Annotated in this window: 51 protein-coding genes and 2 pseudogenes; 28 read left to right on the top strand and 25 right to left on the bottom strand. The window is 71.1% G+C overall.

The genetic code is table 11. The features are described 5' to 3' along the window. Positions 1-624 precede the first annotated feature (624 nt). Complete coding sequence (locus IE255_RS37925) at positions 625-828, bottom strand: cold-shock protein (protein ID WP_010040284.1); 204 nt, start codon at positions 826-828, stop codon at positions 625-627. A 497-nt stretch (positions 829-1,325) separates the two neighbouring features. Between IE255_RS37925 and IE255_RS39780 the strand changes: the two genes are divergently transcribed. From IE255_RS39780 to IE255_RS39765, 4 genes and pseudogenes are all read left to right on the top strand, one after another. Then, on the top strand, positions 1,326-1,520 hold the full coding sequence (locus IE255_RS39780; protein ID WP_229906787.1) for a hypothetical protein: 195 nt from the start codon (positions 1,326-1,328) through the stop codon (positions 1,518-1,520). A gap of 86 nt (positions 1,521-1,606) precedes the next feature. Next, complete coding sequence (locus tag IE255_RS39775; protein ID WP_229906786.1) at positions 1,607-1,750, top strand: hypothetical protein; 144 nt, start codon at positions 1,607-1,609, stop codon at positions 1,748-1,750. Between the two features lie 9 nt (positions 1,751-1,759). Continuing rightward, positions 1,760-2,122 carry a hypothetical protein gene (locus IE255_RS39770; RefSeq protein ID WP_229906785.1) on the top strand — a complete coding sequence of 121 codons (363 nt, stop codon included), beginning with the start codon at positions 1,760-1,762 and terminating at the stop codon, positions 2,120-2,122. Then, a pseudogene (locus tag IE255_RS39765) lies at positions 2,053-2,331 on the top strand (penicillin-binding transpeptidase domain-containing protein); the annotation flags it as partial. The gene IE255_RS39770 and the pseudogene IE255_RS39765, both read left to right, overlap by 70 nt. Before the next feature lie 260 nt (positions 2,332-2,591). Here the strand turns inward: IE255_RS39765 and IE255_RS37915 are convergent. From IE255_RS37915 to IE255_RS37875, 9 genes are all read right to left on the bottom strand, one after another. Beyond that, the gene (locus IE255_RS37915; RefSeq protein ID WP_229906784.1) at positions 2,592-3,425 is read right to left on the bottom strand and encodes an alpha/beta fold hydrolase; all 834 of its coding nucleotides are present in this window, start codon (positions 3,423-3,425) and stop codon (positions 2,592-2,594) included. Positions 3,426-3,651: 226 nt separating this feature from the next. After that, complete coding sequence (locus IE255_RS40085) at positions 3,652-7,224, bottom strand: glycoside hydrolase family 32 protein (RefSeq protein ID WP_190054981.1); 3,573 nt, start codon at positions 7,222-7,224, stop codon at positions 3,652-3,654. 85 nt (positions 7,225-7,309) lie between these two features. After that, entirely contained in the window at positions 7,310-8,854 is a 1,545-nt protein-coding gene (locus tag IE255_RS37905; protein WP_190054980.1) for a glycoside hydrolase family 32 protein, read from the bottom strand. Beyond that, entirely contained in the window at positions 8,851-9,894 is a 1,044-nt protein-coding gene (locus IE255_RS37900; RefSeq protein WP_190054979.1) for an ATP-binding cassette domain-containing protein, read from the bottom strand. Before IE255_RS37900 ends, IE255_RS37905 begins: the two co-directional genes overlap by 4 nt. After that, positions 9,891-10,844, bottom strand: coding sequence for an ABC transporter ATP-binding protein (locus tag IE255_RS37895; protein WP_190054978.1), 954 nt, complete (start codon positions 10,842-10,844; stop codon positions 9,891-9,893). The genes IE255_RS37900 and IE255_RS37895 overlap by 4 nt, the downstream gene beginning before the upstream one ends. A gap of 3 nt (positions 10,845-10,847) precedes the next feature. Then, on the bottom strand, positions 10,848-11,777 hold the full coding sequence (locus IE255_RS37890) for an ABC transporter permease (RefSeq protein WP_190054977.1): 930 nt from the start codon (positions 11,775-11,777) through the stop codon (positions 10,848-10,850). Between the two features lie 13 nt (positions 11,778-11,790). Next, positions 11,791-12,768, bottom strand: a complete 978-nt coding sequence (locus IE255_RS37885) for an ABC transporter permease (protein WP_190054976.1) — start codon at positions 12,766-12,768, stop codon at positions 11,791-11,793. A 96-nt stretch (positions 12,769-12,864) separates the two neighbouring features. Then, on the bottom strand, positions 12,865-14,547 hold the full coding sequence (locus tag IE255_RS37880) for an ABC transporter substrate-binding protein (protein WP_190054975.1): 1,683 nt from the start codon (positions 14,545-14,547) through the stop codon (positions 12,865-12,867). A gap of 74 nt (positions 14,548-14,621) precedes the next feature. Next, positions 14,622-15,614 (bottom strand): LacI family DNA-binding transcriptional regulator, encoded by a 993-nt coding sequence (locus IE255_RS37875; protein ID WP_190054974.1) that lies wholly within the window; start codon positions 15,612-15,614, stop codon positions 14,622-14,624. Between the two features lie 237 nt (positions 15,615-15,851). Between IE255_RS37875 and IE255_RS37870 the strand changes: the two are divergent. Then, positions 15,852-16,016, top strand: a pseudogene (locus IE255_RS37870) (PfkB family carbohydrate kinase); the annotation flags it as partial. Positions 16,017-16,075: 59 nt separating this feature from the next. Here the strand turns inward: IE255_RS37870 and IE255_RS37865 are convergent. Together IE255_RS37865 and IE255_RS37855 are read right to left on the bottom strand one after the other, a co-directional pair. Continuing rightward, positions 16,076-16,774, bottom strand: coding sequence for a hypothetical protein (locus tag IE255_RS37865; protein WP_229906783.1), 699 nt, complete (start codon positions 16,772-16,774; stop codon positions 16,076-16,078). 1,244 nt (positions 16,775-18,018) lie between these two features. Then, positions 18,019-18,279, bottom strand: a complete 261-nt coding sequence (locus IE255_RS37855; protein WP_190054973.1) for a hypothetical protein — start codon at positions 18,277-18,279, stop codon at positions 18,019-18,021. Positions 18,280-18,385: 106 nt separating this feature from the next. Here IE255_RS37855 and IE255_RS37850 point away from each other — a divergent pair, with 106 nt between their 5' ends. Continuing rightward, entirely contained in the window at positions 18,386-18,982 is a 597-nt protein-coding gene (locus tag IE255_RS37850; RefSeq protein ID WP_190054972.1) for a TetR/AcrR family transcriptional regulator, read from the top strand. Positions 18,983-19,080: 98 nt separating this feature from the next. Continuing rightward, on the top strand, positions 19,081-19,521 hold the full coding sequence (locus tag IE255_RS37845) for an Asp23/Gls24 family envelope stress response protein (RefSeq protein ID WP_229906782.1): 441 nt from the start codon (positions 19,081-19,083) through the stop codon (positions 19,519-19,521). 177 nt (positions 19,522-19,698) lie between these two features. On the opposite strand, the gene IE255_RS37840 is transcribed toward IE255_RS37845, so the two are convergent. Beyond that, positions 19,699-19,992 carry an AzlD domain-containing protein gene (locus IE255_RS37840; RefSeq protein ID WP_190054988.1) on the bottom strand — a complete coding sequence of 98 codons (294 nt, stop codon included), beginning with the start codon at positions 19,990-19,992 and terminating at the stop codon, positions 19,699-19,701. Between the two features lie 176 nt (positions 19,993-20,168). After that, positions 20,169-20,831: an AzlC family ABC transporter permease gene (locus IE255_RS37835; protein WP_443732514.1), complete on the bottom strand. Its 663-nt coding sequence runs from the start codon at positions 20,829-20,831 to the stop codon at positions 20,169-20,171. A gap of 152 nt (positions 20,832-20,983) precedes the next feature. Between IE255_RS37835 and IE255_RS37830 the strand changes: the two genes are divergently transcribed. Both IE255_RS37830 and IE255_RS37825 read left to right on the top strand, forming a co-directional pair. After that, positions 20,984-21,514, top strand: a complete 531-nt coding sequence (locus IE255_RS37830) for a helix-turn-helix domain-containing protein (protein WP_190054987.1) — start codon at positions 20,984-20,986, stop codon at positions 21,512-21,514. 130 nt (positions 21,515-21,644) lie between these two features. Beyond that, entirely contained in the window at positions 21,645-23,456 is a 1,812-nt protein-coding gene (locus tag IE255_RS37825; RefSeq protein ID WP_229906781.1) for a rhamnogalacturonan lyase family protein, read from the top strand. An 18-nt stretch (positions 23,457-23,474) separates the two neighbouring features. Here IE255_RS37825 and ku read toward each other — a convergent pair whose 3' ends face one another. Beyond that, entirely contained in the window at positions 23,475-24,506 is a 1,032-nt protein-coding gene (gene ku, locus IE255_RS37820) for a non-homologous end joining protein Ku (protein ID WP_443732513.1), read from the bottom strand. A gap of 63 nt (positions 24,507-24,569) precedes the next feature. On the opposite strand from ku, the gene ligD reads away from it, so the two are divergent. After that, positions 24,570-25,451, top strand: coding sequence for a non-homologous end-joining DNA ligase (gene ligD, locus IE255_RS37815; protein WP_190054970.1), 882 nt, complete (start codon positions 24,570-24,572; stop codon positions 25,449-25,451). Between the two features lie 524 nt (positions 25,452-25,975). Here ligD and IE255_RS37810 read toward each other — a convergent pair. Then, positions 25,976-26,779, bottom strand: a complete 804-nt coding sequence (locus IE255_RS37810) for a nuclease-related domain-containing protein (protein ID WP_190054969.1) — start codon at positions 26,777-26,779, stop codon at positions 25,976-25,978. 119 nt (positions 26,780-26,898) lie between these two features. Between IE255_RS37810 and IE255_RS37805 the strand changes: the two genes are divergently transcribed. From IE255_RS37805 to IE255_RS37775, 7 genes are all read left to right on the top strand, one after another. Then, complete coding sequence (locus tag IE255_RS37805; protein WP_229906780.1) at positions 26,899-27,402, top strand: protein-tyrosine phosphatase family protein; 504 nt, start codon at positions 26,899-26,901, stop codon at positions 27,400-27,402. 114 nt (positions 27,403-27,516) lie between these two features. Further along, complete coding sequence (locus IE255_RS37800) at positions 27,517-28,245, top strand: hypothetical protein (RefSeq protein ID WP_190054967.1); 729 nt, start codon at positions 27,517-27,519, stop codon at positions 28,243-28,245. Next, positions 28,242-29,495 (top strand): ATP-binding protein, encoded by a 1,254-nt coding sequence (locus IE255_RS37795; RefSeq protein ID WP_190054966.1) that lies wholly within the window; start codon positions 28,242-28,244, stop codon positions 29,493-29,495. The genes IE255_RS37800 and IE255_RS37795 overlap by 4 nt, the downstream gene beginning before the upstream one ends. Before the next feature lie 114 nt (positions 29,496-29,609). Then, positions 29,610-30,146, top strand: coding sequence for an SH3 domain-containing protein (locus IE255_RS37790; RefSeq protein ID WP_190054965.1), 537 nt, complete (start codon positions 29,610-29,612; stop codon positions 30,144-30,146). Positions 30,147-30,198: 52 nt separating this feature from the next. After that, positions 30,199-31,563, top strand: coding sequence for an FtsW/RodA/SpoVE family cell cycle protein (locus IE255_RS37785; protein WP_190054964.1), 1,365 nt, complete (start codon positions 30,199-30,201; stop codon positions 31,561-31,563). After that, the gene (locus IE255_RS37780) at positions 31,560-33,041 is read left to right on the top strand and encodes a penicillin-binding transpeptidase domain-containing protein (RefSeq protein WP_190054963.1); all 1,482 of its coding nucleotides are present in this window, start codon (positions 31,560-31,562) and stop codon (positions 33,039-33,041) included. The genes IE255_RS37785 and IE255_RS37780 overlap by 4 nt, the downstream gene beginning before the upstream one ends. A gap of 108 nt (positions 33,042-33,149) precedes the next feature. Then, on the top strand, positions 33,150-34,088 hold the full coding sequence (locus tag IE255_RS37775; RefSeq protein ID WP_190054962.1) for an AurF N-oxygenase family protein: 939 nt from the start codon (positions 33,150-33,152) through the stop codon (positions 34,086-34,088). Positions 34,089-34,136: 48 nt separating this feature from the next. On the opposite strand, the gene IE255_RS37770 is transcribed toward IE255_RS37775, so the two are convergent. Beyond that, positions 34,137-34,475: a hypothetical protein gene (locus IE255_RS37770; RefSeq protein WP_190054961.1), complete on the bottom strand. Its 339-nt coding sequence runs from the start codon at positions 34,473-34,475 to the stop codon at positions 34,137-34,139. Here IE255_RS37770 and IE255_RS37765 point away from each other — a divergent pair. From IE255_RS37765 to IE255_RS37750, 4 genes are all read left to right on the top strand, one after another. Beyond that, complete coding sequence (locus tag IE255_RS37765; RefSeq protein ID WP_190054960.1) at positions 34,461-34,787, top strand: hypothetical protein; 327 nt, start codon at positions 34,461-34,463, stop codon at positions 34,785-34,787. The genes IE255_RS37770 and IE255_RS37765 overlap by 15 nt on opposite strands. A gap of 365 nt (positions 34,788-35,152) precedes the next feature. After that, the gene (locus IE255_RS37760; protein ID WP_190054959.1) at positions 35,153-35,809 is read left to right on the top strand and encodes a TetR/AcrR family transcriptional regulator; all 657 of its coding nucleotides are present in this window, start codon (positions 35,153-35,155) and stop codon (positions 35,807-35,809) included. A gap of 11 nt (positions 35,810-35,820) precedes the next feature. Next, entirely contained in the window at positions 35,821-36,120 is a 300-nt protein-coding gene (locus tag IE255_RS37755; protein ID WP_190054958.1) for a DUF8847 domain-containing protein, read from the top strand. 106 nt (positions 36,121-36,226) lie between these two features. After that, a complete protein-coding gene (locus IE255_RS37750) occupies positions 36,227-37,408 on the top strand; it encodes a C40 family peptidase (protein ID WP_190054957.1) in 1,182 nt (393 codons plus the stop codon). Here the strand turns inward: IE255_RS37750 and IE255_RS37745 are convergent. From IE255_RS37745 to IE255_RS37725, 5 genes are read right to left on the bottom strand one after another with little or no spacing between them, the layout of a single operon-like run. Continuing rightward, a complete protein-coding gene (locus tag IE255_RS37745; protein WP_190054956.1) occupies positions 37,372-38,634 on the bottom strand; it encodes a styrene monooxygenase/indole monooxygenase family protein in 1,263 nt (420 codons plus the stop codon). The two genes, IE255_RS37750 and IE255_RS37745, sit on opposite strands and share 37 nt — an antisense overlap. Before the next feature lie 13 nt (positions 38,635-38,647). Beyond that, positions 38,648-39,295 carry a GTP-binding protein gene (locus IE255_RS37740; protein ID WP_190054955.1) on the bottom strand — a complete coding sequence of 216 codons (648 nt, stop codon included), beginning with the start codon at positions 39,293-39,295 and terminating at the stop codon, positions 38,648-38,650. Continuing rightward, positions 39,276-39,698: a DUF742 domain-containing protein gene (locus tag IE255_RS37735; RefSeq protein WP_190054954.1), complete on the bottom strand. Its 423-nt coding sequence runs from the start codon at positions 39,696-39,698 to the stop codon at positions 39,276-39,278. The genes IE255_RS37740 and IE255_RS37735 overlap by 20 nt, the downstream gene beginning before the upstream one ends. Beyond that, complete coding sequence (locus IE255_RS37730; RefSeq protein ID WP_190054953.1) at positions 39,695-40,219, bottom strand: roadblock/LC7 domain-containing protein; 525 nt, start codon at positions 40,217-40,219, stop codon at positions 39,695-39,697. The genes IE255_RS37735 and IE255_RS37730 overlap by 4 nt, the downstream gene beginning before the upstream one ends. Next, positions 40,216-43,008 (bottom strand): sensor histidine kinase, encoded by a 2,793-nt coding sequence (locus IE255_RS37725; RefSeq protein WP_190054952.1) that lies wholly within the window; start codon positions 43,006-43,008, stop codon positions 40,216-40,218. The genes IE255_RS37730 and IE255_RS37725 overlap by 4 nt, the downstream gene beginning before the upstream one ends. A gap of 368 nt (positions 43,009-43,376) precedes the next feature. On the opposite strand from IE255_RS37725, the gene IE255_RS37720 reads away from it, so the two are divergent. Next, a complete protein-coding gene (locus IE255_RS37720; protein WP_190054951.1) occupies positions 43,377-44,162 on the top strand; it encodes a protein phosphatase 2C domain-containing protein in 786 nt (261 codons plus the stop codon). A gap of 12 nt (positions 44,163-44,174) precedes the next feature. Here the strand turns inward: IE255_RS37720 and IE255_RS37715 are convergent, their stop codons facing one another. Further along, complete coding sequence (locus tag IE255_RS37715) at positions 44,175-44,666, bottom strand: MarR family winged helix-turn-helix transcriptional regulator (protein WP_190054950.1); 492 nt, start codon at positions 44,664-44,666, stop codon at positions 44,175-44,177. Positions 44,667-44,855: 189 nt separating this feature from the next. Further along, complete coding sequence (lon, locus tag IE255_RS37710) at positions 44,856-47,270, bottom strand: endopeptidase La (RefSeq protein ID WP_190054949.1); 2,415 nt, start codon at positions 47,268-47,270, stop codon at positions 44,856-44,858. 176 nt (positions 47,271-47,446) lie between these two features. Between lon and IE255_RS37705 the strand changes: the two genes are divergently transcribed. Continuing rightward, the gene (locus IE255_RS37705; protein WP_190054948.1) at positions 47,447-48,100 is read left to right on the top strand and encodes a GNAT family N-acetyltransferase; all 654 of its coding nucleotides are present in this window, start codon (positions 47,447-47,449) and stop codon (positions 48,098-48,100) included. Positions 48,101-48,113: 13 nt separating this feature from the next. On the opposite strand, the gene IE255_RS37700 is transcribed toward IE255_RS37705, so the two are convergent. Then, the gene (locus tag IE255_RS37700; RefSeq protein WP_190054984.1) at positions 48,114-48,917 is read right to left on the bottom strand and encodes a rhomboid-like protein; all 804 of its coding nucleotides are present in this window, start codon (positions 48,915-48,917) and stop codon (positions 48,114-48,116) included. A gap of 171 nt (positions 48,918-49,088) precedes the next feature. Between IE255_RS37700 and IE255_RS37695 the strand changes: the two genes are divergently transcribed. The 5 genes from IE255_RS37695 (at position 49,089) to IE255_RS37675 (ending at position 56,164) form a co-directional block, all read left to right on the top strand. Continuing rightward, on the top strand, positions 49,089-49,769 hold the full coding sequence (locus IE255_RS37695; protein WP_190054947.1) for a spermidine synthase family protein: 681 nt from the start codon (positions 49,089-49,091) through the stop codon (positions 49,767-49,769). 124 nt (positions 49,770-49,893) lie between these two features. Next, complete coding sequence (locus IE255_RS37690; protein ID WP_010040369.1) at positions 49,894-50,634, top strand: response regulator transcription factor; 741 nt, start codon at positions 49,894-49,896, stop codon at positions 50,632-50,634. After that, entirely contained in the window at positions 50,631-51,743 is a 1,113-nt protein-coding gene (locus IE255_RS37685) for a HAMP domain-containing sensor histidine kinase (protein WP_190054946.1), read from the top strand. Before IE255_RS37690 ends, IE255_RS37685 begins: the two co-directional genes overlap by 4 nt. Positions 51,744-52,024: 281 nt before the next feature. Next, on the top strand, positions 52,025-55,849 hold the full coding sequence (locus tag IE255_RS37680; RefSeq protein WP_190054945.1) for a multifunctional oxoglutarate decarboxylase/oxoglutarate dehydrogenase thiamine pyrophosphate-binding subunit/dihydrolipoyllysine-residue succinyltransferase subunit: 3,825 nt from the start codon (positions 52,025-52,027) through the stop codon (positions 55,847-55,849). Positions 55,850-55,984: 135 nt separating this feature from the next. Continuing rightward, positions 55,985-56,164 (top strand): DUF6104 family protein, encoded by a 180-nt coding sequence (locus tag IE255_RS37675; protein ID WP_003992906.1) that lies wholly within the window; start codon positions 55,985-55,987, stop codon positions 56,162-56,164. Positions 56,165-56,248 lie beyond the last annotated feature (84 nt).

Here is a 56,248-nt window from a genome sequence, read left to right as displayed (position 1 = left end):
CCGCAGAAGCAATGGCAGCCATGGCGGATACTTTCGCTGCAGATTTGCCGTTAGAGTCTCCCATTCATGAAGCCCTTTCCGTGTCACCTTTAAGCCATTCCTGCCGGAAATAAGAGTATTGAGCGGATTACGCAGGGCAACTCGTGGTCAGCCAACGGAGTGAAAAACGGTTGGTCGGCATGCTGTGGACTATCCGTGGACAGGCCTCGCTCAGCTGATCGAAGACGCAGCCCTGACCAGCCACGTCGCCCAGGACTGAAGGGCTCCGGAGCCGTGTGCGCAGGTTCGAATCCTGCCGGGGGCACTCCGGGAAAAGCTCCTGACCTGCAGAAATAGAGGTCGGGAGTTTTTGTGTGCATGCCAGAACGCACACGGTCTTTTGACTGTTGCCATTCATAGGCGTCATGAGCCCGCTCGGCGCACTCGGCCTGAGAGCGGGGGTGCCGTACCGGCTCGGCCGCTACTCGTTCGCTTCGGACGGCGGGTCGAACGCCCAACGCCCGCTCGAAGGGGCACACCACGCCACTTGCGCGCAATCGCGCATCATTCACAGCCTGTGGGTGAGCCTCGACTGATGCCCGGCGTTCCGCAGCCGGGACGCCGGGCATCATCAGGATGGCGTGATCAGGCGGGGCGGATGTTCTCCGCCTGCGGGCCCTTCTGGCCCTGGGTGACGTCGAACTCGACCTTCTGGCCCTCCTGCAGCTCGCGGTAACCCTGGGCGGCGATGTTGGAGTAGTGGGCGAAGACGTCGGGGCCGCCGCCCTCCTGCTCGATGAAGCCGAAGCCCTTCTCGCTGTTGAACCACTTGACAGTGCCCTTGGCCATGACCGTCTCCTTCGAGGGAAACCGGGCCCGCACCCTGCGTGCCCGGGAGGTGATCGCCCTGGTCCGGAGAGGCGCTGAAACGCAAGAACGCCCGTGATGGCGATCACGGGCGAACGGGACTTCGGAACCACGACTGCTGATCACAACGCTATATCGGCCTGACGGCAGCCGCCAGCGAAAACGCGCCAGGGCCAGCGTTCCGCATGTCGCCTCGTGAAGGATGCGGCGATGTGTGCCGTCGCCGCTGGTGCTCTCGGCGTGACATCAGCTTGGGAGCCTGGGCTGCTCAGGGCGAAGGTGTCCGTCAGACCGGAAGGAGTCACGGGCACGGTGCTCGATGACATCACGGCGTGCCCGATACGGTCTACGCCGCTCGGTCGCCGCTCATCACAGCCTGGATGACATCACTGTGCACCGCCGGGCAGGACCTGTCGGCCCGGCAACGCTTTACCAGAAGCTGACATACCTGTAGTGGGCACGAATACACGATCCGGTCCATGAACAGAGCGGCAAAGGTCGGCATAGCCGGTACGTGTACGGCACTGCTCGTCCTCGGGGGATACGGCGCCGACAACATCGTGCACGGCCTGCGCTCGGAGGCGACGGGCGACGTTCAGACCAAGGCGGCGCACAGCTTCGACCCGGCGACGGTGTCGAGTTCACCGCCGCGGACGCCAAGGCCGTCAAGCTGACCCGGGCATTCCTGGACAGTTGGTCACAGCAGCGCCTCGACGCGGCGGCGAACGACACCGACAGGCCGAGCACGGCCGCGCCGGCGTTGAAGGGATACACCGACGGTCTGCGCCTGACGAAGCTGACGTTCGGCCAAGTGGTGTCGGCCAGGCCGTCGGCGGTCACTGCCGGCGCCACCAGGGTCACCTTCAGCGTCACGGCCAAGGTGGCGGACGGCACCTGGACCTAGGCGAGCGCGGTGGCGGTGCTGCAGAGCGCCAACGGCCAGCCGGCGGTGCACTGGAACAACTCGGTGCTCTACCCCGGCCTGGGCGATGACCAGTCGCTGACGGCGGGCAAGCTCCCCGCGGACGCGAGTTCGGCCGAGGTCGTCGCAAGCGACGGGAAGACGGACCTGACCACGTTCCCCTCGCTGCGGGACATGGCGGCGACGATCCGCAAGAACGTCAAACCCAGTGGTGGCAGCACCGGCACGGGCGTGGCCGTGGTGGACTCCGGTGGCGACGGTGTCAAGAGGTTGAGGTCTTCTCCATGGGCAAGGCCCCGAAGATCAAGACGACCATCGACGCGCACCTCCAAGCCGTGGCCGAGAGCGCGGTGAAGGACTCTCCCCTGCGAGGCAAGCCGGCCGGGACGGTGGCGCTGGACTGGCGGACCGGTCGCATCCTCGCGATCGCCCACACGGGCGCGGACGGCGACATCGCCATCAACGGCATCAAGTCGCCGGGCTCCACCATGAAGATCATCACGTCGGCTGCCCTGTTCGACAAGGCCGGCCTCACGCCGAGCAGTCCGGCCCCGTGCACGGACTCGCTGACGGCCAACAGCCAGACCTTCCACAAACGATGCATCGGCCAGCATGACCAGCACCGTCACCGCCCACCGCCGAACGCGGCGGATACAAGCAAAGACCTGACGGATCGTCACTCTCGACTGCCCGACGACAAGGCGTACGCGGTCTCACGCGAACCCGACCCCTCGCAATCGAACACCGGGGTGACGCTCCGCGACCATTCCCCAAGATCTGTGCGGAACCCACGACTCGCGAATAAAGCCAGAAGTGGACCCGCTCAGCTCTGCCGCAGGACCTCACGCAGTCGGGTGGCGAAGGCGTGGGGATCCTCGACGAAGCCGGTGTGGCCGCCGGGAAATATCGTGGGCTCGACGTTGAGTGCCGCGGCGAGCGCTCGGGAAGTGCGGTCGCAGACCTGCCCGGCGGAGGCGTCGCCTATGCCGACCACGAAGCGGACTGTCGTTGATCCGGGGGCGGAGATGTCTGGCTTCCAGTGTGTGGTGGCGCGCATCTCGTGGGCGAACCAGCGGCGCTCGTCCGCGACCTGCTGCGCATCGCGCTCTCCGCCGAACATTTGCTCAATCACGGGCTCGGGCAGGTTGATGTTGGCCTGCACGAAGAACTTCTTCCAAGCCCCCGTCACATCGCCGGCGAGATAGGTGGCGATGAGCTCCTCGGTCTGGGCATGCAGTTGGTCGCGGTCCTCCAGCAGCTCATCCAGAGGGGGCTCGTGGGCGATAACGGTGTGGACCTGCTTGGGCTGAGTTTCGGCGAGGGCCAGCGCGCTGACGGCACCGCCGCTGGATCCCAGGACGACGGCTGGGCCCGCGTCGAGGTGGGTGATGAGCCGGGACAGGTCATCGGCACGCAAGTGCGGGGTGGAGTCCTGGCCAGGGTCGTCGAGTTGACTGCGGTTGATGCCCCGCGGGTCGGTGGTGAGCACGGTGTGATCTGCGGCAAGTAACTCGGCCAGCGGCGCGAAGGCCGCGGCGTCCATCGGAGCGCCGCAGAGCACGATGAGGGGCCCCTGGCCGCGCACCTCGTAGTGCAAGCGCGCGCCGGGCACTTCGAGGGTCCGGTCTATGCCGGCGTCGATTGAGTTGTTGATCACTAGTCCTCCAGCGCGGTGCAGTGATCTTCGGTCGGTCACTTGGACTCCCGCGGGGAGGCGGACTCATCGCTAGCGGGTGAAAACCTTTTCTGTAGTGGCTCGCCGAGAGCACCGGCCAAGATTGGCTTGGAGTGATCAGATGTCAATTCTCGATTTCGGCAGAGAGACTCCGCCTCCAGCATGGGGGGCGGAGCTCCTGTGGTCGTGGCGTCGACCTGACCGGCGGTCACAGTTCCTTTGCGTACGTGTCCTGGTAGGCCGCCCTCCCTCCGAACACGTTGAGGCCGATGTGTCCGTTGGTGTATGTCGTGTCCGTCACGTCGATGATCTGTGTGCCGTTGAGGAACACCTGGATGCGGTTGCCCTGGGCGAGGATGCGGACCGGGTACGTGGTGCCGCGGCGGACCAGGGCCGGGACGCGGGCGAGGGCGGCGGCGTCGTCGAAGTGGCCGTTGGCCTTGGCGACCAGGCGGATTACCCGGAGGTCGGGGTCGATGTTGAGGCAGTAGGCGTCGGTGCCGTCGGCGGAGGCGCGCCAGAGGAGGGAGAGGGCGCCACCGGTGTTCGGGTCGGGGCCGCCGAGGCGGACCAGGGTGGTGAGGTCCAGGTCCGTTGCCGTGCGGGTCGACATGGCGTTGGAGTCCTGGTCGAAGGTTCCGGCGCGGCCGGCGCTGTCCGTGGACCAGTGGCCGGCCGGGGTGATCGTCAGTTCGCCCAGGTCCGAGCGGAATTCACCGCCGGTCGGGGCGGCTGCCAGCGGCTTCACCCGATCCACCAGGCGGTAGGTGCTGTCCAGTCGGTGCACCTTGAGCGACTCGATGTGCGCGGTGCCGCCCTTGGCGTAGAAGGCCATGCCGTCGGCATCCGGGGTGGGGAAGATCAGGCTGGTCACCGCGGCTTGGCCGGCCGCGCCGAATGCCTCGACCGACGACGAGTCGACGTAGACGCGCAGGGTCACGCGGCCGTCGGTCGCCTTCATCGGCGCGGTCGTGCGGCCCGCGAAGTACTGGGTGAAGTCGCTCAGTCCCGAGGCCGTCCGGTCGACGAACAGCTGGTTCGCCTCGGCGTCGTATCCGACCGTCGTGTGCTGGTCGTCGTCGGCTCGGAGCCGGAAGCCGATCTCCGTGGCGGTGCCGAGGGTGATCTCGGCCTCGATCTCGTAGGCGACGCCCTTCACGCCCGCGAGCGGGTTCGCGGAGCCGGGGCCGACGGAGAGGTTTTTGCGGGTCGTCGTGGACGTGCGCAGAGGCGTCAGCTCCTGCACCGGGCGCTGCACCAGGCGGATCCCGTCGGCGGCTTCCGTGAGCGTCAGTTCGCGGGGAATGCTCAGCTGGCCGTTCCAGGCGCCGGTCGGGGCGCTGAACGGGTAGTCCCAGTTGCTCATCCAGCCGAGCCAGACGCGGCGCTCGTCGGGCAGGCCGTAGAAGGACATGGCGGCGTAGTAGTCGCGGCCGGAGTCGGCGCGCAGGGTCGTCCCGGCGGTCTGGTCGGGGGTGAAGTTGGTGCCGTTCCAGTCGCCGGTGAAGTACTGGGCGGCCGAGCCGTTCGTGGCGCGTACGGCGCCCGTGCTCAGGGTGAGGACCCACTTCACCTTGTCCTGGTCGCCGTCGACCGGGAGGGGGAAGAAGTCGGGGCACTCCCAGACGCCCGGCGTGCCCCAGTCGCCGTAGCCGAAGGAGCTGACCTGGGTCCAGGTGAGGAGGTCGGTGGAGGTGAAGAAGCGGACATGGTCGCCGCCGGAGACCACCATCAGCCACTGGTCGTGCTTCTCGTCGCGGATCACCTTCGGGTCGCGGAAGGTCCAGCCGGCGTCGGGGCCGCCAGGATTCTGCACGGCCGGGGTCGAACCGCCGTGCCACTGCCAGGACCGGCCCTTGTCCTTGCTGTACGCGATGCGCACACTGGCGTTCCCGCCCGGCTTGTCCGGGTGATAGCTGGTGTAGTACGCGATCAGGCCCGAGCCGCCGTCGAAGAGGCCGGAGGTGTCGTCCGCGTCCACGATCGCCGAGCCCGACCAGCAGTTGCCGTACTCGTTCCAGGGCAGGGCGATCGGCAGTGCCTGCCAGTGGACGAGGTCCGTGCTGACCGCGTGCGCCCAGCGGCCCTCGTCCTGGTGGAAGAGGTGGTACTCGCCGTCGTAGTACACCAGGCCGTTCGGGTCGCTGGTGCGGCCGGCGAGCTGGGAGTAGTGGTACGTGGGGCGGTACGGCTCGGTGAAGTAGTCGGCGGTGCTGGTGAACTCGACGTTCTGGAAGTACGACGTTCCCTGCGTGGCTGTGGTGCCGACCGTGCCGCCCGTGGTGCGGGACACGCGGGTCTTGAGCGCGCGTACGCCGTCCACGTACACCTCGATCGTCCTGCTCGTCGCGCGGGCCTCGACGCGGTAGGTGCCGCCGGGCGCGATGCGCCGGACCGGGCCGGCGGCGGAGGCGAGGCGGGCGCCGGAGGAGCGGTCCAGGAGGACTACGGTGTTGCGGCCGGTTTCCAGGCGGGCCTCGTAGCCGCCGGAGCCGTTCGCGGACGCGCGTAGGACGAGGCCGGCCGAGGACGAGGTGTCGGCGGGTGTGATGTCGGCCCTCGCCACCAGGTCCCCTTCGGTGAAGGGTGCCGTGCGCAGGCCGTTCTCGCCGCGGATGCCGCGCAGGTCGGGGGTCCAGGACCCGGAACGTGCCGTCCAGCCTTGGACGCCGGTGACGAGGTCGGCGGCGGCCATGTTCTCGAAGGACACCGCGCCGGACGATGCCGTGACGGCGAGTCGGCCCGTGGTGTGAGTCGTGTCCTGGGCGGTGATGACGGGGCTGTAGCCGTCGGGTGAGAGGAAGTTGGTCTGCCAGTGCACGCGGAGTTCGTCGCCCTCGGCTTCTACGCGCAGGCGGTAGACCGTGTCGGCCTTGATCGTGGTCGCGTACGTGCCGAGGGTGACGTCCCCGTCGATGCGGTAGAGCCGCAGCCTGCCCTGGCCTGGGTCGACTTGGACGCCGTAGCCGCGTGTGGCCTTGGCGTCGGTGCGCACCAGCAGCGTGGCGATCGCGGCGGCGTCGTGCAGGAGCAGGTCGGCCTGGAGCGCGGTGTCGTAGACCGGGGTCGTGGTGATGGCGCGGGCGGTGGCTCCCTGGGAGGGGCTCGCGTGCCAGCCGAGCGGGCTCGCGGTCCAGGTGCCGCCGCTCGTGGTCCAGCCGGTGAGGTTGGTGGTGACGGCGGAGAGGGAGGGCAGGCCGAAGGTGACCGTGCCGCCCTGGGCGAGCAGGCCCAGGGAGCCGGTGTCGTGGCGGTGGTCCTCGGTGTGGAGGAGCCGCTCGCCGTCCACGAACACCGTCAACTCGGGTCCGTCCACGGTCACTTCGAGGTTGTGGGGTCTCCCGGCCTGCGTGCTCTTCAGGGGTGCGGTGGCGAGTGTGTCGCCGCTGGCCAGGTCGTAGAGGCGTATGCGGGCGCGGCCCGGGTCGAAGGCGGCCGCGTATCCGGTTGAGCCGTCCGGGGCTGCCCGGAACACCAACGCGCCCACAGCGGAGGAGGATTGGGGCGTGATGCGGGCCGCGTATGTGCCCTTGGTCGCGAGTTGCTGCTCAGAGAGGGCGAGGGCGCGCCCGCGACGGCCGGCGGTCGCCTTCTGGCCGCCGTCGGATGTGCGGGTCCAGGTGCCGGTGACGGGGAGGGGGTCGGGGATCGGGGTGTGGGCGGGGGTTGCTGCGTCGGCGCTCGGGGTGGCGGCCTGCGCTGCCGGGAGGCCGGCTCCGAGAGGCAGCAGTGCGGCGGCGGTGCCTCCTGCGAGCAGGAGGGTACGGCGGGACACGCTCATGGCGGCTCCTGAGGGAAAGCAGGGAAGGGTGGACCACGGCCTGCGGGGACGTCCACCCCGCGGGCCGTGGTCGTGTGTAAGACGGTCACGGCCACAGCGGGCGGGGGCCGTCGGTGAAGGCCGACGCCATCTGCCAGGCGTCGAACCGCTCCAGGGTCACGTCACCGTCGGCACCGATGCCGACGCCGACGGCCTCGTCGGGGCGGGTGGGGTAGATGCGGGCAGTGAGGGGCCGCCCGTTCGCGAAGATTTCCAGTGCGGAGTGGTCGACGAGGACGCGAAGGTCGACCCGGCCGTCGTCGTCCAACGGCAGTTCGCCGTGACGGGGTTCGGTGTCGACCGTCGGATCGAGGCTGCTGCTCTCGCGGTGCAGGCGAAGAGTGCCGCCCGATCCGTCGTGCGCCCTGCTCACCTCCACGACCGTGCGCTCCGCGCCGTCCGGTGTCTCGCGGACGACGAGCCGGGCGGTCGCTCCCGGGGCGAGGTGCAGGGTCGTCTCGATGTCCAGCTGGTCGCCACGCACGGTGTGCAGCCGGGTGTACGCGGTCTCCAGCGGGCCGGCCGGAATCCGTAGGTGCTCCCGCCGCAACAGCCCCAGTTCGGGCACCGGAGCCTGGTCCAGGCGGCCGTCCGCGCCGAGCGTGACGATCCTCGGCAGGGACATCACACCGCACCAGCCGGCCTGCGCGTTCGCCTCGTCCGTGCGGCCCTCCTGGAGCCAGCCGAACATGATGCGGCGGCCGTGCTCGTCGCGGGTGGACTGGGGGGCGTAGAAGTAGCGTCCGCCGTAGTCGAGGCGGTTCAGGGCGGTCGGGGTGAAGGTGTCGCCCTGGTAGTGGCCGGTCCAGTACAGGGGGTGGTGGGTGGTGCCCTCGTCCCAGGCGGAGAAGACCAGCACGTCGGTGCTGCCGGCCTTCTCGTCCTCGCCGAGCCGGAAGAGGTCGACGCACTCCCACATCGTGCCGGTCCAGTCGAGCTCGCCCTGCTTCTGCGAGGCGTCGCCGGTCAACAGGGGGCCGACGTAGCGCCAGTCGCGCAGGTCGTCCGACTCGTACAGGAAGGCCGTACCGCCGACGCCCCGGATGCCCGAGCCGATCAGCTGCCGCCACACCGCGTCCTCACCGGAGCCCTCCCGCCACACGCAGTGGTCGCGGAAGGCCGTGATGTCGAGGCCCTCGGGCGGGGCGGTGATGACCGGGTTGGCCTGGTCCTTGGTCCAGTACCTCAGGTCTGCCGATCCCCTTGCCACACAAGGGAGTTCAAGGTCTCCGTGCCTGCCCGAGTAGACGAGCGTGGGCACTCCCCCGTCGTCGACCAGGACGCCGGACCAGCAGCCGTCGCGGTCGGGGCCGTCGGTGCCGGGGACGAGGGCGACCGGTTCGTCGGTCCAGTGGACTAGGTCGGTGCTGGTGGCGTGGCCCCAGTGGATGCGGTGGTGGGCGGGGGCGAGCGGGTTGTACTGGTAGAAGAGGTGGTAGACGCCGTTCCAGTGGGTCAGTCCGTTGGGGTCGTTGAGCCAGCCGCCGGGCGAGGTGAAGTGGAAGCGGGGGCGGTGGGGGTCGCGATGGGCGCGCTCGGCCAGCCCCTCGGCGGCAGGGCGGCCGGAGGGGAGGGTGAGGTCGTGGGTCATGCGGCGGTGGTCTCCGCTTTCTCGGTGTCGTCGGTGGCCTCGCCGGCCGGCCGGTCGGTGGCCTTGAGCACGCGGCGGGCGATGTCGGAGGCGGGTGCGCGCAGGTGGCAGCGCACCCAGTGGGGTTGTCCGTCGTCTTCGCCGACGATGTGGCGGACGGGCTCGGTGCGGCTGCATGTGCCGTCGTCGCCGTAGGGGCAGGACGTGGGGTTGAGGATCGCCTCGCGGAGGCGGGCGCGCTCGACGGGGTCGTAGCTTCCGGCCCGTTCGGGGTCGGGTACGGCGGACAGCAGCAGGCGGGTGTAGGGGTGGGCGGGGGCGTCCATGACGGCCAGTGCGTCGCCGCCTTCGACGAGTTCGCCGGCGAACATGACCATGGTGGTGTCCGCGAGGTAGCGGGCGGAGCCCAGGTCGTGGGTGATGTAGAGCATGGCGATGTTCCGCTCGTCGCGCAGGCGCCGCATCAGGTTGAGCACGCCGACGCGCACGGAGACGTCGAGCATCGAGGTGGGTTCGTCGGCGAGGATCAGGCGGGGCTCGACGGCGAGGGCGCGGGCGATGGCGACGCGCTGGCGCTGGCCGCCGGAGAGTTCGTGCGGGTAGGACTGGAGCATGTCCTCGGTCAGGCCGACCGTCGCCATCAGCTCCCGCAGTGCTTCGGGTGTGGCGGGGTGGCCGTGCAGGACGAGGGCCCGGGTGAGGAAGTGCTCGATGCGGTGGACGGGGTTGAGCGAGCCGAAGGGGTCCTGGAAGACCATCTGGACCTTGCTGCGGTACGCCCGTGACGCCCGGCGCCGCTCGGTGCGCAGGACGTCCTCTCCGTCGAGCAGCACCTGTCCGGCAGTGGGCTGTTCGAGGCGGGCGAGGCAGCGGGCGATGGTGGACTTGCCGCTGCCGGACTCGCCGACCAGGGCGGTGATCCGGCCGGCGGGCAGGTCGAAGAACACGTCGTTGACGGCGCGGACACGGCGCCGTGAGAAGACGGTACCGACCTGGAAGTCCTTGGTCAGGCCGCGTACGGAGAGGAGAGGGTCGGTCATCGGGGGGCTCCTTCGGTGCTGCGGGCCACCCAGCGGCCGGGCGCGACCTCGCGCAGGTCGGGGATGTTCATGGAGCAGTCCGAGCGGTCCTCGGGGCAGCGGACGTGGAAGCCGCAGCTGTCGGTGGTGCGCGGGGCGTCGAAGAGGCCGGTGAGTTCGACGCGCGGGCCGGTCAGGGGCGGGAAGGCGTTCATCAGCGCCTCGGTGTACGGGTGGAGGGGCTTCGCGAACAGGTCCTTGGCGTCGGCGAGTTCGACGATCCGTCCGCCGTACATCACGCCCATGCGGTCCGACAGCTCGACCATCAGGGACATGTCGTGGGTGATGAAGAGGATGGAGAAGCCCAGCTCCCGCTGGAGGTCGCGGATCTGCGCCATGATCTCCTGCTGCACGACCACGTCGAGTGCGGTGGTCGGCTCGTCCATGATCAGCAGCCGCGGCTTCAGGGCGACGGCCATGGCGATGACCACGCGCTGGCGCATCCCGCCGGACAGCTGGTGCGGGTATGCCTTCAGCCGTCCCGGGTCGATGCCCACCAGTCCCAGCAGTTCACCCGCCCGCTCCCGCGCGGCCCGCTTCTTCAGCTTCTCGTGGGTGGTGAAGATGTCGACGATCTGCTCGCCGACGGTGAGGACGGGGTTGAGGGAGTTCATCGCCGACTGGAAGACCATGGCGATCTGCCGCCACCGGAAGGCACGCAGCTCCCGCTCGTCCAGGGCGAGGACGTCCCCGCCCTGGAAGCGGATGCTGCCCGCGGTGATCTCCGCCGGGGGCTTCAGCAGCCGCATCACCGCGTTCGCGATGGTCGACTTGCCGCAGCCGGACTCCCCGGCGAGGCCGAAGACCTCTCCGGCGCCGATGGAGAAGGAGACGTCGTCGGCGCCCACGACGGTGCGTCCGTCGCCGCGGTATTCGACGCGCAGGCCGTTCACCTCGAGTACGGGTTCCATGGCTCAGGCCCTCCTCTCAGGCAGGGCACGCCGGGCACGGCGGCTGCGCAGCCTCGGGTTGGTGATCTCGTCGACCGCGTAGTTGACCAGCGCGAGCGCGAAGGCGACGAGCGCGATGCACATGCCGGAGGGGACGAAGGCCCACCAGGTGCCGGTCATCAGCGCGCCGTCGTTGCTGGCCCAGTACAGGTTGGTGCCCCAGCTGACGACGCTGCTGTCGCCGAGGCCGAGGAACTCAAGGCCGGCCTGGGCGCCGATGCCGAAGATCACGCAGCCGAGCAGCGTGGTCATCACCACGGACGCCATGTTGGGCAGGATCTCGCGGAACATGATCCGCAGCGGGCGCTCCCCGGTGACGACCGCGGCGGCCACGAAGTCCTTGCCCCGGATCGACTTGGCCTGCGCACGCAGCACCCGGGCCGAGCCGGCCCAGCCGGTGACGACGAGGACAAGGATCACGGTGGAGGTCCCGGGCGGCAGGAACGCGGCCAGGATGATGAGCAGCGGCAGCCCGGGCAGCAGCAGGAAGATGTTGGTGACCAGGGTCAGCGCGTCGTCCACGATGCGGCCGAAGTAGGCGGACGCGAGGCCGACGAGGATGGCGATCGCGGTCGCCGCGAGCCCCACGGTGAACCCGACGAACAGGGAGCTGCGCGCGCCCCACAGGGTCAGGGCGAGCACGTCCTGCCCCTTGGCGGTCGTGCCGAGCCAGTGCGCGGCCGAAGGGGCCTGGCTGCCCGTGGAGTTGATGAGGGACGGGTCGCCCGGCGCAAGGACGGGGGCGAGCAGGGCGAGCAGCGCGAAAAGAGCGAGCAGGATCAGCCCGGCCAGCGCCTTCTTGCTGTCGATGAGCTGGCGCAGCAGTCCGCGTCGGCGGGACGAGGGCGCGGAGGCTGTCGGCGTGGTGGCCGTCGCGATCTCGATGGCGGTCATGTCGGCAACCTCCTCAGCGGACGCGGACGCGCGGGTCGAGGCGGACGTAGACGAGGTCGACGAGGAAGTTCGCGAGCAGCACCGCCGCCGTGATCGTCAGGAAGATGCCCTGCATCAGCGGGTAGTCCAGGCCCTGGACGGCCATCAGCAACTGGTAACCGATGCCGGGGTAGGCGAACACGACCTCGGTGAGCAGCGCGCCGCCGACGACGAAGCCGAGCGCCATGCCGAAGTTGGTGACGGAGGGCAGCAGCGCGTTGCGGGCGGCGTAGCGGAACATGATCCGCGAGGGGCTCAAGCCCTTTGCCTCGGCCATCGTGATGTAGTCCTCGGCCGCTGTGGCGATCATGGTGTTGCGCATGCCGAGCATCCAGCCGCCGATGGAGACCAGCACGATGGTCAGCGCGGGCAGCACCAGGTGGGTGGCGACGTTCGAGACGAACTCGCCGTTGAGGCCGGGGGTCAGGCCGACGTCGTAGGCGTGTCGCAGCGGGAACCAGCCCAGGCTCACGCCGAACAGGTACAGGGCGCCCATCGCCAGCCAGAAGTAGGGGAAGGAACCGACGAAGATCAGCAGGGGCGGGAAGGCGGAGTCGAGGACGCCGCCGCGCCGCCAGGCCGCGACGATGCCGAGCAGATTGCCGAGGACTGCGGCGATGACGAGCGCGACACCGCCGAGCAGCAGGGTCCAGCCGATCTGCTGGCCGATCACGTCGGAGACGGGGGTCGGGAAGCGGGTGATGGAGATGCCGAGGTCGCCGGTGAAGACGCTCTTGACGTAGGAGAGGTACTGCTCCCAGAGGGGGCGGTGGTCCAGGCCGAAGAGTTTGCGCAGTTGGGCTATCTGGTCGGGCTGCATGGTGCCCTGGGCCTGCGCGAACATCCGGGAGACCGGGTCACCCGGCATGAAGCGCGGGAGAACGAAGTTCAGGGTGATGGAGGCCCAGAAGGCGAGCAGATAGAACCCCAGGTTACGCAGGATGAGACGCACGGGTCGTGCTCCTGTCGGTGGGGGTGAACGGGGATGCGGTGCGCGGGGGCGGCCGTCCGTGTCGGGGAGGAGGACGGCCGCCGGTCCGCGGGGCCGTCAGCCCTTGACGGGCTTGAGCGAGGTGAGCACCAGGATCGTGCTGCCGTTGCGGTTGCCGAGGGTGGCGTACGGGTTCTTCTCGGAGGGCCAGCCGGTGAAGCGGGCGTCCGTGTACGCGCCCCACTCGGGGCCGGTGAACAGCGGGACGACGGGCGCGTCCTTGTTGTACAGCTCCTGCAGGCCGTTCATCTGCTCGCGCTGCGTCTTCTCGTCGGTGGCGGCGGCGAAGGCGTCGATGAGCTTGTCGGCCTTCTTGTCGCCGAAGCGGTGGTAGTTCTCGGTGGCCTGCTTGCCGACCGGCTGCAGCATCTTCGTCGACATCACGCCGCGGTAGTACTCGTAGGGGGTGGCGCCGTTGTTGCTCCACACGATGCCGGTGTCGAAGGTGCCGGTGTTGTACGACGACTGGACGGCCGACCAGTCGGGCGTCTTCACGGTGGCGGTGATGCCGACCTTCGCCAGATCCTGCTTGATGATGTTGGCGACCGAGATCCAGTCGGAGGAGGCGGAGCCGACGGAGATGTCGAGCGTGAAGTTCTTGCCGTTCTTCAGCTTCCGCTTGCCGCCGCTCTCCTTGTAGCCGGCCGCGTCCAGGGCCTTGGCTGCCGCGTCGGTGTTGTACTTCGTCCACGTGCAGGACGCGGCCAGCGACGTGTCGCGCCACTTGTCGTAGGTGCGGGCCAGGCCCGTGCAGTCGGCGGGATCGGCGTAGCCGTTCATCGCGACCTTGGTGATCTGGTCGCGGTCGACGGCCATGCTGAGCGCCTTGCGCACGGCCGGGTCGTCGAAGGGCGCCTTGGTGGTGTTCAGCTGCCAGTTGATCATGGCGCCGGTGGCCGGGAACCAGTAGTGGTTGTGCTTCTTGTCCTTGGCCACGAAGGACTTCTCGATGTCCGGGATGAACGACTGCGTCCAGTCCACCTCGCCGCTGGTGAAGGCGAGGTTGGCGCTGTCGTTGCCGGAGAAGGCGAGCATCTGGATGCCGGCGATCCGCTGCTTGGCCGGCTGCCAGTAGTTCGGGTTCTTGCCCAGCTGGTACGACTGGCTCTGGAACTTCTCGATCTTGGTGTACGGGCCGGTGCCGACCGGGTTCGGGTTGGTGAACTTCGCCGGGTCCTTCACCTTGGACCAGATGTGCTTCGGGACGATCCAGTGGCCGCTGATCTCGTAGAAGGCGGGCGAGAAGGGCTTGTTGAAGGAGAACTTCACCGTGTGCGCGTCGACCGCGGTGACCTTGTCCAGGTAGTCGAAGCCGCCCAGCACCTTCTTTTGCAGCTGGAAGGTGTAGACGACGTCGTCGGCGGTGAGCGGCTTGCCGTCCGACCACTTCACACCGTCGCGCAGCGTGAAGGTGAGGGACTTGGCGTCCTTGGCCTGCTCCCACTTGGTGGCGAGCCACGGTGTGTCCTTGGCGTCCGACATGCTGTGCACGACCAGCGGCTCGTAGATCGCCTGCAGGGTCATGGGGGCGGGCTGCGGGGCGAGCGGGTTGAAGTTGCGCGTGAACGTCGCCAGGTCCTCGCGCGGGATGGTGAGCAGCTGGTTGCCGGAGGTGCCCCCGGCGCCGGCGGTGCCCGAGCCACCCGTGCAGGCGGACAGGACCAGGGCCGCGGCGGCGGTCGCGGTGACCGCTCTCAGGACGGCCCGTGGCCGCCGTGAAGGTATGCGGGAGGGTGCCATAATGGAGACTCTTTTCCTCTCTTCAACACACAGGGCGAAGACGGGATGGGATTCCTCGGCGGGCTGATTAGCGGTCAGACCGACGAGCGTTCGAGCAGCGGGCAGTCGACCGTCACCCGGTGGGTGTCGAGCGGCTGCCCCGCTGCGAGAGCGGCGAGCATGTCCACGCCCTTGGTGCCCATGGCCTCGAAGGGCAGGGCGAGCGTCGTCAGCTTCGGCCGCAGATAGGCGGCGATGAGTTCCTGGTTGTCGAACCCCACCACGGCCACGTCGTGCGGGATGCGCAGCCCACGTTCCTTGATCGCGTCGTACGCGCCCATCGCCATCCGGTCGTTGCCGCAGAACAGCGCGGTCGGCCGGTCGGCGGCCGGGCGGTCCAGCAGCTCGCAGGCGGCGTCGTACGCGCCGTCGGCGGTGGCCCAGCCGGGGATGACGAGGGAGGGGTCGGGGGTGATCCCGGCCTCGCGCAGGGCACGTTCGTACCCCTCGCGCCGGCCGACGGCGGCCGGGATCGCCGGGTCGAGGTTGATGAACGCGATGCGGGTGTGCCCGGCGTCCAGGAGCCGGCGGGTCGCCCGGTATCCGCCCGACTCCTCGTCGGGCAGGATGCACGGCAGCTCCCCTGCCGCGTCGTAGCAGTTCACGAGCACCGTCGGCACCTCGCGGACGGCCTTGGGCAGCGTGACGGCCCGGTGCCAGGTCGTGGCGTACAGCAGTCCTTCCACGCGGTGCTCCAGCATCTGGTCGAGCGCGGCGGACTCCTGCGCGGGGTCGCCCTCACTCGCGGCGATCAGCAGGAACCTCTGGTCGCTCCAGGCACGTTTCTGCGCCCCCGTGATCACTTCGGCCGCGAAGGGGCCGGTCACGATCTCGGTGATCAGCCCGAACCAACCGCTGCGCTTGGCGGCCAGCGCCCGTGCCCCGGCGTTGGGCCGGTAGCCGAGTTCGTCGATCGCCGCGAGGATCCGCCGACGGGTCTCGTCGGGGATGGCGGCGCCGGGCCGGTCGTTGAGGACGAAGGAGACCGTGGTCCGCGAGACACCCGCGTGGCGCGCCACATCGCTCATGGTCACGCGACTCGGCTTGTTCGTGGCCACTTCCAGTCCCTTTCGGCCGGACGGAGGCGAGACCTCACCTCCGGTTTCGCGCTTTAATAACGCGCGTTAGTTCTGTGTTGCACGGAAGTTACGTCCGTCTTGAGTGGCATGTCAATACCTACGGCATGGGCTGCATCCGGCCACCGGACCGGGCCCCATGCGCGGGGCAGAGCGGCCCCACACCCTTCCTGAGAGAGGCAGACCGTCATCGACCCCGTCCGATCCGACCCCGGCGAACTCGCGCTGCGTGCCCTGCCCGGAGGCGGCCCCGCCAACACCGCCGCCGCCCTCGCCCGGCTCGGCACCCCCACCCGGTTTCTCGGGCGGTTCTCCGGCGATGCCTTCGGCGCGCTCTTCCGCGCCCGCCTCGCCCCCGTGCTCCGACTTGACTCACCGGCGGCGGTCCGGTCGCTGGAGGCTCGAACGGGCTGCTACCCGTCCTGCCAAGCAATCACGGTCCAGAAGACCGCGAAGCCCGTCCACACGATGGCGAACACCCAGACCACGGGGTGGCCGCCGAACAGTGCCATGGAGCCGAGCCAGCCGACCCCAACGGCCACGAACAGCAAGCCGAAGTTGGGGAAGGCGAAGAGGCCGGAGAGCCGCCCGCTCAGCAATGCCCATGCGCCGCCCGCCAGGATCAGGCAGCCCAGCGCGAGCCACGGGAGAACCGCCCGCTGCGAGGAGGGCGCGTAGGAGTCGATGTGGCCGCGAATCCTCAGCTCCACGACCTCCCCCTGCCACAGCCGGACTTCGGCGTGGTCACCCCTCCTGGCGTCGTCGTACGTCTCCGACCCCACGCCCAACCAGGTTGTATCCCCTGGCCGTTGGACCTTCAGGTCGTGGTACGTCGTACAGGTCGTACCGCCGCCTCCGCCGCCTGCGGTGGTCACCCCGCCGGCCGTCACACCGCCGATAGCGCCACCGGCGGTGTTCATACCGCCTCCGGCCGTGATGCCTCCGGTGGTGATGCCTCCCGTCGTGCCGCCGCTCGTGCCGTTGGACGTGCAGCGCTCACCCGTCCGCCGGTCGAGCACCGTGCCCGCCTCGCGCCGCACGCACAGTTCCGCCTCATCCCCGTCTCCGCTCCGGCCCCCGCCCTGGCAGACCGGTGCGTCGCGGTACTCCATGGTCGCTCCGTAGCCTTCAGCGACCTGCTGACCGCAGAGCAGGACTCCCCATCCGGCCGCGAGGACGAGCAGCCCCCGTAACCAGTGGGGCAGCCGCCTGCGGTACCAAACGTCGCCGTACCCCCTGCTTTTCACCCAGCTGTAATCCCCGTTCGGCTGAGCCCTCATGCGCCGGGCGTCAGGTCCAGCCGCCGCAGAGCTTCATGCTGGGATCGATGGTGTAGCCGTCGCCGGGGATGGTGAGGTAGAAGCCGTAGTGGGCGATTCACGAGTTTCTGAGTGGTTCTGCTGTCGCCTGATGGTGTGGCGGTGGGGCGGAATCCGCTGGTCCGCTGTTGTTGATCTGGTGATGTGACCGGGCGCGTGAACGCAAGCGGTATCCGAGTGACTTATCGGACGAGCAGTGGTCGTTGATCGAGCCGGTGATCACCGCGTGGAAGGCCCGGCATCGGTCAGCGGCCATCAGGGCGCCTACGACATGCGGGAGATCGTGAACGCGATCCTGTACCAGGGGGATCGGCTGCCAGTGGGCCGAACTTCAAGAACCAGGTCGTCGCACACGGTGCCGGCCTGGCATCGACGTCGAGATCGTCGCCCGCGACCCGCAGGTCAAGGGGTTTGTGCCGCAGCCGAAGCGGTGGAGGGCCGAGCAGACCTACGGGATGACCCGCCAGCTCACCGGCGCGAACACCCCCACCTGGCGCGAGGCGCTGGGGGTCGCAGCGTGAACATCCAGCCGTTGCTCGAAGCGCTGGAACTGCAGGAACAGGCTGCCCGGGCCGTGGCCGACGGCCTCCGTGAACAGATCGACGGCCTGCAGAACCGGCTACGGGATGCCGAGACCCACCTGGAGCATCTCGCGATCACCCGCACGACCGTCACCGGCCTCGCCGACCGACTGCCCGCCGCCGCACGGGCCTGCCCGAGCACCCGGACTCCCCCCACATCCTCGCCGTCTTCAATCACACGACCGGACCACTACGGGCCAGGAACGTCTGCCAAACCCTGGGGCACGAACTGCTGCCGAAGGACGTCGAAGGCACCCCCGAAGCCGACACCGGAAACGTCGTCAAGTGCACCTGCGAGCCCTGTGCGTGCGGCCCCCGGGATACGGAGGCACGCCGTCAGGTGCCCGCCGACGAACTCGACGGTGCGTGCGGTCGGGTCCCGGCGGGGACTGCCGGCCGATGCCCCGCGCCCAGGTGACCCAGGTGATGGGCCAGCGGCGCCCATGGACGGAAGCGTCAGGAACGGCGGCCCGCACGGCTCCTCGCGTGGTGGCGGCGGGCCGCCGTCGCCAGGAGTGCGGTGCCCGCGCAGCCGACCAGGAGCGCTCCCCACTCGGGTACGTGGGCCGCGCGCAGCAGGCCCGCGACGCCGAAGCTCGTGTTCCAGCCGGCCTCCGTGACGGCCGAGCCGAAGCCCTGGATCGTCAGGATGGCGCCGAAGAGCCAGAGCAGGCTCTGGGAAGGTCCGGTGTTAAGGGTCCTGGGGTGGTCGGGCATGACGGGGTCCCCCTCGCGCTGATGGAGTTTTTCGATGCGGTCGCATCACATCCTGCAGTGCGGAAGGATACGATGCAAGTGCATCGGTAAGGCGGGAGGGCGGAGCGTGCCCAGGCAGGTCGACTACGAGGAGCGGCGGGTGCGGATCGCGGACGCGGTCTGCGCGCTGATCGCGCGTTCCGGGATGGAGGCCGTCAGTCTCCGTGACGTGGCCGCCGAGGCGGACGTGTCGATGGGTGCTGTCCAGCGCTGCTTCCGCACCAAGGAGGACATGCTGCTCTTCGCGCTGGAGCATGTCTCGCGGCGCGTCAGCGAGCGCGCCGACCAGCGCATCGCCGCGGCCGGCGAGCCACAGGCCGCAGCCACCCTGCTGTCCCACACCCTGACAGCACTCGCCCTGCTGGACGAGGAGTCGAGGGCGCAGGCCCATGTCTGGGTGGCCTTCGTCGGTCACGCGTCGACCGGCGGGAGACTGGGCGCCGTCCTGCACGAGACGTACGCCAAGCTCCATGAGCTCGCCCTGTGGCTCATCCGCTACGGGCAGGACACCGGGGAGATCCCGGAGCACGTCGACGCCGTTCACGAGGCACAGAGCCTGCTCGCCTTGGCCGACGGGCTCACCATGCACGTCCTCGCGGGGCATCAGCCCCCCGAGACGGCGAGGGCCGTGCTTCAGCGTCACATCGACCGCCTGTTGCGGTGACTTCAGCACTTTCGCCCCATATGCACCATTGGTCTACCGTGGATAGGGGGACGCCGTTCCTACCCCGCACCGATCATCGAGTCATCGAGGTGACGGCCATGACGGAGACCACACAGCGCAAGGGGGAGAAGGCTCCCCCGGAGGCCCGTGGGAACACCACGTTCGCGGACGCGGTCGTGGCGAAGATCGCGGGCATGGCTGCCCGGGAGATCCCCGAGATCCACCATCTCGGCGGAGGGGTGACCAGGGCCCTGGGGGCGGTGCGCCAGCGCGTGCCCGGTGGGGGCGGTGGCAGCATCACCCAGGGCGTGAAGGTGGAAGTCGGTGAGCGGCAGGCCGCCGTCGACCTCGACGTGGTCGTCGAGTACGGCGCCGCCATCGCCGACACCGCCGCGGATGTCCGGACCAACGTCGTCAACGCGGTGGAGCGGATGACCGGCCTGGAGGTCGTGGAGGTCAACATCTCCGTCAACGACGTCCATCTGCCGGACGAGGAGGAGGGCGAGGAGTCCGAACAGGAGGGGCGGCGCGTGACCTGACGTCCTCTTCGGGGCGTTCGCGGGGCGGCGCGTGACCTGACGTGCCCTTCGGGGCATGCGCGGGGCGCGGCGCGTGACCAGACGTCCCCTTCGGGTCACTCGCGGCGGCCCGTGACCTGACGTGCCCTTCGGGGCATTCGCGGGGCGGTGCCGTCCTCCTCCCGTGGCGGTGGCGTCTCACGGGAACCCCGCGACCCGCAGCAGCGCCGCCGTGCCCGCCGCCGCCAGGACGACCACGAGGAACGGTGCCCGGCGCCAGGCGAGCACTCCGCCGACCAGGACTCCGAGCGGGCGCGCGGGGCCCGCGAAGGCGTGCCCCTCGGTGAGGGCGGCCGTGGCGGCCAGGGCGGCGAGCAGGAGGACCGCCGAGACCTCCAGCAGTCTCTCGGCCCGTTCCGGGAAACCGACCCTGGTGCGCAGGGCCGGGCCCGCGAGGCGGAGCAGGAAGGTCCCGGCCGCGAGGGCGGACATCGCCGTCAGCGTCGGCAGGGCGTCGGCCGTCCCCGCCGCTGCCGTGCCCGCCGCTGCCATGCCCGGCTCTGTCACCCCTGCCGCCGTCATGCCCGGCTCTGCCACCCCTGCCGCTGTCATGCCCGGAGCTGTGCCCCCTGCGACCGTCATCCCCGCCGCCGTCATCCCCGCCGCCGTCATCGCACAGCCCCTTCCCCCGCACCGACGGTGCACAGCGGCAGCGCGGCCAGGGCGACCAGGATCGGCAGGCCGGCCGGCAGGAAGGGGGTGACGGCCAGGGCCAGCGCGGACCCGGTCAGCGCGGTCCGCCGTAGGGGCCGGCTCCTCAGCGCGGGGAGGGTCAGGGCCAGGATCACCGCGGGGAACATGGCGTCCAGGCCCAGGGCGCCGGTGTCCCGTACGACGCTGCCGAGCAGCGCGCCCAGCGCGGCGCCGGCCGGCCAGCAGACCAGGATGCCCAGGCCGCAGAGCCAGTAGGCGGCCCGCTTGCGCTCGGGCTCGTCCTGGGCGAGGGCGAAGACGACCGTCTCGTCGTTCATCAGGTGCGTGCCGAGCACTCCGCGCCAGCCCTTGCCGAGGACGTCGGGTACCGCCAGGCCGAACGGCACATGCCGCGCGTTGACCAGGAGCCCGGCCAGCAGCGCGGCGATCGGGCTGCCCCCGGCGGCGATGATCCCGACGAACAGGAACTCGGACGAGGCGGCCAGCACGAGCGCCCCCATCAGCACCGGGAACCACCAGGGGAACCCCGAGGTGACCGCCAGGGCGCCGTAGGACACGCCGATCACCCCGACGGCAAGGCAGACCAGCGCGATGTCGCGCGGGAGGGTCCCGCCCAACCTTCCCTCCAGCCTTCCGCCCAGTGTTCTCCAAAACGAACGCATGTTGCTTACAATGAACGCCTGCCGTTCCGTTCGTCAAGGCGAACGATTGACCATTGGAGCGAACACAGGTGTCCGACATCGACCCCGCCCCCCGGCCTCCGATCGAGATGATCGCCGCGTCCTTGCGGGCGGAACGCGTCCGCGCCGGGCTCTCCCTCACCGAGGTCGCCCGGCGGGCCGGGCTCGCCAAGTCCACGCTCTCCCAGCTGGAGTCCGGCACCGGGAACCCCAGCCTGGAGACGCTGTGGGCGCTCTGCGGGGCCCTGGAGATCCCCTTCGCCCGGCTGCTGGCCGCCCCCCGGCCGCAGGTGCAGGTGATCCGGGCAGGGCAGGGGCCGGCGGTCGGGTCCGAGGAGAGCGACTACCGGGCCACCCTCCTCGCCGCCTCCCCGCCCGGGGCCCGGCGGGACGTCTACAGCGTCGCGGCCGAGCCCGGGCCGCAGCGTTCCTCCGCCCCGCACCCGCCGGGCGTCGTGGAGCACGTCGTGATCAGTACGGGCCGGGCCCTGGTGGGCACCGCCGAGGAGCCGGTGGAACTCCACCCGGGCGACTACATCTGCTATCCGGCCGACGTCCCGCACGTCTTCCAGGCACTGGAGCCCGGCACGCGCGCGGTGCTCGTCTCCGAGCACCACTGAACTCGGCCGGATCGTCGTGTAAGCGCTTACGCCCTCGCGGCCTTAGGTTCCGTTTGTATTGACGGGTCATCAGCGCGGTGCTTCCATCGGCAGCGATGAAAGCGCTTAACCTCCGAGGGGGCGGTTTGTCATGCGCATGAAAACGATCGGCACCGTCCTGGCCCTCTGTGCCGCACTCTCCGTCGCACCGGCGAGCCCCGCCCCGCAGGTGCAGGCCGCCCGTGTGATGGAGAACCTCGGCCGCGGTGTCGTGGCCGTGCGCGCCGCCAGTGCCCAGGTCCTGGTCTCCTGGCGGCTGCTGGGACTCGACCCGCAGGGCATCGGCTTCAACGTGTACCGGTCGACGGCCGGTGGCCCGTACGTCAAGCTCAACTCCGGTGTGCTGACGGGCGGCACGAACTACCCGGACACCACGGCCGATCTGACACGCGCCAACAGCTACCGCGTGACGCCGGTCGTGGGCGGTCAGGAGCAGGCGCCCAGCGGGGCCTTCACCCTGACGGCCAACCACGCCGTGGAGCCCGTGGTGCGCGTGCCGTTACGGCCCGGCGGCGCGGTGAAGTTCGTCTGGGTCGGCGATCTCGACGGCGACGGCGAGTACGACTACCTGGTCGACCGGCAGACCTCCCCGCAGAAGCTGGAGGCCTACACCGGCGACGGCGACTTCCTGTGGGAGGTCGACCTCGGGCCGAACAGCCAGAACCAGGACAACATCGAGCCGGGCTCCTCCGCGATCGACCTGGGCCACTGGGACGGCGTCACCGTCTACGACTTCGACAGCGACGGCCGCGCGGAGGTCGCCCTGCGGGTCGCCGACGGGGTCAGGTTCGGTGACGGCGCCACCTGGACGCACGCGGACGACGCGCGCCAGTTCATGGCCGTGCTCGACGGCCGGACCGGAGCGCTGCGCAACTGGTCCGCCGTACCGACGACCTACCTGGCCGACGGCCCGATGGCCGCGCGCCTCGGGGTCGCGTACCTCAACGGCACCACGCCGAGCCTGGTCGCCTTCATGAAGAACCGGCGCGACGACGGCGCCTTCAACCTGATGATGGGCGCCTGGAAGTTCGACGGCGACTCACTGGACCGCCAGTGGACGTGGCAGCGCGGCAACCAGGACGCGCCCGACGGGCACAACACCCGCGCCGTCGACGTCAACGGCGACGGGACGGACGAGGTCGCCGAGATCGGTTTCGTGCTCAACGGCAACGGCTCGCTGCGCTACTCGATGGCGCCCCAGGGCATCGTCCACGGCGACCGCTTCCACATCGCCGACATGGACCCCGGCCGTCCGGGCCTGGAGGGCTACGGCGTTCAGCAGAACAACCCGAGCGGCCTGCTGGAGTACTACTACGACGCCGCGAACGGCAATGTCATCTGGCGGCATGGCGGCGGCCCCGCCGACGTGGGACGCGGCATGGCGGGCGACGTCGACCCGCGCTTCCCCGGTATGGAGGTGTGGTCCTTCTCCGGCCTCTACAACGCACCCACCAACCGGCTCGCCGAACCGAACACGTCGCTGCGCCCGTGGCCGCAACTGGGCCTGTGGTGGGACGGTGACCTCACCATGGAGCTGCTCAACGACGGCAAGATCGAGAAGTGGGACCCGGCGCGCCCGACGTCGAGCGGCAGCGTGCCCCGGCTGGTCAGCACCTGGAACTACGGCGCGGTCAATGCCTCCCAGGGGGTGCAGCCCACCTTCGTCGGCGACATCCTCGGCGACTGGCGCGAGGAGGCCGTGTACACCGACGCGGCCTACGACGAGCTGATCGTCTTCACCACGAACCAGCCGACGAACCACCGCCTGTACACGCTTGCCCACAACCCCGCCTACCGGAACGCCATGACGTTCAAGGGCTATATGCAGTCCCACCACGTCGACTACTTCCTCGGAGCCGGCATGTCCGGACCGCCCCGGCCGAACATCGCGTACGCGCCGTGAGGGGTGCGGCGGCGCGGGTCACGCCGAGCGCTTGCGGGACGTCGACTTCTTCGCGGGCGTCTTCTTCGCCGTGCTCTTCGCCGTGCTCTTCGCCGCCGTCTTCTTCGTCTCCTGCCCGGACTTGGCCGTCGACTTCTTCGCCGCCGTCGTCTTCTTGGCCGCGGTCTTCTTCGCCGTGGACGTCGACTTCTTGCCGCCGGTCTGCTTGGGGGCCGCGCGGGCCGTCTTGCGCTGGGGCAGCGGCTGGACCTCGGCGTGCTCCCCGGGCTCCTCGCCGCGGGACTCGCGGGCCGCGCGGACGCTGTTCTCCAGGGCCGCCATCAGGTCCAGGACCTTGCCGCCCGCGGCCGGCTCCGGGGCCTGGGGCAGGGTCTCGCCGGCGGCCTTCGCGGCGATGACCTCCTCGACGGCCTCTCGGTACTCGTCGTGCAGGTCCTCCAGGTCGACCTCGCCCAGGGTGTCCATCAGCGCGTCGGCGAGGTCCAGTTCCTTGTCGCGGACCGTGACGTTCGTGTCGGGGGCCACGCCCTCGGGGGCGCGGACCTCGTCCGGCCAGAGCAGGCCGTGCATCGCGATGGCGTCGCCGACCACCCGGAGCATGCCCAGGCGCTCCCGCCCGCGCAGGGCGAACTTCGCGATCGCCACCTTGTTGCTGCGCTTGAGCGCCTCCCGGAGCAGCGTGTACGGCTTCGCCGCCGGGGCGCCGCTCGCCTGGAGGTAGTACGCGGCGTCCATCTGGAGCGGATCGATCCGGTCGGCCGGGACGAAGGCGACGATCTCGATCGTCTTGGCCGTGGGGATCGGCAGGCTGGACAGGTCCTCGTCGGTGATCGGGATGATCGAGCCGTCCGCGTCCTCGTAGCCCTTGCCGATCTCCCCCTGGGTGACCTCCCGGTCCTCCAGCTCGCAGAACTTGCGGTAGCGGATGCGGCCGCCGTCCTCGGTGTGGATCTGGCGGAAGGAGATCGAGTGGCTCTCGGTCGCGTTCACCAGCTTGATCGGAATGCTGACCAGGCCGAACGAGATGGCGCCGTTCCAGATGGATCTCACGTGCAGCACCCTTCCGGTCACGCTCGGGAGTGTTCGTCATGGTTTGCGTGGGATTCTTATCGTATGGCGCCTATCACAGAGGTGGAGGGGCGACGGCTCGCGCTCAGCAATCTGGAGAGGGTGCTGTATCCCGCCACCGGCTTCACCAAGGGCGAGGTCCTGCACTACTACGCGACCGTCGCCGAGGTCCTGCTGCCCCATCTGCGCGGTCGGGCGGTGTCCTTCCTGCGGTATCCGGACGGGCCCGACGGGCAGGTGTTCTTCACGAAGAACGTGCCGCCGGGTACGCCCGAGTGGGTCACCACCGCCGAGGTGCCGCGGGTGGAGGGGCCCTCGCGGATGGTTCTGGTGCAGGATCTGCCGAGCCTGATGTGGGCGGCCAACCTCGTCACCGAGTTCCACACCCACCAGTGGCTGGTCGACACGCCGGACGAGGCCGACCGGATCGTCTTCGACCTGGATCCGGGGGCGCCCGCGAGCATCGTGCAGTGCTGCGAGGTCGCGCTGTGGCTGCGGGACCGGCTGGCGGCGGACGGGATCGAGGCCTGCGCCAAGACCTCCGGCTCGAAGGGCCTGCATCTGCTCGCCGCCGTGCGCGGGGCCTCCTCCGAGCGGGTGTCCGAGTACGCCAAGGAGCTGGCCGTCGAGGCCGAGAAGGCCATGCCGCGGCTGGCGCTGCACCGGATGACCAGGAGCCTGCGGCCCGGGAAGGTCTTCGTCGACTGGAGCCAGAACGCGGCCCGCAAGACCACGGCGACGCCCTACACCCTCCGGGCCCGCCCCGAGCCGACCGTCTCGGCTCCCGTCACCTGGGAGGAGGTCGAGGAGTGCGGCGCGCCCGGGCGCCTGGACTTCCACGCCCGGGACATCGCTCCGCGAGTGCAGGACTATGGCGACCTGCTCGCTCCGCTGCTGGACGCGGGGCGGGCGGGGCGGGTGCCGTAGTCACTGGCCGAGGGCGGCCGTGGCCCGGGGCGTCCGCCGACGCGCGGCCATGTCGGTTCGGGTACGGCGGAGTCTCGCGTCGGGGTGAGGCAAGCCCACGCGGTCGGGCGCCGGGCGGCGCCCGACGGCGGGGCCGACGCCCGAGTGCGGGGGCGGCGCCCCGACTGCGGGGGTGGCGCCCCGACGGCGAAGGACGGCGCCCAACGGCGCAGGACGGCCAGGTCAGCACCCTCGGCGAGGCCGACACCCGACGGCGCAGGACGACCAGGTCAGCACCCGCCAGCGGCGCCGACGCCCAACGGCGCAGGACGACCAGGTCAGCACCCGCCAGCGGCGCCGACGCCCAACGGCGCAGGACGACCAGGTCAGCACCCCTCGGCGGGGTCGGCGCTCGCTCAACGCGTCGGATTCAACGCCCGTCCGCACTCGGCCAGCGCTCGCTCAGCGCGTCGGAGTCAACGCCCGTCCGCACTCGGCCGGCGCTCCGCCCACGCCCCCCAGCGCGCAGGATTCAGCACCCACCCTCACACCCGCCCCCACGTATTCCGGTCCCTGGCCATCGCGTGGAGGGCCTCCACGTCCGCCGGCTTGAGGGTGCCGCCCTGGTGGGACAGGGCTTCCAGGGCCGTGTCGGTCAGGACGCGGACCTCGCGGGGCGGGGACGGGACCGACACCCTCGCCGGGGCGACCAGGACGAGCACGGGGCGGACCTCGGCCGTCAGGGCGTAGGAGGCGCGGTCGGCGTCGGCGCGGACGCGGCGGAGCAGCGGGTACGGGTCGCGGCGGCCCACGGTGACCAGGGGGTCGGCGACCGTCACGCGCTGCTTGCGCGCGTACAGCGTGTGCAGGGCGAACAGCCCGCCGGGGCCGATCAGCAGGTGGTGGACGCGGTCGCCGCCGGGGAGCGGGACGGAGTGCAGGGCGTGCCAGCCCGCGCCGTCCAGGCGGTCCAGGGCGTCCCCGACCGCCTGCTCGGCTTCCAGGGCCCTGCGGCGCGGGTCGGCGCGCAGCCGGCGGACCGGGCCGGGGTCGCGGTCGAGGGCGACGAGGAGGGCCTCGCCGGGGCGGTTGGGGGCCAGGTCGTCGTCGGGGTGGAGGGCCAGGCGGGCGAGTTCGGCGGGGGTCGGCACCGGGGGGGGTCCCACCGTCACGGGGCCGGTGATGAAGGGCTGGAGGGCCCGGAGCACCTCGTCCTCACGGTCCTCGCCGAGCAGGTTGACCCGGGCCGCCTCACGGTCGTACCAGGCGATGTTCCTGCCGTCCGGGAGGCAGACGTACAGCCGCTCGTGACCGTGCCGCCAGGTCGGCACGACGCGCAGTCCGTCCATGCACATCACCCCCAACCATGGGAACAGGCGGGGTGCTGCGGGGGCAAGAACCCGGCTACCTTTGAGAGGAGTTGGGCCTGCCCGGCGGACCCTCGGGCGGTGATGGTGGGGAGGCTCCGTTGCGTACCCGCAGGAAACCTGACGTGCCGGCTCCCGAGAGCCCCTGGAGCGAGGTCGCCCCCGGTCTGTGGATGGGCGGCCACGAGTACACGGGAGGCCTGGGCCATCCGGAGTTCGCCGTCGTACGGGACGAGTTCGATCTCGTGCAGACGTTGCTGCGGCTGCCGGGGCACGGCCCCGATCCAGGCGTCCTGCACCACGTCTGGCCGATCCCCGACGGGCCCCTGGACGGGACGCAGCTGGCCGGGGTGATCCGGCTGGCCGAGGCGGCGTGCGAGGCGCTGGAGGAGGGGCGCAGGGTACTCGTGCGCTGTTACCACGGGTACAACCGCTCCGGCCTCGTCGTCGCCCACGCGCTGATGCGCCGGGGCAGCTCCGCCGACGCGGCGATCCGGCTGATCCGGGACCGCCGCTCGCCCTGGGCGCTGCACAACGAGCTGTTCGTCGAGTACCTGCGGGCCGGGCTGCCCACGGCCCGGCTGCTGGAGGAGCTCACCGAGTAGCCGGCACGGCACACGGCCACCCTCTCCCGCAAATGGGACTTCCCTACGAATAAGGTGTACGCGGCCGGCGGTCGTGCCCGAGCCGCGTGATGACCCACGAACCGCAGGAGTGCAGTGCCCCTCAGCCGTCCTGGAAAGGCAGCCCGCCGCGCCGCCGCCGTCGCCCTCCTGCTGGCGACCGCCGCGGGCTGCGGGGACGCCGGCGGTCTGGAGGGCGCCGGCTCGACCCCGACGGCCGTCGGCCCGGCCCGGCTCTGGCCGGAGCTGACCCCGGCGTCCAGTCCGGCCTTCGAGGTCGGCGAGGTGAACACCGAGGTGGTCAAGGGGGTCGAGGTCCCCGCCGACGGCGACATCCGCCGGGTGGACCCGGTCGGGATCGTCCGGGCCGAGATCGCCGCGCGCCCCGGCGACTACGACGGCGGCCAGGCGCCCTACCGCGACACGAAGCGGCGGATGGCCGACTGCGCCGAGGGCCCGGGGCGCGGGAAGTGCCCGGTCCTGCGGCCGTACTACCGGGACCTGACCGGCGACGGGCGCGACGACCTGACGCTGGGCTTCAGCCTGCTGCCCGGTAGGACGACCGCCGTGCGCGTGTACACCGTCGAGAAGCACCGGCTGGTGCAGGTGATGGCGTGGGAGGACGCGCTCAGCCGTGTCGAGCTGGCCGGGCGCTCCCTCGTCATCCGCTCGCCGTCCGAGGTCGCGGGCTACGAGTACCGCCTCCAGTGGACCTGGGACCGGGACCAGCGGGCCATGCTCCTCACCCACGACGAGATGCTGCGCACCGGCCCGCGCACCCACGCCCCGCGCCCCTCCGCCTCCCCCACCGCGAGCACCGGATGAGACCCGGGCTCCCGCAGTGGTCCGGGCCGCTGGCCGTGAAGGCCGCCGCCTTCATCACGGTGATGTGCTGCGCGCTGGCCGCCCTGCTGGGCGTCCTGGTGCATGTGCAGGTGACCAACCAGACCGTCGGCCAGGCCCGCGACCAGGCGCTGCAGCGGCTGACGCAGGCGACGGAGCGGTACGAGGCCGGGGACACGCTCCGCCGGGGCGCCGGGGTGGACCCCCCGGGGCTGCCCCGGCAGCTGCGCGACCTGGCGGTGGCCGGGGACCGCGGCACGATGGTCGCCGACTTCGCGGGGCGCCCCACGATGTGGGCGGCGGGGCCCGCCGACGGCGACCGGGCGCTGGCCGTGGCGATCGACTACTCGCAGCAGGCGCGCACCATCGAGGGCCTGGACCGGGCGATCCTGTGGTCCTCGGGGCTGGCGATCGGGGCGACGCTGCTGGTCGGCGCGTTCGCGGTGACGCGGGTGACGCGGCGGCTGCACACCACGGCCCTGGTGGCCCGGCGGATCAGCGCGGGCGATCTGGACGCGCGCGTGAACGACCCCCGTGCGGACCCGGGGGCGAGGGTTCCGGGGCGCCCGCAGGACGAGGTGGCCGCGGTCGCCGCCGCGCTGGACTCCATGGCGTCGTCGTTGCAGGGCAAGCTGCTCGCCGAGCAGCGGTTCACCGCGGACGTGGCCCATGAGCTGCGCACCCCGCTGACCGGGCTGCACGCGGCGGCCGAGCTGCTGCCGCCGGGCCGCCCGACCGAGCTGGTGCGGGACCGGGTGGCGGCGCTGCGCACCCTCACCGAGGACCTGCTGGAGATCTCCCGGCTGGACACCGGGCGGGAGCGGCTGGAGCTGGACACCGAGCGGTTGGGGCCGCTGGCCGAGCGGGTGGTGCGGGCCGCGGGGAACGGCACGGAGGTCAGGGTCGTACGGGACGTGGCCGTGGAGACGGACCGGCGGCGGCTGGAGCGGGTGCTCGGGAACCTCGTGGCCAACGCGCACAAGCACGGGCGGGGGCCGGTCGTGCTGACCGTGAACGGCCCGGTGGTGACCGTTCGTGATCACGGGGACGGTTTTCCGGAGTACCTGGTGGCGCACGGGCCGCAGCGGTTCCGTACGGAGGGCGGGGCCCGGGGGCACGGGCTGGGGCTGACGATCGCGTCGGGGCAGGCGGAGGTGCTGGGGGCGCGGCTGGAGTTCGCGAACGCGCCGGACGGCGGAGCGGTGGCGACCCTGGAACTGCCGGCCGGCTGAGAGCCGGGTTCCCCTCCTCCTATGGCCCACTGTGAGGGGCGCCTTCGGGAGGACGCTCCTAATGTGGCGATTAGTCAGCTTCGGCACTTTCGCCCTCACATGGAGGTAATCCCCATGTCCCTGCGCTCCCGCCTGTCCATAGCAACCGCCGCCGGGCTCCTCGCCGCCGCGGCCGCCGTCACGCCCGCCGCCGCCGCGCACGACGACTGGGACCCGACCGGCGGCAACGGCAACCACCACCACGACCCGAGCGGCGGCGACGGGCACCACGACCACGACCCGATCGGCGGCAACGGCGGGCACCACGACCACGACCCGATCGGCGGCAACGGCGGGCACCACGACCACGACCCGATCGGCGGCAACGGCGGGCACCACGACCACGACGGGAGCGGCGGGGACAGCCACCACGACCGGCGCCTCTACAAGGGCGTCGTCACGGCGAGCACGCTGGCGCTGCGCAGCGCCCCGAACCGCGGTTCACAGATCATCCGGTACGCCCACCGGGGCGACATCGTCAGGATCTTCTGCAAGACCGGCGGCGAGAAGGTGAAGGGCAACCCCCTCTGGTACCTCCTGACGGACGGCACCTGGGCCTGGGGCGCGGCCCGCTACATCGACAACATCGGCCCCGCGCCACGCTGGTGCTGACACTCGATCCCCCAAAGGCACACAAGACGCACTGTTTGGGTAAGTTCCGGACATGAGCAAGGCCGGAATCACCGTGGCGACGGCGGACCCGCCCGCGCCCGCCGTCCGCCGCCTCCCCCGGCGCCGGGGCATCGAACTCGCCCTCATCGTCCTGGCCGTCCTGCTGTCGGTGTACGGCTACTGCGCCGTGGGCCTCGCCCGCGACGGCACCGTCCCGCCCGGCGCCGCCGGCTACGGCGCCGGGCTCGGCGTGCTCGCGCTGCTGGCGCATCTGGCGGTGCGCCTGCGGGCCCCGCACGCCGACCCCCTCCTCCTCCCGATCGGCGTGCTGCTCAACGGGCTCGGCCTGGTGCTCATCTACCGGCTCGACCTGGAGACCCCGGGCGACCGGGCGGCACCGGCCCAACTGGTGTGGTCGACGCTGGGCGTGGCGCTGTTCATCCTGGTCGTCCTGCTCCTGCGCGACCACCGCGTGCTCCAGCGCTACACGTACGTCTGCGTCGTCGCCGCGCTGGTGCTGCTCACCCTGCCGATCCTGTTCCCGGCGGTGAACGGGGCCCGCATCTGGATCCGGATCGCCGGGTTCTCCATCCAGCCGGGCGAGTTCGCGAAGGTGCTGCTGGCGGTGTTCTTCGCCGCGTACCTGGCCGCGAACCGCAACGCCCTGGCCTGCACCGGCCGCCGGATCTGGAAGCTCCAGCTGCCCACCGGCCGGGTCCTCGGCCCGATCGTCGCCGTCTGGCTGGTGAGCGTCGGCGTCCTGATCCTGGAACGCGACCTCGGCACCTCGCTGCTCTTCTTCGGCCTGTTCGTGGTCCTCCTCTACGTCGCCACCGGCCGCACCGGCTGGATCGCCGTGGGCCTGCTGCTGGCGGCGCTGGGCGCGGTCGCCGTCGGCCGGCTGGAGCCGCACGTGCACGGCAGGATCGAGACCTGGCTGCACCCGTTCGCCTCCATCGAGGCGGGCGAGGGCGCGAACCAGCTCGCCCAGTCGCTGTTCGCCTTCGCGGAGGGCGGTCTCCTCGGCACGGGCCTCGGACTCGGCCACTCCGTCTTCATCGGCTTCGCCGTGAAGTCGGACTTCATCCTGGCCACGGCGGGCGAGGAGCTGGGCTTCGCGGGTCTGTCCGCCGTCTTCCTGCTTTACGGCCTGCTGGTGGAGCGCGGCTACCGGGCGGGCCTCGCGCTGCGCGAGCCGTTCGGCCGGCTGCTCGCGGTGGGCCTCGCCTCGCTCGTGGCGCTCCAGGTGTTCGTGATCGCGGGCGGGGTGACCGGGCTGATCCCGCTGACCGGCATGGCGATGCCGTTCCTGGCGCAGGGCGGCTCGTCGGTGGTCACCAACTGGGCGATCGTGGCCCTGCTGGTCCGGGTGAGCGACTCGGCCCGGCGGCAGTACGACGGGCCGGGCACCCCGTGACGCGGCACATCCGGCACGCCGGCTTCTTCTGCGCCCTGCTGCTGGTGGCGCTGCTGGTCAACGCCGCCCGCGTCCAGGTCGTCCAGGCCCCGGCCTACGACCGCAACCCGGCCAACCGCCGCCCGGACATCACCCGTTACGAGCAGCCGCGCGGCGACATCCTGGTCGGCGGCCGGCCCGTCACCGGCTCGAAGGACACCCGCGAGCACCTCCGCTACGAACGCACCTACACGGACGGCCCGTTGTACGCCCCGGTCACCGGCTTCGCCTCCCAGTTGTACGGGACGACGCTCCTGGAGCACAGCGAGGACGGCATCCTGTCCGGCTCGGACCCGATGCTCGCGCCGTTCCCGCTGTGGAACGACTTCACGCGGTCCCGAAACCCCGGCGGGGACGTCGTGACGACCCTCGACCCGGACGCGCAACGGGCCGCGTACCAGGGTCTGGCCGGGCGCAAGGGCGCGGTGGCGGCACTGGAGCCCTCGACCGGACGGATCCTGGCCCTGGTCTCCACCCCGTCCTACGACCCCCAGCCGCTGTCCGGGAACGGGGCGGCGGCGTCCCGCGCCTGGAAGCGGCTCAACGCCGACCGGGACCGCCCGATGCTCAACCGGGCGGTACGGCAGACGTATCCGCCGGGCTCGACCTTCAAGGTCGTCACCCTGGCCGCCGCGCTGGACGCCGGCGTGGTCAAGGACCTCGACGCGCCGACCGACTCCCCCGACCCCTACACCCTGCCCGGGACCCGGACCCGTCTGTCGAACGCGTCGCGGGGCTGCGCGGACGCCTCCCTGCGCGAGGCCTTCACGCTCTCCTGCAACACGGTGTTCGCCAAGCTCGGTGTGGAAGTGGGTGTGACGGACATGACGGCCACGGCACACGCCTTCGGCTTCAACAACGGGGATCTGAGGATCCCCTTCCCTGCGGCCCGGTCCACTTTCGACACCACCGTCGACCAGGCGCAGCTGGCCCTGTCGTCGATCGGCCAGTACAACACCCGCGCCACGCCCCTGCAGATGGCGATGGTCGCGGCGGCCGTGGCCAACGGCGGCCAGGTGCGGGAGCCCTATCTGGTGGAGCGCACGGTCCGGTCGGGCGGCAGCATCCTGGCGACGGCCGGCTCGCGCGCGATCCGCCAGGCGATGTACCCCTCGACCGCGGTCCGGCTGCGGGCGCTGATGCGGGAGGTGGTCGAGGACGGCACCGGGCGCCGGGCCGCGATCCGCGGCGCCAGGGTGGGCGGCAAGACCGGCACTGCCCAGCACGGCCGCCACAACTCCAGTACGCCGTACGCCTGGTTCATCTCCTGGGCGCAGGGCGACCGGGACCTCGCGCCGCGGGTGGCGGTCGCGGTGGTGGTGGAGGACGCGGAGGCGGACCGCGGCGACATCAGCGGGGGCGGCGACGCGGCGCCGATCGCGCGGGCGGTGATGGAGGCGGTGCTGAAGAAGGAACGGGACCGGCTGCCCGGGTCCTGAGCCGGAGTAGACGCCGGGTCAACAAGTCGTGCACAGGGGATTGACGGGCTTGCTGACAGGCAGTCTCATAAGGGGGACGGTGACGTGTGCACAACGAGGTGGGCAGCCATGACGACCCTGACGGAAGCCGACGCGCTCGACGGCCTGCGCGATGCCCTCGGCCTGCTCAAGGACCGGGAGCAGGTGGCCCAGCGGCTGCTCGACTCCTCCGCCAAGCACTCCTTCGACCCGGACAAGGAGCTGGACTGGGACGCGCCCTTCGAGGAGGGCAAGTGGTTCTGGCCCCCGGAGCTGGTGTCGCTCTACGACACCCCCCTCTGGAAGCGGATGAGCGAGGAACAGCGCACCCTGCTCTCCCAGCACGAGGCGGCGGCCCTCGCATCCCTCGGCATCTGGTTCGAGATCATCCTCATGCAGCTGCTGGTCCGCCACATCTACGACAAGGCGGCGACCAGCGCGCACGTCCGCTACGCCCTCACCGAGATCGAGGACGAGTGCCGGCACTCCAAGATGTTCGCCCGGCTGATCTCCCACGGCGACACGCCCTGGTACCCGGTCAGCCGTGTCCACCAGCACCTGGGCCGCCTCTTCAAAACCATCTCGACCACACCGGGTTCCTTCACCGCCACCCTCCTCGGCGAGGAGGTCCTCGACTGGATGCAGCGCCTGACGTTCCCCGACGAGCGCGTCCAGCCCCTGATCCGCGGCGTCACCCGCATCCACGTCGTGGAGGAGGCCCGCCACGTCCGCTACGCCCGCGAGGAACTCCGCCGCCAGATGGTGACGGCCCCCAAGTGGTCCCAGGAGTTCACCCGCATCACCTCCGGCGAGTTCGCCCGGGTGTTCTCGGTGGCGTTCGTGAACCCCGAGGTCTACACGAACGTCGGCCTGGACAAGCGGGAGGCCCTCGCCCAGGTCAAGGCCAGCGGCCATCGCCGCGAGGTCATGCAGAACGGCTCGAAGCGCCTGACCGACTTCCTCGACGACATCGGGGTGCTGCGCGGCGTCGGCCGGCGGCTGTGGAAGTCGTCGGGGCTGCTGGCGTAACGGCCCCGCGGACGCCCCACTCGGATGGCCGGGTGGGGCGTCACCGCGTCACTGCTGCCCGTCGCCGTCGTCCGCCTTGGGGCGGTCGTCGATGCGGATGATTACGGGATCACAGTCGCCACCGGTCCGCGGGTCCCGGGCGATCACCTCGACGATCCGGCCGATACGTTCGTGGAGATGGTGGGCGATGGCCTGGGTGCCGAGGCCGGCGGCCGTGTCGCGCCGGACGTCGTCGAGGCGGGTGAGGACGGCGACGAGGCTGGGCCCGGACAGCCGCGCGACGACGATTCCGCACGTCTCGGCGACGGCCCCGGGGACGTGAAAGTGCTGGTCCGCCCCGGCGTGCTTGACGAGGAACTCCCAGGTGTCGCGGTGGGCGTGGAGCACGGCGGCCGAGATACCGGCGGCCGCCCGGAGCGTTGCGAGGTCCGGCGGGGCCTCGCCCGACGCCTGCGGCGCGGATTCCGAGGCGGCCGGTGGGGCCAGCGCGCGGAGCCGGCCGTCGAGCCGGTCGATGGCACCGCTGACGCGGGCGAGTTCTTCCCGGGCGACGGCCCGGATCTCGGCGAGTCCTGTGGTGATGGCGGCGGCGGTGGTGTCCTGCCTGAACTGGCTGACGGTGTGCTGCTGGTCCGCGACCTGCTGTTTGACTACCGCGAGGTCGGCTGTGACCGCGGTTCGACCCCGCGCCCGTCATGACTGGCCGAGCTGCCCCCCGGGGAGGCCCGGATTACAGCCATCGACTTCGCGCACGTGGACGCCCGATAGCAGGAGCCCCACGCACCCGCAGCCGCCGGATCACGCAAGGGGCCGTGTCGGGGGGTGTCCGCCCGCAGCGGTTGGCGCGTCAACGGACAGTCAGTCGGCGTCCAACCCCATCGCGCCGTTTCGAGGACGGACACCCCCCGGCGCGGCCCCGACCCACACCCGGCGACAAGGCGCAACGCGCACCCCCACCCCACCCGCGCAGGCCGCCGCAGGCACCCCGCCCCACCGCCGGAGGCACCCGCACGCTCCCACACACCGCTACGCAGCCCCCCGACCCCCCGATTACGCTGCCGCACATGACACCAGCCGCCGCCCCCACCCCCGCCTACCGGCGACTCAGCGTCGAGGAACGCCGCAGCCAGCTGCTCACCGCCGCGCTGAACCTCTTCGCGCACCGCGCCCCGGAGGAGGTCTCCCTGGACGACGTGGCGGAAGCGGCCGGGGTGTCACGCCCCCTGGTGTACCGGTACTTCCCGGGCGGCAAGCAGCAGCTCTACGAGGCCGCCCTCCGCTCCGCCGCCGACGAGCTCCAGCACTGCTTCGACGAACCCCGCGAGGGCCCCCTCCTCCCCCGCCTCTCCCGCGCCCTCGACCGCTACCTCACCTTCGTCGACGAGCACGACGCCGGCTTCAGCGCCCTCCTCCAGGGCGGCAGCGTCGTCGAGACATCCCGCACCACCGCCATCGTCGACGGCGTCCGCCGCGCCGCCGCCGAGCACATCCTCCGGCACCTGGACGTCACCGACCCCGGCCCCCGCCTGCGCATGACCATCCGCATGTGGATCACCGCCGTCGAGGCGTCGTCGCTCATCTGGCTCGACGAGGACAAGCAGCCCCCCGCCGACGACCTCCGCGACTGGCTCGTCGAGCAGTTCGTGGCCATGCTGTCGGTGACCGCCCGCCGCGACCCGCAGACCGACGCCCTGGTCCAGGCGCTCGCCGAGGATGTCTGACCACTGATCCTGTGAAGAGCGAAGACACCCCCTTCGAGGGCGGCCCCATGGACGGCAGGGTGCTGCCCGTCCTGCTCGGCATCACCGGCCACCCGCCCAAGACGTACCGCATCCCCGTCCCGGACCCGGCCGGCGGCCCGCCCACGGTCCTGGTCTACCGCCGCGTCCCCCGCGGGCAGGGCAGGGTCGGCCTGACCCACCGCTGGAAGTACGCGTACGACCCGGAGGGCGCCCCGGCCCGCCGGCTGAACTGGCCCTGGTCGAAGCCAGCCGCCACGCCGCCCGGCAAGCGGGACGACGCCGACGGGTGACCCGGTTGCGCCGAACCGCGCACACCCGCCGCGCGCACCGCGCGCACACGCCTGATCCTCACGATGTCCGGCGGCACACGGCTGCCCAGGCAACGGAGGTGACGGCATGTCAGGAAGGCTTCTTCGTCTGGTCTGCATCGCGTCGACGGTGGCCGCAACCGTCGCCGTACCCGTATCGGCCGGAGCCGTTCCCGAACCCGCCCCGGAACAGCGCTCCATCGCCCGTCTCCTGACGGATCTTCAGAAGCTGTACCGGGAGGCCGAACAGGCCACCGAGGCCTACAACGCCACCGAGGAGAAGCTGAAGAGGCAGCGCGCCGAGACCGACCGCCTGGACCGCGCCCTCGTCCGCGCCCGGCTCTCCCTGCACGACAGCCGGGGCGCGGCCGGCCGCCTGGCCCGGCAGCAGTACCAGAGCAGCACCGACATCTCCCCGTACGTCCGCCTGCTCCTGGCCCGCGACCCCCAGCACGCCATCGACCAGGGCCATGTGATCGGCCGGCTCGCACGGGAGCGGGCCGACGCCATCGGCCGGCTGACCGGCAGCGAGCGCAGGGCCCACGACCTGGCCCGCAAGTCCCGCGAGGCCCTGGACAGGCAGCTCGCCCTCGCCGAGCGGCGCAAGAAGGAACGGGACGAGGTCCGCGAGCGGCTGCACGACGTGGAGGAACTGCTCGCCTCCCTCACCCCCGGCCAGCTCACCGCCGTCGCCGAGCTGGAGAAGGACGGCGTCGAGAAGGCGCAGCGGACGTTCCTGGCCTCCGGCGCACTCGGCGGCAGCACCGGCCGCGCCGGCAGCCAGAGCGGCGTCCGCAGACCGACGGCCGAGGGCGGCCGGGCCGTGCGCTACGCCGTGCGGCAGATCGGCAAGCCGTACGAGTGGGGTGCGGAGGGCCCGAGGTCGTACGACTGCTCTGGCCTGACCTCGCAGGCCTGGGCCGAGGCCGGGACGCCCATCCCCCGGACCAGCCAGGAGCAGTGGGAGCGGCTGGAGCGGATCCCGCTGTCCGAGCTGCGCCCGGGCGACCTGGTCGTGTACTTCCCGGAGGCCACGCACGTGGCGCTGTACCTCGGCGACGGCATGGTCGTCCAGGCGCCCCGCCCGGGCGCGAAGGTGAAGGTGTCACCGATCGCGGCCAACCCGGTCCTGGGCGCCGTACGCCCGGACCCGGACGGGGAACCCCTGCGGCGCTACGAGCCGCCGGAGCTCCCCGAGGGTGCCACGGACGGGTCGGACGAGGGCTACGAGGGCTACGCGGCGCCCGCGCCGGACACCTCGGCCAGGTAGGCCTGGGCCTTCTCCGGCTCGTAGAAGAAGTTCTCGAAGTCGGCCGGGTCGTTGAAGCCGTTGGCGAACCGGTCGGCGACCGGCTGGAGCTCGCCGGCGGCGCCGATCAGGTTCAGGATGTGCTCCGGCGGCGGCGCGAGCATCGCGTTGGTCCACTTGGTGACGTGCTGGGCGGTGGCCCAGTAGCGGTCGAAGGTGGCCCGCATCCACTCCTCGTCGAACGGCTTGTCGCCGCGCTCGACGATCGAGGCGAGGTAGGCGGCGGCGCACTTGGACGCGGAGTTGGAGCCCTGGCCGGTGATGGGGTCGTTCGCCACGACGACGTCCGCCACGCCCAGCACGAGCCCGCCGCCGGGCAGGCGGCCGATCGGGTTGCGGACGGTGGGGGCGTAGCGCCCGGCCAGCGTGCCGCCCGCGTCGGTCAGTTCGACCTTGGTGGCCCGCGCGTACTCCCAGGGGACGTACCGCTCCATGAGTTCCAGGGTCAGGGAGAGGTGCTCCGCCGGGTCCTTGACGCCGTTGAAGACGTCGAGCGGGCCGCCGGGTATGCCCTCCCAGAAGAGGATGTCGGCGCGGCCGGAGGTGGTCAGGCACGGCATGACGAACAGCTCGCCGACGCCCGGCACGAGGTTGCAGCGGACGCCTTCGGTGTCCGGGTGCTCCGGGCGCGGGCCCAGGCCGTGGACGTACGACACGGCCAGCGCGCGCTGCGGCTCGCTGTAGGGGGACCGCTCCGGGTCCCGGGCGAACATCTGCACCAGCTCGCCCTTGCCGGCCGCGACCAGCACCAGGTCGTAGGTGCGGGAGAAGTAGTCGAGGTCGCCGACGGCCGCGCCGTGGATGACGAGCTGGCCGCCGCGCTGGGCGAACGTCTCCATCCAGCCGGCCATCTTCACCCGCTGGTCGATCGACTGGGCGTAGCCGTCGAGCCGGCCCAGCCAGTCGATCGCACGGGCCGCCGGGCCCTCGGCCCAGGAGCCGGGGGCGGCGACCGAGACGCCGAGTCCTTCGATCTTCGGGGCCTGGGACTCCCAGAAGTTCAGCTGGAGATCGCGTTCGTGCTGCAGGGCCGTGTGGAACATGCACTGCGTGGACATGACCCGGCCGGTGCGGATCTCGTCCGCGGTCCGGTTGGACATCAGGGTGACCTCGTACCCCTGCGACTGGAGGCCGAGAGCGATCTGGAGACCGGACTGACCGGCTCCGACGACGAGTATCTTCCGCATGCGGGGCTGTCCTCTACTCGGGGGTTTCGTCGAGCGCGTGGCCCACCAGGGCCAGGAGGGTCTCGATCACGGAGATCCGGCGACGCGCGTCCATGATCATGACAGGTATGTGTTGCGGGATGGTCAAGGCCTCCCGCACGTCCTCCGGCTCGAACAGCTCGCTGCCGTCGAAGTGGTTGACCGCGACCACGTAGGGCAGCCCGGAGCTCTCGAAGTAGTCCAGGACCGGGAAGCAGTCCTTCAGGCGGCGTGTGTCGGCCATGACGACGGCGCCGATCGCGCCGCGCACGATGTCGTCCCACATGAACCAGAACCGCTGCTGGCCCGGCGTGCCGAACAGGTAGAGCACCAGGTCGTCGTCGAGCGTGATGCGCCCGAAGTCCATGGCCACCGTGGTGGTGGTCTTGCCCGGCGTGGCGGTGAGGTCGTCGGTGGCCTCGCTCGCCTCGGTCATCAGCGCCTCGGTCTGCAGGGGCGTGATCTCCGAGACGGCGGTGACCAGCGTGGTCTTGCCCACGCCGAAGCCGCCCGCCACCACGATCTTGGTGGCGATGGGGGCACGGGTGCGGTCCGTCTGCCAGGCGTGCATGCCCTCGTCGGGCCGGGCGAACGGGGATGTACCAGAGACGCCGTGAGCGGCGTCAGAGACGACGGAGTCCACTCAGCACCCTTTCCAGCAGAGCTCGGTCCGGGCGGCCCGTGCCGTGGCCGGTTCCCGTTCCGTACACACGGATCTTTCCCTGGTCCGCGAGGTCGCTGAGGAGCACGCGGACCACGCCGAGCGGCATCTTCAGCAGCGCGGCGATCTCGGCCACCGTACGCATCCGGCGGCACAGTTCGACGATGGCCCGCAGCTCCGGCATCACGCGGGTGGAGAGGTCGCCGTTCGTCAGTTCCCTGCGCTCCTCCGGGGCGTCGAGCGCGGCCGTGCTCGCCACGAACGTCTCCACCAAAAGGACGTGGCCGAAGCGGGTGCGGCCGCCGGTGAGCGAGTAGGGGCGGACCCGGGCGGGTTTGCGGTCACCGCCGCGGACCGGGAGGTGGTGCTTCGGCGTGCTGCTCATCGGGCACTCCCCGTCGTCTGGGACTCCTCCAGGGATTTTCGGAGTTCGCTCCGGAGTTCGGGCGTCAGGACGTGGCCGGCGCGACCGACGAACAGCGCCATGTGGTACGCCACCACACTCATGTCGCAGTCCGCGGAGCCGTGGACGCCGAGCAGCGAGCCGTCGCTGATGGACATCACGAACAGGCTGCCCTCGTCCATGGCGACCATCGTGTGCTTGACCCCGCCGAAGTCCATCAGCTTGGCGGCGCCGACGGTGAGGCTGCCGATGCCGGAGACGATGGTGGCCAGGTCGGCGGCGGAGCCGCGCGGGCCCGTCCGCCGGGTCCCGCGGGCCTGGAGGGCCGCGCGGGCCTGCTGGTTGCGCTGGGCGTCGGAGGAGAGCAGGAGCAGTCCGTCGGACGAGACGACCGCGACCGAGAGGATGCCGGGCACCTCCTCGACGAGGTTGGTCAGCAGCCAGTGCAGGTTGCGGGCCTCACTGCTCAGTCCGATCAGTCCGAAGGTACTGGGAGCGGTCAACTGCTTGCCTCCTCGACTGTGCCCCCCGTGGCTTCTTCGGATTCAGCTGGTCCTGGTGTGCCGATGGCCGGCCGCTGGTGCGAGGCCGTCTCCTCGGCGATCTCCGCCTCCACCTCGCGGTAGCCGGCCTGCGCGCCCTGGCGGAAGCCGCCGAGGCGGCGGCGGAGGGCTTCGGCGTCGACGGAGCCGCTGCGCTGGCGGGGCGCGGTGGTCGGAGTGGTGATCTTGGGTGTGCGCTTGGGGAGGCCCTTGTCGGTGACGCGTTCGTGTTCCACGTCGGCCTCCGCCTCGGCTTCGCCTTCGGCTTGTTCGTTCCCACCCGCACCACCCGTGCGGCTTTCGCGGTCCGGTGCGGGTGGCCCCTGTGGGGCGGGCTCGCCATCGGCGGCTGCGAGTTCGTGCTGCGTCGGCTCCGGGTCCCCCTGCGGTATCGGGGCCAGCAGCTCCATCGTGGTCTCGGCGGGGGTCTCCGCCGGTGCCGTGGCCTCTGCTTCGGGTGCGGCTGGCTCCGCCGCCTCGGCCGGTTCCGGGTGCTGCGCGGCCTCCTCCCGCTGTACCGCCCTCTCCGCCAGGGCCACCAGCGGGTCGCCGCCGCTCGTGCGGCCGTGCAGGACGTTGGAGTTGGCCTCGGCGTCGGCGCCCGGGAAGGAGAAGGTGTGGGCCGCGCCGGCGATGGGGCCGGAGGCCGGGACGGCAGCGGGCGGGGCGGCCGCGAGCAGGGTGCGGGGCAGGACCACGACCGCCGCGACACCGCCCTGCTTCTGCGCGCGCAGCTGGACGCGCACACTGTGGCGGTGCGCGAGGCGGGCCACGACGTACAGGCCGAGGCCGAGACCGTCCTCGCCCTCCTGGTCGTAGGGCGCCTCCGGGTCGAAGTCGGCCAGGCGGGAGTTCAGGCGCTCCAGCCGCTCCTCGGTCATGCCGATGCCCTCGTCCTGGACGGAGAGCATGACCTCGCCGTTCTCCAGCAGCCAGCCGGAGATCTCCACGGGCAGGTCGGGCGGCGAGAACGAGGTGGCGTTCTCCAGGAGTTCGGCCAGCAGGTGGGAGAGGTCGTCCGCGGCGAACCCGGCGATGTGCGCGTGCGGCGGCAGCGCGGCGATGCGCACCCGCTCGTACCGCTCGATCTCGCTGACCGCGGCGCGCACGACGTCCACGAGCGGAACGGGCCCGGCCGCGTGCTGGACGTGCTCGGTGCCGGCGAGGACGAGGAGGTTCTCGCTGTGCCGGCGCATGACCGTGGCGAAGTGGTCGAGCTTGAACAGCGTGGCGAGCCGGTCCGGGTCCTGCTCGCGCTCCTCCAGGCCCTCGATGACGGCCAGTTGCCGCTCGACCAGGCCGAGGGTGCGCAGCGCGAGGTTGACGAACGTCCCGCCGATGGCCGTGCGCAGCCGCTCCAGCTGGGCCGCCGACTCGGCGAGTTCGGCGCGCAGTTCCTCGCGGGCGTCGGCCATCTTCTGGCGCTGGCCGACGAGGTGCTTGCGGTCGCCCTCCAGCGTGCCGATCCGCTCGGTGAGGGCGGCCGCGTGCGCGTGCAGGGCGTTGACGGAGCGGACGACCTGGGCGAACTCGTCGTTGCGGCCGGTGAACTTCACCGGCTCCTCGGCCGCCGGGTCCTCGGCCTCGGCGAGGCGCTTGGAGCCCAGGCGCAGCACGGCGAGGGGGCGGGTGAGGCTGCGTGCCATGCCCGTGGCGACGCCGACGGCGAGCAGCATGAGGGCGCCGAGGATCGCGATGCGGATCTCCAGCGTGGTGACGTCGTCGTCGCGCAGCGCCTCCAGGTCCTTGGTGCGCCGGTCGTAGAGGGCGGACTCCACGCCGCGCATCAGGTCGACCCGGGCGGAGAGGGCCGTGTCCACCCTCTTGGCGCTGGTGGAGAGTTCGCTGCTGGAGAGCGTCGGCTGGTCGGTCAGGGTCGCGAGGTACTTCTCGGCGGAGTTGACCTCGGTGCCGGTGACCGTGTTGTCGAACGAGGTGCGCGCCGCCTTGGGCGCGGTGGCGCGGAAGTCGGCCAGGGCCGCGTCGGAGCGCAGCCGGGCCTGCTGGGCGGCGGCGCTCAGGGCGTCGCGCTGCCGGGCGTCGGAGCCGGAGGAGGTGGCGGTCTCGGTCGGCAGGCCGGTGACGGGGTCGATGACCGTCTCGGTGCCGCGCGGCACGCTGAGCGCGGCCAGCAGCAAACCCCGGGCCGCGGCGGCCTGCTGGACGGCGGAGTCCAGCTCGGCCAGCGCGTAGCCTCCGGCGCCGGCGCGGGGCGGCGTCCGCTGCGCCAGCTGCTCGGCGAGCCGGTGGAGTTCGGTGATGGCGGTGGAGTACGCCTGGTGCGCTTCGAGCGCGCTGCTCTTGCCGGTGAGCGCGGCCCGGCGTACGGCCGCGATGCCGTCGAGGTCGGAGCGGAGCGCGGCGGGCGTGTCGGTGTCGGCGCGCAGCTCCTCGACCTGCCGGTCCACGCGTTCGCTGTGCTGCTCGGAGGGCGCCTTGGACTTGGGGCGGCCGGCCGCGATGTAGGACGTGACGTCGTCGCGCTCGTCGGCGAGGGAGTGCGCGAGGGCGAGGGCGTCCTGCGTCTGCTCCGCGAGCGTCACCAGCTCCTGGGAGTCGTGGAGTTGCCCGGAGGCGACGAGGACGGACGGGGTGCCGGCACCGGCGATCGCCGCGGCGACCACGGCGACGGCGACGATGAGCCGGTTGCGTACGTGTGTGGGTCGGCCCTTGCCGGTGAGGGGCGTCGGCTCAGCGCCCTGAACGGGGGCCGTCTGCTTGCCTGTGCGACGAGGCCGCGTCTTCTGCACCGGTGCTCGCATTCCTGACTCGTGAACCCTTGGGCCCGGATGACGCTCCGTCAACTGGCGCGTACTCCCGGTACACTTCCCGACCCTCCCAGCGCCGGTGGGCGGCGCACGCGCATCACCTGACCCGCCACCCGAAGGAGTGAACCCCGGAGGGGAGTTGAGGGGCAAGTTCCGCAGGCCCATGCAGCGGCCCTGTGCGGCACGCCGGTTGGACGCCGGCGGCGGGCGGTGGCAATATTCGCCACCACGCCTTCCCGGAACCAAGCATTCCAGCCCAAACCAGGCGTCTGACCTGCGCGGGTGCGCCGGTCCGGCAACCATTGGCAGCCTTTTGCGGACCTTGTGAAGGGCTCGTGCAGACTGGCTGGATGCGTACTGAACTCGTCTCGGAGCCCGGGGACGCCGACCGCCCCAACGAGGACTTCGCCAGTGTCGGACTACCGGCCTCAGGACAGGGCGGTTCGGTGGTCGTCCTCGACGGGGTGACCCCGCCGAAGGGCGGGACGGGCTGTCTGCATTCCGTCCCCTGGTTCACCGCGCGCCTCGGCGGTGCGCTGACCGAACTGACCGTTTCACTGCCGGATGTCCCTCTGCTCGACGCCTTGTCCCGCGCCATCGCGCGTACCGCCGAGGCACACGCGGAAACCTGTGACCTTTCTCACCCCCGCACACCTCAGGCCACGGTGGTCGTGACCCGCTGGAATCCGGCCACAGTGGAGTACCTGGTCCTGTCGGACTCGGCCCTGCTGCTGGAGTCCCCCGACGGCGTGGTGACACCGCTCCTGGACGACCGGCTGGCCCGGCTGCCGCGCTCGGCCCTGGCCACGGACGCGCTGGTGGACGCGACCGTCCGCAACAAGGAGGGCGGCTTCTTCACGGCGGCGGCCGATCCCGCGGTGGCCCGGCGGGCGGTGACCGGCACCCTCCCGCGCCACGAGGTACGCGCCCTGACCGCGCTGACGGACGGCGCGACCCGCTGGGTGGAGAGATTCCGCGAGGGCGACTGGACGGACTGCTTCCACCTCGTCCGCAAGGAGGGACCGCAGGCCCTGGTGGACCGCGTGCGCGCGCTGGAACGGGCGGACACCGAGCGGGTGTTCCTGGGGCGGGGCAAGGCACACGACGACGCGACCGTGGTCTACGTCGAGTTCTAGACGGGCGCGGCCCTACTTCTCCATGCCGCGGTTGAGCTGGTGCAGCAGCCGGGCCAGCTCCATGACCTCGTGGGTGTCCCAGTCGGCCAGGCGGCCTGCGTAGCGGGCACGGCGAGCCTCGCGCACCCGGCGGACGCGGTCGTGGCCCTCCTGCGTGAGGGCGACCAGCCAGGCGCGGCCGTCGGCGGGGTCGGGCTCGCGCGCGACCAGCCCCAGGTCCTCCAGGGCGCGCAGCTGGCGGGACATCGTCGCCTTGCCGACGCCGATGTAGGCGGCGAGCTCGGTGGCCCGCTGCTGGCCGCACTCGTCGAGCCGGACGAGGAGGCCGTACGCGGACGACTCCAGGTCGGGATGGACCTCGCGGGCCATCTCGCCCTGACTGGCCCGGGCCCGCCGCAGCAGCACGGTCAGCTCCCGCTCCAGCGCCAGGAAGGCAGGCTGATCCACCGCGCTTGCGGCCGCACCGGCAGCTCGGTGCCCGTCGTCCTTGCCGTCCTCGTGCACGTCAGTCCCTGCCTCGGTCGTCGCCCGGTTCTGAGACCCGGTACTCAGATTTTCCGCCACCTGCCGCCGTCGCCGCAGTTCGGCAAGTATTCCGCAGGTCACGACGCGGGTGTACACAGGGCGGCCACACGGTGAAGGCCCGGGCCTCCCTCACGAGAACCCGGGCCTTCCCTCATCCGGTCACGTCCGTCACGCCGCGACCGGAACCTCGGGCGCGGCCCCGTTCGTCGCCGGGGACAGCGCCAGCTCCAGGACCTGGCGGACGTCGGTGACGGCGTGGACGTCGAGCTTGTCCAGCACCTCGGCCGGGACGTCGTCCAGGTCGGGTTCGTTGCGCTTGGGGATGATCACGGTGGTGACACCCGCCCGGTGCGCCGCGAGCAGCTTCTGCTTCACGCCGCCGATCGGCAGGACCCGCCCGGTCAGCGAGACCTCGCCGGTCATGGCCACGTCCGTGCGGACCAGGCGGCCGGAGAGCAGCGAGGCGAGGGCCGTGGTCATCGTGATGCCCGCGCTCGGGCCGTCCTTCGGGACCGCGCCCGCCGGGAAGTGGATGTGCACGCCCCGGTCCTTCAGATCGCCCACCGGCAGTTCCAGCTCGGCGCCGCGGGAGCGCAGGAAGCTCAGCGCGATCTGCGCGGACTCCTTCATCACGTCCCCGAGCTGGCCGGTCAGGGTCAGCCCGGCCGCGCCCGTCTCCGGGTCGGCCAGCGACGCCTCCACGTACAGCACGTCACCGCCCGCGCCCGTCACCGCGAGCCCCGTCGCCACACCCGGCACGGACGTCCGCCGCTCGGCCGGGTCCTGGGCGGACTCGGGCACGTGGTGCGGCCGGCCGATGAGGTCGCGCAGGTCCTCGTCCCGGACGGTGAACGGCAGCTTCCGCTCACCCAGTTCGTGCTGGGCCGCGACCTTGCGCAGCAGCCGCGCGATGGACCGCTCCAGGTTGCGGACGCCCGCCTCCCGTGTGTACTCCCCGGCGAGCTTGCGCAGCGCGCCCTCGTCCAGGGACACCTCGTCCTTGTCGAGCCCGGCCCGCTCCAGCTGGCGCGGGAGCAGGTGGTCGCGGGCGATGACGACCTTCTCGTCCTCGGTGTAGCCGTCCAGGCGGACGATCTCCATCCGGTCGGCCAGCGCCTCCGGGATCGCCTCCAGGACGTTGGCGGTGGCGAGGAAGACCACGTCCGACAGGTCCAGCTCGACCTCCAGGTAGTGGTCCCGGAAGGTGTGGTTCTGCGCCGGGTCGAGCACTTCGAGCAGGGCCGCGGCCGGGTCGCCCCGGAAGTCCGAGCCCACCTTGTCGATCTCGTCGAGCAGCACGACCGGGTTCATCGACCCGGCCTCCTTGATCGCCCGGACGATACGGCCCGGCAGGGCGCCGACGTAGGTGCGCCGGTGCCCGCGGATCTCGGCCTCGTCGCGGACGCCGCCGAGGGCGACGCGGACGAACTTGCGGCCCATGGCGTGGGCGACGGACTCACCGAGGCTGGTCTTGCCGACGCCGGGCGGGCCCACCAGCGCGAGCACGGCACCGCCGCGCCGCCCGCCGACGACACCCAGCCCCCGGTCGTTGCGCCGCTTGCGCACGGCCAGGTACTCGGTGATCCGCTCCTTCACGTCCTCCAGACCCGCGTGCTCGGCGTCCAGGACCGCCTGGGCGCCCTGGATGTCGTAGGCGTCCTGGGTGCGTTCGTTCCACGGCATCTCCAGGACCGTGTCGAGCCAGGTGCGGATCCAGGAGCCCTCGGGCGACTGGTCGGAGGACCGCTCCAGCTTGTCGACCTCCTTGAGCGCGGCCTCGCGGACCTTCTCGGGCAGGTCGGCGGCCTCCACGCGGGCGCGGTAGTCGTCGGACTCCTCGCCCTCCTGCTCGCCGTTCAGCTCGCGCAACTCCTTGCGGACCGCTTCGAGCTGACGCCGTAGCAGAAACTCGCGCTGCTGCTTGTCGACACCCTCCTGGACGTCCTTGGCGATGGACTCGGCCACGTCCTGCTCGGCGAGGTGGTCGCGCAGCTGCTGGGTGGCGAGCTTGAGCCGGGCCACCGGGTCGGCGGTCTCCAGCAGTTCGACCTTCTGGTCGGTGGTGAGGAAGGGCGAGTAGCCGGAGTTGTCGGCGAGCGCCGAGACGTCGTCGATGGCCTGGACCCGGTCGACGACCTGCCAGGCACCGCGCTTGCGCAGCCAGGCGGTGGCGAGGGCCTTGTACTCCTTCACCAGCTCGGCGACCTGCCCGGGCAGCGGCTCCGGGACGGTCTCGTCGACGCTGGTGCCCTCGACCCAGAGGGCCGCGCCGGGACCCGTGGTCCCCGCACCGATCCTCACCCGCCCCCGGCCGCGGATCAGGGCGCCCGGGTCGCCGTCGGCCAGCCGGCCCACCTGCTCGACCGTGCCGAGGACACCGGTGCCGGCGTAGGTCCCGTCGATCCGCGGCACCAGGAGTACCCGGGGCTTTCCGGGTGTTGTCCGAGCGGCGGCCTGGGCGGCCTCCACCGCGGCACGGACCTCGGAGTCGCTCAGATCCAGCGGGACCACCATCCCGGGCAGGACGACCTCGCCGTCGAGCGGCAGCACGGGCAGGGTGAGCGGTGTGGACGTCGAAGCCATGATCTCCCCTTCGGCAGTCAAGTTGAGCTATGCCGACTCAATGCTCGGGGGCGACCGGTTGTTCCCCGGGGGCCGTTCGCTGTGAGCGATCACCGGTGACGCCGAGGGGAAGCCGACGCGTAAGGTCATCTCCAGTAATAGATCAATTCAGTCTCTGCCTATTACCAGGGGGCGGCGTGGACCGGATCGTGCAGGCGTGGGTGGACGGGTGGATCGTGTCGCGCGGGGCGGCTCCGCCCGTGACCGAGCCGTGGGGCTGCACGATCGACGTGGGGGCGTACGGACACGTCACACGGCACGTGTTCGGGGCGACCGGCGACGACCTCGACGAGACCTCCGTCCGCAAGGTGGCCGCAGCGGTGACCGGGGCCGGGGTGTGGCTGAAGGCCTTCCGCGACCCGTCGGTGGTCTCGGGCTGGCTGGACGAGAACTGGTGGATCGACCCCGAGCCCGGCTACCTGATGACGGTCCCGCTGGCAGCGGGCGCCGCTCCGGAGGTTCCCGACGGCTACCGGCTGCGCACCTGGTCGCGCGGCGGAGTGACCCGTGTGCTCGTCGCCGCGCCGGACGGGTCGCTGGCGGCGCGCGGCCAGATCGCCCCGACGGGCGCCACCGCCGTGGCCGACCAGATCGAGACGGCCCCCGAGCAGCGCCGCAGGGGCCTCGGCAGTGTCGTCATGCGGACGCTCCAGAACGCCGCCGCCCGGCAGGGGGCACACACCGGTGTCCTGGCCGGGACACCCGCGGGGCGGGGGCTCTACGAGGCGCTGGGCTGGGAGGTGGCGGCCCTGCTGACCAGTGCGAAGCACGACCCGAGGACCTCCTTGTGAACGGCCCTCGCCGTCAGCGCCCTGCCGGGCCGAGCCGCGCCGCGTGCCACCGCCGGACCAGCGGCCAGGTCGCGACACCGATGGCCAGGGCGATCAGGTGCCCCCAGTTGGTCATCGGGTCGGTGAAGGCGATCAGGTCCTGGAGCAGCATCCCGCCGAAGCCGGCCAGCAGCGGCACGCGCAGCCAGGGCCGCAGCAGACCGGCCAGGGCGCCGGTGCCGGCCGCGACACCGAAGCTGACGCCGTAGTCGAGGCGGTGCAGGGAACTGTCGGGGAGCTGACCGGCCAGGACCGCGAGGCCCACCGGGACCTCGGTCGCCAGGGTGGCGAGGACGTGCCCGAGCAGGAAGACACCGGCCGTGCGCAGGCCGCCGATCCGCCGTTCCAGCGCGGTCAGCACGAGCACGAAGGCGATGGCGAACGGCGAGGCCACCCCGCCCGCGACCCACAGCGCGCTGCCGATCAGCACCAGTTCCGGCGTCCGCACCAGGTGCGCCACGTCCGTGCTGGAGCCCTGGAGCAGGGCGTGCACCAGCGCGGGATCCGCGTACGCGGCGATGAGCGAGGTGGCACAGAGCACGACCGCGTACGCGAAGGTGAACGGCGTGCCCGTGGGGGTGGGCAGCAGCCGCCAGGGGCGCGGCGCCCGGAGTCCGGACCGGGGCGGTTCCGCTGGCAGGGATTCCCGTACGCCCGGGCCCACGGTCGCGCGTGACCGCTGCCGCGGCACCCCGTCCAGCAGCGCCGACGGGTCGACCCCGGGCGCACCCGCCGGTGTCGGTGCGGCCGTCTCGCCGGGCGGCGCGGTGCCTTCCACCACGGGCGCTCCTTCCGTCGCGTCCCAGCCTTCGCGCCCGACCGCCCCTCTGTCTGTGACCCGGGCCACGGGAGAGCCGATTCACAGCAACCCGACAGCCCCGCCCTGCGTCCGCCGCAGGCCGCGCCGAAATTCCCGACGCCGGGCCCCCGCCCCTGCCAGGATGCTCGTATGCCCTCCTCGTACGACATTCCCGATGTGCTGGACCGCCGCGAGGGCCCGCACGGCGAGGTCGTGCTGCGGCGCCGTCCCGGCGGCCGGCTGGAGATCATCGCGAACGGCTGCTTCCTGATGGACACCTCCGACGGCCGCTCGGAGCGGCGGCTCGTCGACGCGGCACTGGACGCCCTGCCCGGCCGGGCCCGTCCCGACGTGCTGATCGGCGGACTCGGCGTCGGCTTCTCCCTCGCGCACGCGGCGGCGAACCCGCGCTGGGGGCGGATCACCGTCGTGGAACGCGAGCACGCGGTTGTCGAATGGCACCTCGACGGCCCGCTCTCCGCGTTCTCCGCCCGGGCCCTCGCCGACCCCCGCACGAAAATCGCCGAAGCGGATCTCGTCGCGTACGTCAATGAGACATCCGACACGTACGACGCGCTGTGCCTCGACATCGACAACGGCCCCGGCTGGACCGTCACGGAGGGCAACGGAAATCTCTACGGAGCGGCCGGACTCACAAGCTGCGCAAGGCTGTTGAGACCCGGCGGCGTTCTCGCCGTCTGGTCCGCCCAGCCGTCTCCGGAATTCGAAGAAACCTTGCGGAATGCCGGGTTCCAACAGGTGCGTACCGAAGAGATCCCGGTTGCCCGGGGCGTTCCGGACGTCGTGCACCTCGGCATCAGCCCTGGATAGCAAAGGTGTGCTGACTCCCCGTACGCTGCTCCTCTGACGCCGATCATTCAAGCGTCAATCGCAACCATGCGCAGACCGAGGGATCACCCCACTGATTCCGGAAAGCACACCCCAGGGGCGGGCGATGGAGCAGACACACACCTCCCACAACGGTTCGGCGACGGCTACCCCGGGCGCACAGCGCCGGGTCCTGGTGGTCGAGGACGACGCGACGATCGTGGACGCCATCGCGACCCGCCTGCGAGCCGAGGGATTCCTCGTGCAAACAGCGGGTGACGGTCCGGCCGCCGTCGACACGGCCGAGGCCTGGCAGCCCGACCTGCTGATCCTCGACATCATGCTGCCCGGCTTCGACGGTCTGGAGGTCTGCCGGCGCGTGCAGGCCGCACGGCCGGTGCCGGTGCTGATGCTCACCGCGCGCGACGACGAGACCGACATGCTCGTCGGACTCGGCGTCGGCGCCGACGACTACATGACGAAGCCGTTCTCGATGCGGGAGTTGGCGGCACGCGTGCATGTGCTGCTGCGCCGCGTGGAGCGGGCCGCGCTGGCCGCCGCGACACCGCGCAGCGGCATCCTGCGCCTCGGCGAACTGGAGATCGACCACGCACAGCGCCGGGTCCGGGTGCGCAGCGAGGATGTCCACCTCACCCCCACCGAGTTCGACCTGCTGGTGTGCCTGGCCAACACCCCCCGCGCGGTCCTCTCCCGCGAGCAGCTGCTCGCCGAGGTCTGGGACTGGGCGGACGCCTCCGGCACCCGCACGGTCGACAGCCACATCAAGGCGCTGCGCCGGAAGATCGGCGCCGAGCGGATCCGTACGGTGCACGGCGTCGGTTACGCCCTGGAGACCCCGACGCCATGAGCGGCGGGCCGGCCGCACGGAGAAACCCCGGGGAGCCGGAACCCTGGGGCGGAGTGAGCCCGTTCTCGATCAAGACCAAGCTGGGCGCGCTGGTCGTCATCTCGGTGCTGATCACCACGGGCCTGTCGGTGATCGCGGTGCACACGAAGACGGAACTGCGCTTCATCACGGTCTTCTCGATGATCGCCACACTGCTCATCACGCAGTTCGTGGCCCATTCGCTCACCGCGCCGCTGGACGAGATGACGGCCGTGGCCCGGTCCATCTCACAGGGCGACTACACCCGCCGGGTGCGGGAGAACCGCCGTGACGAGCTGGGCGACCTGGCCGTGACGATCAACGCCATGGCCGACGAGCTGGAGGCCCAGGACAGCCAGCGCAAGGAGCTGGTGGCGAACGTCTCGCACGAGCTGCGCACGCCCATCGCGGGCCTGCGCGCGGTGCTGGAGAACATCGTCGACGGCGTCACGCAGGCCGACCCGGAGACGATGCGCACGGCGCTGAAGCAGACCGAGCGCCTCGGCCGGCTGGTGGAGACGCTGCTGGACCTGTCCCGCCTGGACAACGGCGTCGTACCGCTGAAGAAGCGGCGGTTCGAGGTGTGGCCGTACCTGTCCGGCGTGCTGAAGGAGGCCAACATGGTCGCCTCCGTGCGCGCGGGCATCGCCACCGGCTCGGGCAGTCACACGCGGACGGACGTCCATCTGCACCTCGACGTCCACCCGCCGGAGTTGACCGCGCACGCCGACCCGGAGCGCATCCACCAGGTCGTCGCCAACCTCATCGACAACGCGGTCAAGCACAGCCCGCCGCACGGTCGGGTGACGGTCAAGGCGCGGCGCGGCGCGCTGCCGGAGTCGCTGGTGCTGGAGGTCCTGGACGAGGGCCCCGGCATTCCGAAGTCCGAGTGGCACCGCGTCTTCGAGCGGTTCAACCGGGGCAGTGCCAAGCGGCCGCAGGGGCCGGGCAGCGACGGCGGCACGGGCCTCGGCCTGGCGATCGCCCGCTGGGCGGTGGATCTGCACGGCGGACGGATAGGAGTGGCCGAATCCGAGCGAGGTTGCCGGATTCTTGTCACTCTCCCGGGAGAGCCATCTGTGCCAAGTTGACGTAAAGTTCGAAGCGGAGCCACAAGATCCACCGGCGTCCGCGCTGACGGACACGTGTGATCAGGCACAGGCCCGCGCCGTCGGCGTACGGGGCCCTGCTCAGCCCATCCCTCCTGAAGCGGAACCACGCTTGTTTCCCGCCATTTCAAGGCCCGAAACACAGTCTGAGATGTGACTTACACGACGTTGAACGGGCCCGACCTGACCTACCCGGTCCGGGAGGCGTAGCCTTGATTCCCGCTGTCCATCATCTTGTGAAGCGGAAGAGGGCGGTTGCCGCCGTGTCGCCACAGTCCCCCAGTAACTCGAGCATCTCGACCGACACCGACCAAGCGGGCAAGAACCCCGCCGCGTCGTTCGGTGCCAACGAGTGGCTCGTCGACGAGATCTATCAGCAGTACCTCCAGGACCCGAATTCGGTAGACCGAGCCTGGTGGGACTTCTTCGCCGACTACAAGCCGGGCGCCGCTGCCGCCTCGGCTCCGGCGGGTACCGCGGCCGCGGGGGCCGCGGGGACCACCACCGCTCAGCCGGCCGCCCCGGCCGCTCCGGCCCAGGCCCCCGCCCCGGCGGCCGAGAAGCCCGCTGCCGCCGCGCCGGCGCCCGCCCCGGCTCCGGCCCAGGCGAAGCCCGCCGCGCAGGCCCCGGCCCAGGCCGCCGCTCCCGCGAAGGCCGCCCCGGCCCCCGCGAAGCCGGCCGCCGCCGCGAAGAAGGCCGAGCCCGCCGGCGAGGCCCCCTCCGGCCCCGAGCAGGTCATGCTGCGCGGCCCCGCCGCCGCGGTCGCGAAGAACATGGACGCCTCGCTGGAGCTGCCCACGGCCACGTCCGTGCGCGCGGTCCCGGTGAAGCTGCTGTTCGACAACCGCATCGTCATCAACAACCACCTCAAGCGGGCGCGTGGCGGGAAGATCTCCTTCACGCACCTCATCGGCTACGCGATGGTCCAGGCCATCAAGGCGATGCCGGCGATGAACTACTCGTTCGCGAAGGTGGACGGCAAGCCCACCCTGGTCAAGCCGGAGCACGTCAACCTCGGTCTCGCCATCGACCTGGTCAAGCCGAACGGCGACCGCCAGCTGGTCGTCGCGGCGATCAAGAAGGCCGAGACGCTGAACTTCTTCGAGTTCTGGCAGGCCTACGAGGACATCGTCCGCCGCGCCCGCGACGGCAAGCTGACGATGGACGACTTCTCCGGGGTCACGGTCTCCCTGACCAACCCCGGCGGCCTCGGCACGGTCCACTCGGTGCCGCGCCTGATGCCCGGCCAGTCCGTGATCATGGGCGTCGGCTCCATGGACTACCCGGCGGAGTTCCAGGGCACCAGCCAGGACACCCTGAACAAGCTCGGCATCTCGAAGGTCATGACGCTCACGTCGACCTACGACCACCGGGTCATCCAGGGCGCCGCCTCCGGCGAGTTCCTGCGCCAGGTCGCGAACCTCCTGCTCGGCGAGAACGGCTTCTACGACGACATCTTCGAGGCGCTGCGCATCCCCTACGAGCCGGTCCGCTGGCTCAAGGACATCGACGCCAGCCACGACGACGACGTCACGAAGGCCGCCCGCGTCTTCGAGCTGATCCACTCCTACCGGGTCCGCGGCCACGTCATGGCCGACACCGACCCGCTGGAGTACCAGCAGCGCAAGCACCCCGACCTGGACATCACCGAGCACGGCCTCACGCTCTGGGACCTGGAGCGCGAGTTCGCCGTCGGCGGCTTCGCCGGCAAGTCGATGATGAAGCTGCGCGACATCCTCGGCGTCCTGCGCGACTCGTACTGCCGCACCACCGGCATCGAGTTCATGCACATCCAGGACCCCAAGCAGCGCAAGTGGATCCAGGACCGCGTCGAGCGCCCGCACTCCAAGCCGGAGCGCGAGGAGCAGCTGCGCATCCTGCGCCGGCTGAACGCCGCTGAGGCCTTCGAGACCTTCCTGCAGACGAAGTACGTCGGCCAGAAGCGCTTCTCCCTGGAGGGCGGCGAGTCCGTCATCCCGCTGCTCGACGCCGTGCTGGACTCGGCCGCCGAGTCCCGCCTGGACGAGGTCGTCATCGGCATGGCCCACCGCGGCCGGCTGAACGTCCTCGCCAACATCGTCGGCAAGTCGTACGCGCAGATCTTCCGCGAGTTCGAGGGCAACCTCGACCCGAAGTCGATGCACGGCTCCGGCGACGTGAAGTACCACCTGGGCGCCGAGGGCACCTTCACCGGTCTCGACGGCGAGCAGATCAAGGTCAGCCTGGTCGCGAACCCGTCGCACCTCGAAGCCGTCGACCCCGTCCTGGAGGGCGTCTCCCGCGCCAAGCAGGACATCATCAACAAGGGCGGCACGGACTTCACCGTCCTGCCGGTGGCGATCCACGGCGACGCGGCCTTCGCGGGCCAGGGCGTGGTGGCCGAGACCCTGAACATGTCGCAGCTGCGCGGCTACCGCACCGGCGGCACGGTCCACATCGTCATCAACAACCAGGTCGGCTTCACGGCCGCGCCGGAGTCCTCCCGCTCGTCGATGTACGCGACGGACGTGGCGAGGATGATCGAGGCCCCGATCTTCCACGTCAACGGCGACGACCCCGAGGCCGTCGTCCGCGTGGCGCGACTCGCCTTCGAGTTCCGCCAGGCCTTCAACAAGGACGTGGTGATCGACCTCATCTGCTACCGCCGCCGCGGTCACAACGAGTCGGACAACCCGGCCTTCACCCAGCCGCTGATGTACGACCTGATCGACAAGAAGCGCTCGGTGCGCAAGCTCTACACCGAGTCCCTCATCGGTCGCGGCGACATCACCCTGGAAGAGGCCGAGCAGGCGCTCCAGGACTACCAGGGCCAGCTGGAGAAGGTCTTCACGGAGGTCCGCGAGGCCACCTCGCAGCCGTCCGCCGTGGAGCCCTCCGACCCGCAGGCCGAGTTCCCGGTCGCCGTGAACACCGCGGTGACCACGGAGGTCGTCAAGCGGATCGCCGAGTCCCAGGTCAACATCCCCGACCACATCACCGTCCACCCGCGTCTGCTGCCGCAGCTGCAGCGCCGGGCGTCGATGGTCGAGGACGGCACTATCGACTGGGGCATGGGCGAGACCCTCGCGATCGGCTCCCTGCTGCTGGAGGGCGTCCCGGTCCGCCTGGCGGGCCAGGACTCGCAGCGCGGTACGTTCGGCCAGCGCCACGCGGTCATCATCGACCGCAGCACGGGCGAGGAGTACACGCCGCTGCAGTACCTCTCCGAGGACCAGGCGCGGCTCAACGTCTACAACTCCCTGCTCTCCGAGTACGCGGCGATGGGCTTCGAGTACGGCTACTCGCTGGCCCGCCCCGAGGCGCTCGTGATGTGGGAGGCGCAGTTCGGCGACTTCGTCAACGGCGCCCAGACGGTCGTGGACGAGTTCATCTCGTCGGCCGAGCAGAAGTGGGCCCAGACCTCCGGTGTCGTCCTGCTGCTGCCGCACGGCTACGAGGGCCAGGGCCCGGACCACTCCTCGGCCCGCCCGGAGCGCTTCCTGCAGATGTGCGCGCAGAACAACATGACGGTCGCCATGCCGACGTCGCCGTCGAACTACTTCCACCTCCTGCGGTGGCAGGTGCACAACCCGCACCACAAGCCGCTGGTGGTCTTCACGCCGAAGTCGATGCTGCGCCTGAAGGCGGCGGCGGCCAAGGCGGAGGAGTTCACGACGGGCCAGTTCCAGCCGGTCATCGGCGACGCGACGGTCGACCCGGCCGCGGTCAAGAAGGTCGTCTTCTGCGCCGGCAAGGTCTACTACGACCTGGAGGCCGAGCGGCAGAAGCGCGGCGTCACGGACACGGCGATCATCCGCATCGAGCGCCTGTACCCGCTGCCGGGTACCGAGCTCCAGGCGGAGATCAAGAAGTACCCGAACGCCGAGAAGTACCTGTGGGCCCAGGAGGAGCCGGCGAACCAGGGTGCCTGGCCGTTCATCGCGCTCAACCTGATCGACCACCTCGACCTGGCGGTCGGCGCGGACATCCCCGCCGGCGAGCGCCTGCGCCGCATCTCGCGTCCGCACAGCTCGTCCCCGGCCGTGGGTTCCGCGAAGCGGCACCAGGCCGAGCAGGAGCAGCTGGTGCGCGAGGTGTTCGAGGCGTGAGCCTCTGAGCATCGGCTCGCAGCAGGGTCCGGCCCCATCGCCTCGTTCCGAGGTGGTGGGGCCGACCCCGTTCTCGGCCGCATAACCTGGAGAGGTACGACCCGAGGCCCCAGGCCCAGCCCCAGGAGAACACGCGTGTACTTCACCGACCGAGGCATCGAGGAACTCGAGAAGCGGCGCGGCGAGGAGGAGGTCACCTTCGAGTGGCTCGCCGAGCAGCTGCGCACGTTCGTCGATCTCAACCCCGACTTCGAGGTGCCGGTGGAGCGGCTGGCGACATGGCTGGCACGGCTGGACGACGAGGACGACGAGTAGGGGCTGAGCCGAGGCTGGGTCCTGATGAGCGGCGGCGCCGGCCGCTGACCTCGATGGCCAAGCGCGAGAGTGGACCTCGGCCGC

The organism is Streptomyces lomondensis, from assembly GCF_014651035.1.
In the GTDB taxonomy this organism is placed as follows: Bacteria; Actinomycetota; Actinomycetes; order Streptomycetales; family Streptomycetaceae; genus Streptomyces; species Streptomyces lomondensis.
The sequence above is the reverse complement of the archived record's forward strand: the minus strand, read 5'-3'. Positions and strand labels throughout refer to the sequence as shown.

What these genes read in the sequence shown, in the direction of transcription:
- IE255_RS37830 (WP_190054987.1), top strand. Translation starts at nt 20,984, where the DNA reads ATGATCGCCGCGTCCTTGCGGGCGGAACGCGTCCGCGCCGGGCTCTCC.
- IE255_RS37895 (WP_190054978.1), bottom strand. Translation starts at nt 10,844, where the DNA reads ATGGAACCCGTACTCGAGGTGAACGGCCTGCGCGTCGAATACCGCGGC.
- IE255_RS37865 (WP_229906783.1), bottom strand. Translation starts at nt 16,774, where the DNA reads ATGGAGTACCGCGACGCACCGGTCTGCCAGGGCGGGGGCCGGAGCGGA.
- IE255_RS39780 (WP_229906787.1), top strand. Translation starts at nt 1,326, where the DNA reads ATGAACAGAGCGGCAAAGGTCGGCATAGCCGGTACGTGTACGGCACTG.
- IE255_RS37720 (WP_190054951.1), top strand. Translation starts at nt 43,377, where the DNA reads ATGCGTACTGAACTCGTCTCGGAGCCCGGGGACGCCGACCGCCCCAAC.
- IE255_RS37845 (WP_229906782.1), top strand. Translation starts at nt 19,081, where the DNA reads ATGACGGAGACCACACAGCGCAAGGGGGAGAAGGCTCCCCCGGAGGCC.
- IE255_RS37825 (WP_229906781.1), top strand. Translation starts at nt 21,645, where the DNA reads ATGCGCATGAAAACGATCGGCACCGTCCTGGCCCTCTGTGCCGCACTC.
- IE255_RS37745 (WP_190054956.1), bottom strand. Translation starts at nt 38,634, where the DNA reads ATGCGGAAGATACTCGTCGTCGGAGCCGGTCAGTCCGGTCTCCAGATC.
- IE255_RS37790 (WP_190054965.1), top strand. Translation starts at nt 29,610, where the DNA reads ATGTCCCTGCGCTCCCGCCTGTCCATAGCAACCGCCGCCGGGCTCCTC.
- IE255_RS37695 (WP_190054947.1), top strand. Translation starts at nt 49,089, where the DNA reads ATGCCCTCCTCGTACGACATTCCCGATGTGCTGGACCGCCGCGAGGGC.
- IE255_RS37690 (WP_010040369.1), top strand. Translation starts at nt 49,894, where the DNA reads ATGGAGCAGACACACACCTCCCACAACGGTTCGGCGACGGCTACCCCG.
- IE255_RS37735 (WP_190054954.1), bottom strand. Translation starts at nt 39,698, where the DNA reads ATGAGCAGCACGCCGAAGCACCACCTCCCGGTCCGCGGCGGTGACCGC.
- IE255_RS37925 (WP_010040284.1), bottom strand. Translation starts at nt 828, where the DNA reads ATGGCCAAGGGCACTGTCAAGTGGTTCAACAGCGAGAAGGGCTTCGGC.
- IE255_RS37760 (WP_190054959.1), top strand. Translation starts at nt 35,153, where the DNA reads ATGACACCAGCCGCCGCCCCCACCCCCGCCTACCGGCGACTCAGCGTC.
- IE255_RS37840 (WP_190054988.1), bottom strand. Translation starts at nt 19,992, where the DNA reads ATGTCCGCCCTCGCGGCCGGGACCTTCCTGCTCCGCCTCGCGGGCCCG.
- ligD (WP_190054970.1), top strand. Translation starts at nt 24,570, where the DNA reads ATGGCGCCTATCACAGAGGTGGAGGGGCGACGGCTCGCGCTCAGCAAT.
- IE255_RS37855 (WP_190054973.1), bottom strand. Translation starts at nt 18,279, where the DNA reads ATGCCCGACCACCCCAGGACCCTTAACACCGGACCTTCCCAGAGCCTG.
- IE255_RS37890 (WP_190054977.1), bottom strand. Translation starts at nt 11,777, where the DNA reads ATGACCGCCATCGAGATCGCGACGGCCACCACGCCGACAGCCTCCGCG.
- IE255_RS37785 (WP_190054964.1), top strand. Translation starts at nt 30,199, where the DNA reads ATGAGCAAGGCCGGAATCACCGTGGCGACGGCGGACCCGCCCGCGCCC.
- IE255_RS37900 (WP_190054979.1), bottom strand. Translation starts at nt 9,894, where the DNA reads ATGACCGACCCTCTCCTCTCCGTACGCGGCCTGACCAAGGACTTCCAG.
- IE255_RS37685 (WP_190054946.1), top strand. Translation starts at nt 50,631, where the DNA reads ATGAGCGGCGGGCCGGCCGCACGGAGAAACCCCGGGGAGCCGGAACCC.
- lon (WP_190054949.1), bottom strand. Translation starts at nt 47,270, where the DNA reads ATGGCTTCGACGTCCACACCGCTCACCCTGCCCGTGCTGCCGCTCGAC.
- IE255_RS37795 (WP_190054966.1), top strand. Translation starts at nt 28,242, where the DNA reads ATGAGACCCGGGCTCCCGCAGTGGTCCGGGCCGCTGGCCGTGAAGGCC.
- IE255_RS37905 (WP_190054980.1), bottom strand. Translation starts at nt 8,854, where the DNA reads ATGACCCACGACCTCACCCTCCCCTCCGGCCGCCCTGCCGCCGAGGGG.
- IE255_RS37880 (WP_190054975.1), bottom strand. Translation starts at nt 14,547, where the DNA reads ATGGCACCCTCCCGCATACCTTCACGGCGGCCACGGGCCGTCCTGAGA.
- IE255_RS37875 (WP_190054974.1), bottom strand. Translation starts at nt 15,614, where the DNA reads ATGAGCGATGTGGCGCGCCACGCGGGTGTCTCGCGGACCACGGTCTCC.
- IE255_RS37810 (WP_190054969.1), bottom strand. Translation starts at nt 26,779, where the DNA reads ATGGACGGACTGCGCGTCGTGCCGACCTGGCGGCACGGTCACGAGCGG.
- IE255_RS37775 (WP_190054962.1), top strand. Translation starts at nt 33,150, where the DNA reads ATGACGACCCTGACGGAAGCCGACGCGCTCGACGGCCTGCGCGATGCC.
- IE255_RS37750 (WP_190054957.1), top strand. Translation starts at nt 36,227, where the DNA reads ATGTCAGGAAGGCTTCTTCGTCTGGTCTGCATCGCGTCGACGGTGGCC.
- IE255_RS40085 (WP_190054981.1), bottom strand. Translation starts at nt 7,224, where the DNA reads ATGAGCGTGTCCCGCCGTACCCTCCTGCTCGCAGGAGGCACCGCCGCC.